The organism is Streptomyces sp. NPDC007088 (genome assembly GCF_042869355.1).
Lineage (GTDB): Bacteria > Actinomycetota > Actinomycetes > Streptomycetales > Streptomycetaceae > Streptomyces.
On sequence record NZ_JBIAFO010000009.1, the window covers coordinates 56,160 to 112,119 of the forward strand.

Annotated in this window: 51 protein-coding genes (2 of these 51 only partly in view); 16 read left to right on the forward strand and 35 right to left on the reverse strand. The window is 74.0% G+C overall.

Annotated features, from left to right (window positions below; genetic code table 11):
• The 3 genes from ACFYMP_RS16185 to ACFYMP_RS16195 all read right to left on the reverse strand — a co-directional run.
• Positions 1–45, reverse strand: partial view of an MFS transporter gene (locus ACFYMP_RS16185; RefSeq protein ID WP_388856907.1) — the 5' end (the start) only. 1,158 nt of this gene lie to the left of the window's left edge; 45 of the gene's 1,203 nt are visible here — the first part of the coding sequence; it begins with the start codon at positions 43–45; its stop codon lies off the left edge, out of view.
• Between the two features lie 99 nt (positions 46–144).
• The gene (locus tag ACFYMP_RS16190; RefSeq protein ID WP_388856910.1) at positions 145–435 is read right to left on the reverse strand and encodes a hypothetical protein; all 291 of its coding nucleotides are present in this window, start codon (positions 433–435) and stop codon (positions 145–147) included.
• Between the two features lie 98 nt (positions 436–533).
• Positions 534–1,523, reverse strand: a complete 990-nt coding sequence (locus ACFYMP_RS16195) for a cation diffusion facilitator family transporter (RefSeq protein WP_388856913.1) — start codon at positions 1,521–1,523, stop codon at positions 534–536.
• A 381-nt stretch (positions 1,524–1,904) separates the two neighbouring features.
• Between ACFYMP_RS16195 and proP the strand changes: the two genes are divergently transcribed.
• The gene (proP, locus tag ACFYMP_RS16200) at positions 1,905–3,410 is read left to right on the forward strand and encodes a glycine betaine/L-proline transporter ProP (RefSeq protein ID WP_388857517.1); all 1,506 of its coding nucleotides are present in this window, start codon (positions 1,905–1,907) and stop codon (positions 3,408–3,410) included.
• A gap of 7 nt (positions 3,411–3,417) precedes the next feature.
• Here the strand turns inward: proP and ACFYMP_RS16205 are convergent, their stop codons facing one another.
• Entirely contained in the window at positions 3,418–4,887 is a 1,470-nt protein-coding gene (locus tag ACFYMP_RS16205; RefSeq protein WP_388856916.1) for an MFS transporter, read from the reverse strand.
• Between the two features lie 92 nt (positions 4,888–4,979).
• Here ACFYMP_RS16205 and ACFYMP_RS16210 point away from each other — a divergent pair, with 92 nt between their 5' ends.
• Positions 4,980–5,936, forward strand: a complete 957-nt coding sequence (locus ACFYMP_RS16210) for a LysR family transcriptional regulator (RefSeq protein ID WP_388856919.1) — start codon at positions 4,980–4,982, stop codon at positions 5,934–5,936.
• A 512-nt stretch (positions 5,937–6,448) separates the two neighbouring features.
• Here the strand turns inward: ACFYMP_RS16210 and ACFYMP_RS16215 are convergent.
• Positions 6,449–7,045, reverse strand: a complete 597-nt coding sequence (locus ACFYMP_RS16215) for a TetR/AcrR family transcriptional regulator (RefSeq protein WP_388856922.1) — start codon at positions 7,043–7,045, stop codon at positions 6,449–6,451.
• Between the two features lie 109 nt (positions 7,046–7,154).
• Between ACFYMP_RS16215 and ACFYMP_RS16220 the strand changes: the two genes are divergently transcribed.
• On the forward strand, positions 7,155–9,353 hold the full coding sequence (locus tag ACFYMP_RS16220; protein WP_388856925.1) for an MMPL family transporter: 2,199 nt from the start codon (positions 7,155–7,157) through the stop codon (positions 9,351–9,353).
• Between the two features lie 58 nt (positions 9,354–9,411).
• On the opposite strand, the gene ACFYMP_RS16225 is transcribed toward ACFYMP_RS16220, so the two are convergent.
• The 8 genes from ACFYMP_RS16225 to ACFYMP_RS16260 all read right to left on the reverse strand — a co-directional run bounded on the left by ACFYMP_RS16225 (position 9,412) and on the right by ACFYMP_RS16260 (position 18,574).
• Positions 9,412–11,286, reverse strand: a complete 1,875-nt coding sequence (locus ACFYMP_RS16225; protein ID WP_388856928.1) for a DUF2264 domain-containing protein — start codon at positions 11,284–11,286, stop codon at positions 9,412–9,414.
• A complete protein-coding gene (locus ACFYMP_RS16230) occupies positions 11,283–12,302 on the reverse strand; it encodes a hydroxyacid dehydrogenase (protein WP_388856931.1) in 1,020 nt (339 codons plus the stop codon). The genes ACFYMP_RS16225 and ACFYMP_RS16230 overlap by 4 nt, the downstream gene beginning before the upstream one ends.
• Positions 12,299–13,168, reverse strand: a complete 870-nt coding sequence (locus tag ACFYMP_RS16235; protein ID WP_388856934.1) for a carbohydrate ABC transporter permease — start codon at positions 13,166–13,168, stop codon at positions 12,299–12,301. The genes ACFYMP_RS16230 and ACFYMP_RS16235 overlap by 4 nt, the downstream gene beginning before the upstream one ends.
• Positions 13,165–14,157 carry a carbohydrate ABC transporter permease gene (locus ACFYMP_RS16240; RefSeq protein ID WP_388856937.1) on the reverse strand — a complete coding sequence of 331 codons (993 nt, stop codon included), beginning with the start codon at positions 14,155–14,157 and terminating at the stop codon, positions 13,165–13,167. The genes ACFYMP_RS16235 and ACFYMP_RS16240 overlap by 4 nt, the downstream gene beginning before the upstream one ends.
• 167 nt (positions 14,158–14,324) lie before the next feature.
• Complete coding sequence (locus ACFYMP_RS16245) at positions 14,325–15,653, reverse strand: ABC transporter substrate-binding protein (RefSeq protein WP_388856940.1); 1,329 nt, start codon at positions 15,651–15,653, stop codon at positions 14,325–14,327.
• 126 nt (positions 15,654–15,779) lie between these two features.
• Positions 15,780–16,892: a substrate-binding domain-containing protein gene (locus ACFYMP_RS16250; protein WP_388856943.1), complete on the reverse strand. Its 1,113-nt coding sequence runs from the start codon at positions 16,890–16,892 to the stop codon at positions 15,780–15,782.
• A gap of 135 nt (positions 16,893–17,027) precedes the next feature.
• The gene (locus ACFYMP_RS16255; protein WP_388856946.1) at positions 17,028–17,960 is read right to left on the reverse strand and encodes an alpha/beta fold hydrolase; all 933 of its coding nucleotides are present in this window, start codon (positions 17,958–17,960) and stop codon (positions 17,028–17,030) included.
• Positions 17,957–18,574 carry a TetR/AcrR family transcriptional regulator gene (locus tag ACFYMP_RS16260; protein WP_388856949.1) on the reverse strand — a complete coding sequence of 206 codons (618 nt, stop codon included), beginning with the start codon at positions 18,572–18,574 and terminating at the stop codon, positions 17,957–17,959. The genes ACFYMP_RS16255 and ACFYMP_RS16260 overlap by 4 nt, the downstream gene beginning before the upstream one ends.
• 434 nt (positions 18,575–19,008) lie before the next feature.
• Here ACFYMP_RS16260 and ACFYMP_RS16265 point away from each other — a divergent pair, with 434 nt between their 5' ends.
• Positions 19,009–19,518 (forward strand): DUF664 domain-containing protein, encoded by a 510-nt coding sequence (locus tag ACFYMP_RS16265; RefSeq protein WP_388856952.1) that lies wholly within the window; start codon positions 19,009–19,011, stop codon positions 19,516–19,518.
• A gap of 224 nt (positions 19,519–19,742) precedes the next feature.
• Here ACFYMP_RS16265 and ACFYMP_RS16270 read toward each other — a convergent pair whose 3' ends face one another.
• Positions 19,743–20,939: a macrolide family glycosyltransferase gene (locus ACFYMP_RS16270; protein ID WP_388856955.1), complete on the reverse strand. Its 1,197-nt coding sequence runs from the start codon at positions 20,937–20,939 to the stop codon at positions 19,743–19,745.
• 389 nt (positions 20,940–21,328) lie between these two features.
• On the opposite strand from ACFYMP_RS16270, the gene ACFYMP_RS16275 reads away from it, so the two are divergent.
• A complete protein-coding gene (locus ACFYMP_RS16275; RefSeq protein ID WP_388856958.1) occupies positions 21,329–21,832 on the forward strand; it encodes a DUF6083 domain-containing protein in 504 nt (167 codons plus the stop codon).
• A gap of 82 nt (positions 21,833–21,914) precedes the next feature.
• Here ACFYMP_RS16275 and ACFYMP_RS16280 read toward each other — a convergent pair whose 3' ends face one another.
• The 3 genes from ACFYMP_RS16280 to ACFYMP_RS16290 all read right to left on the reverse strand — a co-directional run bounded on the left by ACFYMP_RS16280 (position 21,915) and on the right by ACFYMP_RS16290 (position 24,380).
• Positions 21,915–22,250, reverse strand: a complete 336-nt coding sequence (locus ACFYMP_RS16280; protein ID WP_388856961.1) for a DUF5133 domain-containing protein — start codon at positions 22,248–22,250, stop codon at positions 21,915–21,917.
• A gap of 7 nt (positions 22,251–22,257) precedes the next feature.
• Entirely contained in the window at positions 22,258–22,833 is a 576-nt protein-coding gene (locus ACFYMP_RS16285; protein WP_388856964.1) for an ATP-binding protein, read from the reverse strand.
• 218 nt (positions 22,834–23,051) lie between these two features.
• On the reverse strand, positions 23,052–24,380 hold the full coding sequence (locus tag ACFYMP_RS16290) for an MFS transporter (RefSeq protein ID WP_388856967.1): 1,329 nt from the start codon (positions 24,378–24,380) through the stop codon (positions 23,052–23,054).
• A 192-nt stretch (positions 24,381–24,572) separates the two neighbouring features.
• Between ACFYMP_RS16290 and ACFYMP_RS16295 the strand changes: the two genes are divergently transcribed.
• Positions 24,573–25,931 (forward strand): aromatic acid exporter family protein, encoded by a 1,359-nt coding sequence (locus ACFYMP_RS16295; protein ID WP_388856970.1) that lies wholly within the window; start codon positions 24,573–24,575, stop codon positions 25,929–25,931.
• Positions 25,932–25,961: 30 nt separating this feature from the next.
• Here ACFYMP_RS16295 and ACFYMP_RS16300 read toward each other — a convergent pair whose 3' ends face one another.
• Complete coding sequence (locus ACFYMP_RS16300) at positions 25,962–26,561, reverse strand: DUF1349 domain-containing protein (RefSeq protein ID WP_388856973.1); 600 nt, start codon at positions 26,559–26,561, stop codon at positions 25,962–25,964.
• Between the two features lie 215 nt (positions 26,562–26,776).
• Here ACFYMP_RS16300 and ACFYMP_RS16305 point away from each other — a divergent pair, with 215 nt between their 5' ends.
• Complete coding sequence (locus ACFYMP_RS16305; protein ID WP_388856976.1) at positions 26,777–27,202, forward strand: PRC-barrel domain-containing protein; 426 nt, start codon at positions 26,777–26,779, stop codon at positions 27,200–27,202.
• An 82-nt stretch (positions 27,203–27,284) separates the two neighbouring features.
• On the opposite strand, the gene ACFYMP_RS16310 is transcribed toward ACFYMP_RS16305, so the two are convergent.
• Positions 27,285–29,096, reverse strand: a complete 1,812-nt coding sequence (locus tag ACFYMP_RS16310) for an adenylyl cyclase (RefSeq protein ID WP_388856979.1) — start codon at positions 29,094–29,096, stop codon at positions 27,285–27,287.
• A 319-nt stretch (positions 29,097–29,415) separates the two neighbouring features.
• On the opposite strand from ACFYMP_RS16310, the gene ACFYMP_RS16315 reads away from it, so the two are divergent.
• Positions 29,416–29,679, forward strand: coding sequence for a WhiB family transcriptional regulator (locus ACFYMP_RS16315; protein WP_388856981.1), 264 nt, complete (start codon positions 29,416–29,418; stop codon positions 29,677–29,679).
• A 39-nt stretch (positions 29,680–29,718) separates the two neighbouring features.
• Here ACFYMP_RS16315 and ACFYMP_RS16320 read toward each other — a convergent pair whose 3' ends face one another.
• The 9 genes from ACFYMP_RS16320 to ACFYMP_RS16360 form a co-directional block, all read right to left on the reverse strand.
• Entirely contained in the window at positions 29,719–29,973 is a 255-nt protein-coding gene (locus ACFYMP_RS16320; protein WP_388856983.1) for a DUF5133 domain-containing protein, read from the reverse strand.
• A 156-nt stretch (positions 29,974–30,129) separates the two neighbouring features.
• On the reverse strand, positions 30,130–31,971 hold the full coding sequence (gene asnB / locus ACFYMP_RS16325) for an asparagine synthase (glutamine-hydrolyzing) (protein WP_388856986.1): 1,842 nt from the start codon (positions 31,969–31,971) through the stop codon (positions 30,130–30,132).
• A gap of 156 nt (positions 31,972–32,127) precedes the next feature.
• Positions 32,128–32,574, reverse strand: a complete 447-nt coding sequence (locus ACFYMP_RS16330; protein WP_363147503.1) for a response regulator — start codon at positions 32,572–32,574, stop codon at positions 32,128–32,130.
• Positions 32,571–34,226: a CHASE3 domain-containing protein gene (locus ACFYMP_RS16335; protein ID WP_388856989.1), complete on the reverse strand. Its 1,656-nt coding sequence runs from the start codon at positions 34,224–34,226 to the stop codon at positions 32,571–32,573. Before ACFYMP_RS16335 ends, ACFYMP_RS16330 begins: the two co-directional genes overlap by 4 nt.
• A complete protein-coding gene (locus ACFYMP_RS16340) occupies positions 34,223–35,467 on the reverse strand; it encodes a PP2C family protein-serine/threonine phosphatase (protein ID WP_388856992.1) in 1,245 nt (414 codons plus the stop codon). The genes ACFYMP_RS16335 and ACFYMP_RS16340 overlap by 4 nt, the downstream gene beginning before the upstream one ends.
• A 549-nt stretch (positions 35,468–36,016) precedes the next feature.
• A complete protein-coding gene (locus tag ACFYMP_RS16345) occupies positions 36,017–36,442 on the reverse strand; it encodes an ATP-binding protein (RefSeq protein WP_388856995.1) in 426 nt (141 codons plus the stop codon).
• A 349-nt stretch (positions 36,443–36,791) separates the two neighbouring features.
• Entirely contained in the window at positions 36,792–37,094 is a 303-nt protein-coding gene (locus ACFYMP_RS16350) for a hypothetical protein (protein ID WP_388856998.1), read from the reverse strand.
• 61 nt (positions 37,095–37,155) lie between these two features.
• Positions 37,156–37,413, reverse strand: coding sequence for a DUF5133 domain-containing protein (locus ACFYMP_RS16355; protein ID WP_388857001.1), 258 nt, complete (start codon positions 37,411–37,413; stop codon positions 37,156–37,158).
• Between the two features lie 139 nt (positions 37,414–37,552).
• The gene (locus ACFYMP_RS16360) at positions 37,553–38,275 is read right to left on the reverse strand and encodes a siderophore-interacting protein (protein ID WP_388857004.1); all 723 of its coding nucleotides are present in this window, start codon (positions 38,273–38,275) and stop codon (positions 37,553–37,555) included.
• 173 nt (positions 38,276–38,448) lie between these two features.
• On the opposite strand from ACFYMP_RS16360, the gene ACFYMP_RS16365 reads away from it, so the two are divergent.
• Positions 38,449–41,118, forward strand: coding sequence for a GNAT family N-acetyltransferase (locus ACFYMP_RS16365; RefSeq protein ID WP_388857007.1), 2,670 nt, complete (start codon positions 38,449–38,451; stop codon positions 41,116–41,118).
• A gap of 12 nt (positions 41,119–41,130) precedes the next feature.
• On the opposite strand, the gene ACFYMP_RS16370 is transcribed toward ACFYMP_RS16365, so the two are convergent.
• A complete protein-coding gene (locus ACFYMP_RS16370) occupies positions 41,131–41,982 on the reverse strand; it encodes a phosphotransferase (RefSeq protein ID WP_388857009.1) in 852 nt (283 codons plus the stop codon).
• A gap of 37 nt (positions 41,983–42,019) precedes the next feature.
• Entirely contained in the window at positions 42,020–42,376 is a 357-nt protein-coding gene (locus ACFYMP_RS16375; protein WP_388857012.1) for a PRC-barrel domain-containing protein, read from the reverse strand.
• 191 nt (positions 42,377–42,567) lie between these two features.
• Here ACFYMP_RS16375 and ACFYMP_RS16380 point away from each other — a divergent pair, with 191 nt between their 5' ends.
• The 3 genes from ACFYMP_RS16380 (at position 42,568) to ACFYMP_RS16390 (ending at position 46,546) form a co-directional block, all read left to right on the forward strand.
• Complete coding sequence (locus tag ACFYMP_RS16380) at positions 42,568–44,592, forward strand: ATP-binding protein (RefSeq protein ID WP_388857015.1); 2,025 nt, start codon at positions 42,568–42,570, stop codon at positions 44,590–44,592.
• A 368-nt stretch (positions 44,593–44,960) separates the two neighbouring features.
• Positions 44,961–45,512 (forward strand): GNAT family N-acetyltransferase, encoded by a 552-nt coding sequence (locus ACFYMP_RS16385; protein ID WP_388857018.1) that lies wholly within the window; start codon positions 44,961–44,963, stop codon positions 45,510–45,512.
• A gap of 458 nt (positions 45,513–45,970) precedes the next feature.
• On the forward strand, positions 45,971–46,546 hold the full coding sequence (locus tag ACFYMP_RS16390) for a two-component system response regulator (RefSeq protein WP_388857021.1): 576 nt from the start codon (positions 45,971–45,973) through the stop codon (positions 46,544–46,546).
• Between the two features lie 24 nt (positions 46,547–46,570).
• Here the strand turns inward: ACFYMP_RS16390 and ACFYMP_RS16395 are convergent, their stop codons facing one another.
• The 3 genes from ACFYMP_RS16395 to ACFYMP_RS16405 form a co-directional block, all read right to left on the reverse strand.
• On the reverse strand, positions 46,571–47,062 hold the full coding sequence (locus ACFYMP_RS16395) for a glutathione peroxidase (protein WP_388857024.1): 492 nt from the start codon (positions 47,060–47,062) through the stop codon (positions 46,571–46,573).
• 89 nt (positions 47,063–47,151) lie between these two features.
• Positions 47,152–47,586, reverse strand: a complete 435-nt coding sequence (locus ACFYMP_RS16400) for an ATP-binding protein (protein ID WP_388857027.1) — start codon at positions 47,584–47,586, stop codon at positions 47,152–47,154.
• A 179-nt stretch (positions 47,587–47,765) separates the two neighbouring features.
• Positions 47,766–49,358, reverse strand: coding sequence for a penicillin-binding transpeptidase domain-containing protein (locus tag ACFYMP_RS16405; RefSeq protein WP_388857030.1), 1,593 nt, complete (start codon positions 49,356–49,358; stop codon positions 47,766–47,768).
• Positions 49,359–49,535: 177 nt separating this feature from the next.
• On the opposite strand from ACFYMP_RS16405, the gene ACFYMP_RS16410 reads away from it, so the two are divergent.
• Both ACFYMP_RS16410 and ACFYMP_RS16415 read left to right on the forward strand, forming a co-directional pair.
• Positions 49,536–50,477 carry a LysR substrate-binding domain-containing protein gene (locus ACFYMP_RS16410; protein WP_388857033.1) on the forward strand — a complete coding sequence of 314 codons (942 nt, stop codon included), beginning with the start codon at positions 49,536–49,538 and terminating at the stop codon, positions 50,475–50,477.
• Positions 50,474–51,379, forward strand: a complete 906-nt coding sequence (locus ACFYMP_RS16415; protein ID WP_388857036.1) for a serine hydrolase — start codon at positions 50,474–50,476, stop codon at positions 51,377–51,379. The genes ACFYMP_RS16410 and ACFYMP_RS16415 overlap by 4 nt, the downstream gene beginning before the upstream one ends.
• A gap of 14 nt (positions 51,380–51,393) precedes the next feature.
• Here ACFYMP_RS16415 and ACFYMP_RS16420 read toward each other — a convergent pair whose 3' ends face one another.
• Entirely contained in the window at positions 51,394–52,533 is a 1,140-nt protein-coding gene (locus ACFYMP_RS16420) for a homoserine O-acetyltransferase (RefSeq protein WP_388857520.1), read from the reverse strand.
• Positions 52,530–53,912, reverse strand: a complete 1,383-nt coding sequence (locus ACFYMP_RS16425; RefSeq protein WP_388857039.1) for a bifunctional o-acetylhomoserine/o-acetylserine sulfhydrylase — start codon at positions 53,910–53,912, stop codon at positions 52,530–52,532. Before ACFYMP_RS16425 ends, ACFYMP_RS16420 begins: the two co-directional genes overlap by 4 nt.
• A 524-nt stretch (positions 53,913–54,436) precedes the next feature.
• On the opposite strand from ACFYMP_RS16425, the gene ACFYMP_RS16430 reads away from it, so the two are divergent.
• Positions 54,437–54,952 (forward strand): hypothetical protein, encoded by a 516-nt coding sequence (locus tag ACFYMP_RS16430; protein WP_388857042.1) that lies wholly within the window; start codon positions 54,437–54,439, stop codon positions 54,950–54,952.
• A 94-nt stretch (positions 54,953–55,046) separates the two neighbouring features.
• Positions 55,047–55,960, forward strand: partial view of a flotillin family protein gene (locus ACFYMP_RS16435; protein ID WP_388857044.1) — the 5' portion only. 556 nt of this gene lie beyond the right edge of the window; only the first 914 of its 1,470 coding nucleotides appear in the window; it begins with the start codon at positions 55,047–55,049; its stop codon lies beyond the right edge, outside the window.

Sequence of the window (55,960 nt, forward strand, 5' to 3'; positions counted from 1 at the left end):
GAGGTAGGCGTGCGGCGGGGGTTGGGTGGTGGACGCGGTCGTCATGGCACCACGTTAGATCGCCCGCGACTTCGGGACCCGTCGGCCGTTCTAGATCGTGCCGTCCTGTGCGTCCCCCGCCGGGCGGGGCTCCCGTGGGGCGGGTCAGGGCCGGGGCGTGTACCGCGCGCGGCGCCGGGAGGCCGTGACGCGCAGCGCGACCACCACCGCGGCCAGCACCCAGGCCACCGCGCAGTAGGCCCAGGCGGTGTCGCCCCGGACCACGCCCACGGCCGTCCAGACGCCCCACAGGACGACGACGGTGCACAGGGCCGTCCAGGCGATGTCCATCCACCTGGCCCGCAGCTCCGCGCGCTGGCGGGTGCCGGGTTCCAGGGCGCCGAGCCCCTCCTCGGGCGTCGTGCCGTACCGCTCGCGCGCGGGGTTCTGCGTCATGACCACTCCTCGGTGGGTGTCCCGGGCCGGGATCGGCGGGTGCGTCAGTTTCGGGTGCCCGTGCCGCCGCCGGTCAAGCCCGGCGGCGGCGCGGAGGCTCAGGTGGTGAGTTCCGGGTCGACGGCCGCCCCGGGCACGGGCGGCGCCTCGGTGATGTCGAGGAAGACCTGATCGGCCTCGGGCCAGCGCTCGGCGATCGCGTCCTTGACCCGTTCCATCACCAGCTCGATCTGCTCGCTGTCCCGGCCGGGTGCGAGGTCGATCCGCGCGGCCACCAGCGTCGAGTCGAGCCCCAGGCGCATCGTCAGGAGCGTCGCGACCCGGTCGATCTCCGGCTGGCGGGCCAGGAACTCGGCGATGTCGTCGCGCAGTTCCGGGTCGACCGCCTCGCCGATGAGCTGTTCGCGGGCGTCCTTGCCGAGGCGGTAGGCGACGGCGACCAGGAGCAGGCCGATCCCGATGGAGGCGGCCGCCTCGTAGGCGACCTGACCGGTCGCCATGTGCAGGGCCATCCCGATCATCGCGAGGGTCACGCCGAGCACCGCCGTACCGTCCTCGGCGATGACGGTGCGCAGCGCGGGGTCGGAGCCCGCCCCGCCCTCCTGACCGCGTACCTGCCACAGGGCGCGGGCCAGGGAACTGCCCTCGGCGAGGAAGGCGACCGCGAGGACGACGAGGCCGATGATGTAGCCGCTGGTGGACTCGGCGGCCCCCGAGCGGAGCGCCTCGACGCCCTGGAAGACGGAGAAGCAGCCTCCGGTGACGAAGATCCCGACGGCGGCGAGCAGCGACCAGAAGTAGCGCTCCTTGCCGTAGCCGAAGGGGTGGCGGGGGTCGGCGGGTTTGCGGCTGCGGCGCAGCGCGGCCAGCAGGAAGACCTCGTTCACGCTGTCGGCGACGGAGTGCGCCGCCTCGGACAGCAGGGCCGGGGAGCCCGCGAAGAGACCGCCCACGATCTTGGCCACGGCGATGACCAGATTGGCGGCCAGGGCCACCCAGACGGTCAGTTTGGTGTGCTGGTCCTTGGACTTCTCCTCCGGGGCGCCCCCGGCGGCCTCGTCGCGGCTGTGCTCGCTCTCGTCGCTCATCGGGCCTCGCAGTCGGTGCAGGGGACACTCACGAGGACCGGATACCCCTGCCGGCACCGTCCAGACCCGGCCTCCGCCCGGACGGGGAGACCGGGCCTCGCGGGCGCGCCCGGTGGCGTCCGGCTGGTGCGCGCCTCACACGCGGAGAGCGCCCGCATCGCCCGTACGGGTCCCCTCCCCCACTCCCACGGCACAGTCACACGGCATACGTGAGCACGGGCGGGGAAGGTGGGCCTGCCGGGAGAAGACAGCAGGCCGGTGCCGTGCGGTACGGCTCAGAGGCCGGAGCTACAGCGGAGGGCAGGACTTTTCATGCCGGGACCGAATCGACCGCCGCGCGTCCCCCGGCGCCAGGGTGGCTCGCAGGCGACGACGGACCAGATGCTGCGGACGCTTCTGCGGCGCCGCAAGAAGGCTCTGGCCGCCTCCGACGTGACGGTCACCGACCCGCCGAAGGTACGCCGCGCCGTGACGGCGGCGGCGCTCGGCAACACCATGGAGTGGTTCGACTTCGGTGTCTACGCCTATCTCGCGGGGACCCTCGGCAAGGTGTTCTTCCCGTCGAGTTCGCCGGGCGCCCAGGTGGTGTCGACCTTCGCGACCTTCGCGGCCGCCTTCCTGGTGCGGCCCCTCGGGGGGCTGGTGTTCGGCCCGCTCGGTGACCGGGTGGGGCGTCAGAAGGTGCTCGCGGTCACCATGATCATGATGGCGGCCAGCACCTTCGCCGTCGGCTTCCTGCCCACGTACGCCGCGGTCGGCTTCGCCGCTCCGCTGCTGCTGCTGGTGTGCCGTCTGGTGCAGGGCTTCTCGACGGGCGGTGAGTACGCGGGCGCCACGACGTACATCGCCGAGTACGCGCCGGACAAGCGGCGCGGGTTCCTCGGCAGCTGGCTGGACTTCGGTACCTTCGTCGGCTACTCGCTGGGCTCGGGCCTGGTGACCGTGCTGACCGCGACGCTCGGCACGGACGGGCTGACGGACTGGGGCTGGCGCATCCCGTTCTTCGTCGCGGGACCACTGGGCCTGATCGGTCTGTACATGCGGCTCAAGCTGGAGGAGACCCCCGCCTTCCAGCGCGAGGAGGAGGCCCAGGCCGAGGCGCTGTCGGAGGGCGACCCCGTCGAGGAGGCCCGGCAGTCCGGCAAGGGCCGGCTCAAGGAGATCTTCACCGGGCACTGGGAGGCCGTGCTCATCTGCATGGGCCTGGTGCTGCTCTACAACGTCACGAACTACATGGTGACCTCCTACCTGCCGACGTACATGTCCGAGACGCTCGGCGAGCCGGAGACGAGTTCCCAGCTCCTGGTCCTCGGCACGATGCTGCTCGTGGTGCTGCTGATCACGACGGTCGGCAGGTCCTCGGACCGCTGGGGGCGGCGCCCGGTGTTCCTCGCGGGCAGTGTCGCGCTCGTCGTCCTCGCGATCCCCGCCTTCCTGCTCATCCGGCAGGGCGGCATCCTGCTCCCGGCCGTCGGCTGCGGGGTGCTCGGCCTGCTGCTGGTGTGTTTCGCGGGCACCTCGGCCTCGACGCTCCCGGCGTTGTTCCCGACCCGGATGCGCTACGGGGCCCTGTCGATCGCCTTCAACATCTCCGTGTCCCTGTTCGGCGGCACCACGCCGCTGTTCGCCTCCGCGCTCGTGGAGGCCACGGGCAGCGACATGATCCCGGCGTACTACCTGATGGTGGCGGGGGTCATCGGCCTGGTCGCGACCTTCTTCCTGCACGAGACGGCGGGCAAACCGCTGCGCGGCTCCGGGCCCATGGTGGAGACCCCGGAACAGGCGCGCACCCTCGTCGCGCGCAGCAGGACCCGGGCGAGCCGGCAGGCGCGTGACGTGTGGATCCGGATGCGGCATCCGTGGGGCGGGCGTCACCACGACGAGTGAGCCCCGCTCAGCCGCGCCGTCCCCGGAATCCGTGGACGACGAGGACGGTGGCGGCCAGCGCGAGTACGGCGACGATCCGCAGCCCGGTGCCCATCGCGTGGGTGAAGGCGTCGACCCCGGCCGCCGGGTGCGCGCCCGCGGAGTGCCGGGCCAGGGCCGTCCCCACGACGGCGACGCCGAGCGCCGCGCCGATCTCCCGTGCGGCCGTGTTGAGCCCCGAGCCCAGTCCCGCCTGGTGCGCGGGCAGTTCGGAGACGAGGGTCGTGGTGAGGGAGGGCCCGCACAGCCCCATACCGGCCGAGAGGACCAGCAGGTAGCAGGCGTACAGCGGGTACGGGGTACCGGCGCCGGCCGTGGAGACGAGCAGCAGTCCGGCACCGATGAGCGCGAGGCCGAGGGCGACGAGCGGGCGCGGACCGCTGCGGGCGGCCCAGCGCACGCCGATCCGGGGCAGGAGCGCCATGCCCACGGTGACCGGCACGATCGCCAGGCCCGTGCGCAGGACCCCGTACCCCTTGGCGTACTGGAGGTACTGGGCGTTGACGTAGAAGAGGGCGAAGAGCGCGAAGAAGCTGACGGCGACGCCCAGGGCGCCGGCCCGCAGCCTCGGGTTGCGGAAGATCCGCGGGTCGAACAGGGGGCGTTCGGCGCGCAGGGCGTGCGTGAGGAACAGGGCGAGGAGCAGGGCGCCCGCGACGAAGGAGCCGAGGACGCGTGGTGCGCTCCAGCCGTGTCCGGGCCCCGCGATCAGGCCGTGTACGAGAGCGACGAGCGCGCCGGTGAGCAGGGCGGAACCGAGCGGGTCGACGGCCGCGTCGTGCCGGGCGGTACGCGGTACGGCGAGGGCGACCGCGAGGGCGAGCAGGGCGGCGAGCGGCACCATGGCCCAGAACAGCGCGCGCCAGGACAGGAACTGACCGACCGCTCCCCCGCCGAGGTTGCCGGCCAGTCCGCCGAGTCCCATCGCGAGGGTCCAGGCCGCGAGGGCCTGGGGCCGGCGCGCGGGCGCGGCGAGGTGGACGATCGCGGCCATGGTGGCCGGGATGGCGAGGGCGGCGCCGCAGCCGCACAGCGCGCGGCCGGCGATCAGCAGGACCGGGCCGGTGGCCAGGGCGCTTGTCGCCGCCCCCGCCCCGAAGAGCCCGAGGCCGGTGAGCAGGATTCCTTTGCGGCCGAAGCGGTCGCCCACCGCACCGGCGGGGACGAGCAGACACGCGAAGGCGATGACGTAGGCGTCGACGGCCCACAGGAGTTGCTCCGAGGAGGGGTGCAGGCTGGAGGCCGCGAGTTGCGGGATCAGCAGGTTGATCGCGGCGACCATGCTCTGCGCGACGAGGACGCAGGCGCACAGGGCGAGCAGGGCGGCGCGGCCGAGGCGGTCGGGGGCGGCGGCGGTGGCGGGCCCGCCGGAAGGAGCCGGGCCGGCGGCGGGGAGAACCGGGTCGGGGCGTTTCCGTTCATGGGCAGGGCTCGTCATGGCTCCTCCTGGAGCGGGCGGGGACGGGGGGTGTGCCCTCACCGTAGGCTGGGCCGTGCCCTGCTTTCCAATGCATGTTTCGCAAGGAATGAATGCGCGTGACGCACTCGTCTCTCGACCTGAATCTTCTGCTGGCGCTGGACGTCCTCCTTGAGGAGTCGAGCGTGACGGGCGCCGCCGAACGCCTGCACCTCTCGGAGCCGGCGATGAGCCGGACGCTGGGGCGGATCAGGAAGGCGCTCGGCGATCCCGTGCTGGTGCGCGCCGGACGGTCGATGGTGCCCACGCCCAGGGCCCTCGCGATGCGCGGGGAGGTGCGGGCGGTGGTGGAGCGGGCGCGCGGCATCTTCCTGGCCCGAGAGGGTGTGGACCCGTCCTCCTTGGAGCGGACGTTCACGGTGATCGCGGCGGACGCGCTGACAGCCGTGCTGGGCGGCCCGCTGCTGGGCCGGCTGGCCCGTGAGGCGCCGGGGGTACGGCTGCGTTTCCTGCCGGAGTCGCCCTCCGACGCGCCGGTGCTGCGTGAGGGGCGCGCGGACCTGGAGGTGGGGGTCATCGACTCCCGTTCACCCGAGGTGCGGGTGGAGCCGCTGTACCGGGACCGGATGGTGGGCGTGGTCCGGGAGGGCCATCCGCTGCTGGGCGGCCGGGTCACCGCGCGGCGGTTCGCGGCGGCCGACCACCTCATCTCCTCACGGCGCGGCCGGCTGCACGGTCCCGTGGACGCGGCGCTCGCCCAACTCGGCCTGTCGCGCAGGGTGGTGGGTTCGGTGGGGACCTTTCCCGCCTCGCTGCACCTGCTGGCGGACAGCGATCTGGTGGGGCTCGCGACGGCGGGCTCGGCGCGACTGCCGCACCGGCTGGGGCTGCGCACCTTCGAGGTGCCGCTGGATCTCCCGCCGCTGGACATGGCGCTGGCCTGGCATCCGCGCCACGACGCGGACCCGGCGCACCACTGGCTGCGGGAGCTGGTGCGTCAGGAGTCGCTCCGGCAGGCGGGCGAGGAGGTGACCGGCCGGGCGGCCGGGGCCACAGCGCCCGGTGCCTGACGGGGGCCCGCACAGCAACGCCGGGGGGGGGGCATGACTCCTCGGGCGGAGCGACACCCGGGCCGGGGGAACGGCAGAGCCCGTCGGCCCTGGTGTCGCTCCGCCCGACGGCGTGGCACCGCGTCCGCCCGAACCCAGCAGCGCGCCCCGTCGATGGTGCGCGCACAGTGCCAGCCCCACGCCCGGCCCCCCGTAAGCCGGATCGACCGGGCGGCTCACGCTCGCGACGTGCGCCGTCGCCGCCCGGGTCGGCGTTCGCCTTCGCGGTGCCGAGGACCGTGCCGGTGCGCTCGTCGACGGCGACCGTACGGTCCGGCGGGTCGAGCAGCGACCAGGAGCGCACCTGCCCCGGGAGACGGGGGAGGTGGGCCGGGCGGGCGAAGGTCTCGCCGGTGGTGGTGGGGAGAGAACGGCCATAGGGCCGGCCTGGCCCTCAGCGGTCGCTTCCCTGATCCGCGGGGACCCGTGGCCGGGAAGCGCGCCGGGACGGCAACCGGTTCCGGGCGGCCCCCTCAGGCAATCCGGCGCAGGGCCGTGACCCCCGCTTCGAGGAAGGCCATGGCCGCGCCGATGGCCTCCTCGCGGTCGGCACCGGTGGGGCGTTCCACGATCTCCGTCACGACGGCGGCCGTGGCCGCCGCGGCCAGCCGGGGACCGATGCCGTCGGGGGGCTCACCGGTGTCCTCGGCGATGACGCGGGCGCCCTCCTCGATGGCCAGGGCCATGCGCGCGGTGCGCACCGCGCGCAGCTCCGGGTTGGCCTCGAACATGCGCAGGCCCAGTTCGTCGATCTCGTCGTGGCAGGCCAGCTCGTCACGCAGCCAGCTCTCCAGGGTTCCGATCGCGCTGGCCCCCGGCTTCCGGGCGCGCAACGCCCGGGTGAGGTTCTCCACCGAGGCGTCGAAGGTCGCGAAGGCGATGTCCTGTTTGGATCGGAAATACAGGGTGACCGTACGAGGGGACACCTCGGCCCGTGCGGCGATCTCGGCGATCGTGGTGCTGTCGTAGCCCTGCTCGGCGAAGAGTTCGAACGCCGCCCGCGTGATCGCGGCACGGCGCCTGGCCTTTCCGCGTTCGCGCAGGCCACCCTCGGCCGCACCCCTGTCCATGACACGCAGCATAACGGCCGGGGGATGTTTACCGCCCAAGGTAAAACTGCATTAGGGTGCAAAAATCTGTTGGAACTGTTGTGGTGACAGGGGACGGGAGAGACCTGCCGTGGCGAAACGCTTGTACGCGCTGGGACGTTGGGCGGCACGCCGCCGGGGCCGGGTGGTCGCCGTGTGGGTGCTGCTGCTCGCGGTGGCGGTCGGGCTCGGGACGACGCTGAGCGGGAAGCTCACGACCGAGTTCACCGTCCCCGGCATCGAGTCGCAACAGGCGCAGGACCTGCTGAAGAAGGAGTTCCCCCAGGCGGCGGGCGGAACCGCGCGTGTCGTGTTCGCCGCCCCGGACGGGGAGCGGCTGACCGGCCAGAAGGAGCAACGGGCCGTCGGTGCCACGCTCCGGGAGGTCGCCAAGGTGCCCGGCGTCATCGACGTCACGGACCCGGCGAAGACGGGCACCTTCTCGAAGGACCGCTCGATCGGCTACGCGGACGCCCTGTTCGGCACCCCCGCCGACGGGGTCCCGCAGTCCGCGAAGGACCGGCTGGACCGGGCCCTGGACCCGGCCAGGGACGCGGGTCTGACCGTGGAGCTGGGCGGTACGGTGTCCACTCCCCCGGTCGAGGTCGGCGGCCCCGCCGAGATCGTGGGCGTGGTGGTCGCCTTCGTGGTGCTGGCGGTGGCGCTCGGCTCCCTGCTCGCGGCCGGGCTCCCGCTGGTGACCGCGCTGGTCGGGGTCGGCACCGGCGTGCTGACGGTGCAGTTCCTGTCCCGGTTCGTGGAGATGACCAACACCGCGACCGTCCTCGCTCTGATGATCGGCCTGGCGGTCGGCATCGACTACGCGCTGTTCATCGTGTCGAGGCACCGTGAGCAGCTCGCCGACCCGGAGCAGGACCTGGAGGACTCCATCGCGCGGGCCACGGCGACGGCCGGCAGCGCGGTGACCTTCGCGGGGATCACGGTGATGGTCGCGCTGGCCGCCCTGTCCGCCGCCGGCATCCCCTTCCTCACCGTCATGGGGCTGGCGGCCGCGGGCACGGTGCTCATCGCGGTCCTGATCGCGCTCACCCTCGTCCCCGCGCTGCTCGCCTTCCTCGGCGAGCGGCTGCGGCCGAAGGCGCGGGCGACCGGGGTCGGACGGGAGCGCCGGGCGGGCGCCTGGGGGCTGGCCTGGGGCCGGCTGATGACGCGCTTCCCGATTCCGGTCCTGGTGGTGTGCGTGGTGGGGCTGCTGGCCCTCGCGGTGCCGGCGAAGGATCTGCGCCTGGGCCTGCCGAGCAACGAGACGCAGCCCGCCTCCAGTACCCAGCACAAGAGCTACGACCTGCTGGCGAAGGGCTTCGGGCCGGGCTTCAACGCGACCCTCACCGTCGTCGTGGACAGCGCGAAGGTGCCGGGCGAGCGGCGGAAGGCGCTCGTGGAGGAGGTGGGCGGCGTCCTGAAGAAGGACCGCAACGTCGCCACCGTGGCCCCGCCGCGCGCCACGAAGGACGGCCGGATCACGGTGCTCGGCGTCGTCCCGAGGACCGGGCCGGACGCCCAGGCCACCACCGACATGGTGCACCGGCTGCGCGAGGAGACCGGGCGGCCCGTGGACCGGGCGGGCGGTACGGCCTACGTCGCCGGGCAGACGGCCGCCGGGATCGACGTGTCCGCGAAGCTGTCCTCCGCGCTGCCCCTGTTCATCGCGATCATCGTGGTCCTCGCGCTGCTCCTGCTGCTGACCGCCTTCCGCTCGGTACTCGTCCCCCTCAAGGCCGTCCTGGGCTTCCTGCTGTCGATCGCGGCGAGTGTGGGCGCGGTGGTGTGGGTCTTCCAGGAAGGGCATCTGTCGGGGCTGTTCCAGCTCGGCGCGGCGGCCCCCATCGTGAGCTTCCTGCCGGTCCTGCTGATCGGCGTGCTGTTCGGTCTGGCGATGGACTACGAGGTGTTCCTGGTCAGCCGGATGCGGGAGCACTTCCACCACCACCGGGACGCGCGGGCCGCCGTCGAGCACGGTGTGGAGCGCAGCGGACGCGTCGTCACGGCGGCCGCGCTCATCATGGCGGCCGTCTTCGGCGGGTTCATCTTCAACCACGACCCGATCATCAAGTCGATCGGCTTCGCGCTCACCGTCGGCGTGCTCATCGACGCGTTCGTGGTGCGCCTGACGGTGGTGCCCGCCGTCCTGGCGCTGCTGGGCCGGTACGCCTGGGCCCTGCCGAAGTGGCTGGAGCGCGCCGTGCCGAACGTGGACGTCGAGGGCGACGCGCTGCCGCCGCGCGCGAGCCGTCCGGCGGCCTCCGCGGCCCCGGGCGAGGAGAGCTGAGGGGCTGTCGGCAGCGCCGTGAGGGCGGGTGCTCCCAGGGGGGAGCACCCGCCCTCGCTCATGCCCGGTGCTCCACCGCGCACGGCCCGAAGGACACGGTGGTCTCGGCGCCGTCCGCCCAGCGCACGCGTACGGTGCCCTCGCCCTCGGCGTCGGCCCGCGGCGCCCGCGTGTCGGGCTGCGGATCGCCCAGCCGGACCAGTGCGGCGAACAGGGCGGTGCCGCGGACCTGCCCGGTGAGCCGGGGGACCTGGGCCCAGCGCGTCATGGCGGTGCCCTGCGGGGCGCGGGCGGTGTCCTGGGCGCTCCAGCCCAGCAGGGGGTGGAGCGTGGAGTCCGGGGACCGCTCGGGGCCGGTGGCCCAGCCCGTCTCGCGTACGGCCGCACCGGGCGGGGCGCCCAGGACGCGGTGCACGCGCAGTTCCTCGCGGCCGCGGACCACGGTCACCGACTCGACGCGCAGACCGGGGTGGGCCACGGGGCCGGACGGGAAGACCGGCCCGTGCCAGGAGGCGGCCCAGCCCCAGTCCCCGCCGCCGCCGGCACCGAGCGGGTGCGGGCGGCGCCGGACGCTCGCCACACCGTTCACGACCACGGCGAAGTGGTTGTCGGGGACGTTGTGCACGGCGGTCGGCCCGGTGCTGGTGGAGTAGGCGAGGCGCCCGTACAGGGGATCGTCCGCCGCCGGGTCCTCGCCGTCGGACGGGCGCAGCTTGTGGCTCCCGTGGTTGTGCAGTCGTACGATCCCGTCCGCGCCCGTGGACTGGACGAGGAAACCGGGTGCGGGCACGGCGAGCGCGCGGTCCGGGCCCTCGCTGGGCGCCGGCTCCTCGGTCGCCGTCCACAGGGGGTGGTCGGCCGGGGCGAGGAGCGCCGCGAAGGTCTTCGAGGCCCAGTAGGGCGAGCCGGGGCCCGAGTAGGGCTGGAGGGTCGCGGGGTGCGGGCCGTGCCAGCCGAGGCTCAGCAGGCCGTCCTCCCCCGTGGCCCCGCGCTCCAGGAAGTAGCGCAGGCTGCCGCTCAGCAGGCGGCGGGAGGTGCCGGGGCCGAGCGGGGTGTGGCCGGTGACCGCGCCGAGGGCGACGGCTGCCCCGGCGGCGAAGCGGTAGGTGAGGGAGCGCCCGAAGTGGACCGGCGCTCCGTCGGACCCGAACAGCAGGGACAGGCTTTCGAGGTGTTCGCGCAGACGGGGGCCGAGGTGGGCGGACAGCTCGGTGTCCTTCGCGAGGTGGGCGTGGAGCAGCGGGTAGAGGTGCAGCGCCCATCCGTTGTAGTGGTCGAAGGCCCGGCCGTCGCCGTCGGTGTACCAGCCGTCGCCGACGTACCAGCTCTCCAGCAGGTCGAGGGCGCGGGTACGCGCGGCCGCGGTCTGCGCGTCGCCCCGCCCGGCCTCCTCCAGGAAGCTCGCGACGGTGAAGGGGAAGAGGTACCAGTTGTTGGGGGCGGGGGTGGAGCGCAGGGCGCCGCGCAGCCACTGCTCGGTCCGGTCCTGGGTGTCCGCGTCGAGCCGGTCCCACAGCCAGGGCCGGGTCAGGCGCAGGCCGAGGGCGACGGAGGCGGACTCGACCATGGGCTGGCCGAACACCGTGTGGTCGCGGATGACGGGCCAGGACTCGGTGTCCTCGCGGCCGGGGGTGCGGGTACCCGCTTCGAGGCCGCGCGCGTACCGCTCCAGCCAGTGGTGCGGGTCGGCGCCCCGCGCGCCCGCCACGCGGAAGGCGGCGGCGAGGAAGGTGCGCGCGTAGCCTTCGAGGCCGTCGGAGCGGACCCCCGAGCGGGAGGGCGGCCCCGGCAGGTCGAGGAGGGCCTGACCGGGCGTGGCCCACTTCCAGGCGGCGGCCAGCAGCCCGTCGGCGGCCGCTTCCCAGTGTTCGCGGGTGTATCCGGTGTACGGGCTGAGCCGGCGGTCCTCGTCGGGCAGGTGGAGGGCGTTCATGCGAGGAAGGCCAGCCTTTCGCGTCGTACGGGATGGGCGAATCCGTGGCCCGCGGCCCAGCGGGTCACCTCCTCGGCGGTGAGGTCGGCCAGGCGGCGCCACTCGTTGCCCTGGGAGCCGGCGAGGTGCGGGGTGATGACCGCGTCCGGGCAGTCCCACAGCGGGTGCCCGGCCGGGAGTTCCTCGGGGACGGTGACGTCGAGGACGGCGCGGACCCGTCCGGCGAGGACCACCTCGGTCAGGGCGTCCTGGTCGATGACGGCGCCGCGCGAGGTGTTGACGAGGGTCGCCCGCTCCCGCATGAGGCCGAGGAGTTCGCGGCCGACCAGCCCCCGGGTCTCGGGCAGCAGCGGGGTGTGCACGCTCACCACGTCGCTGTGCGCGAAGAGTTCGGGCAGCTCCACCCGCCGCGCGCCGAGCGCGGCGGCCTCCTCGTCGCTGACGTACGGGTCGTGGAGGAGGACCGTGAAGTCGTGCGGGCGCAGGAGTTCGGCGACCCGGCGACCGACGAGGGAGGCGGACAACAGCCCGATGGTGCGGCGGTAGTTGCCGACGCGCTGCGGGGTGCTCAGCCAGTTCCCCCGGCGCCGGGTCTCGCGGTAGGCGCGGGCGCGCTCCCGGATCTCCTTGTTGGCCAGCAGGATCATCGCGAGGGTGTACTCGGCGACGGGTACGGCGTTGGCCGCGGCGGCGGAGGACACCTCGACGCCCCGGTCCCAGCAGGCCTCGGTGACGTGTCCGCGCACGGACCCCGCGGAGTGCGCGACGGCCCGCAGCCGGGGGGCGGCGGCGAGGACCGGGGCGTCCAGCGGCGGGCAGCCCCAGCCGGTCACCAGCAGCTCGGTGTCCGCGAGCACCTCGCGGGCGTGCGGGGTGCCGAGGTCGTCGAGGACGGGGCCTCCGGCGAGGTCCACGACGGTGCGCAGCCGGGTCAAGGTGTCCGGGTCGAGTACGGCGCTCGCGGCGTCACGGCTCATGGCGAGCGCGGCGCGCGGCCGTCGGGGGGCGGGACTCATTTGACGGCTCCGGCGGTCAGCCCCGACTTCCAGAAGCGCTGGAGCAGGGAGAAGGCGAGGATCAGCGGAAGGATGGCGAGCAGCGATCCCATGATCACGACGGGGTAGTAGTCGGGCGCCACGTTGGCGGAGCTGTTCCACGTGTAGAGGCCGAGGCTCACGGGATACAGCTTCTGGTCGGAGAGCATGACCATCGGCAGGAAGAAGTTGTTCCAGATCGCGGTCAGCTGGAACAGGAAGACGGTGACCAGCCCGGGGCCGAGCATGCGCAGGGCGACGCGGAACCAAGTCGCCAGTTCCCCCGCTCCGTCGACGCGCGCCGCCTCCAGCACCTCGTCGGGCACGTAGCCCTGGCTGAAGATACGGCCGAGGTAGACGCCGAAGGGGTTGAACAGCAGGGGGACGAACACGGCCCAGAAGGTGTTGACGACGCCGATCTTGGAGGCGATCAGGTAGAGCGGCAGGGCGAGGACCGTCTGCGGGACCATGACGGCCGCCAGGACCAGCCCGAACAGCTTCTCCTTGTGCCGGAAGCGGTACTTGTCGAAGGCGTAGCCGCAGGCGACGCTCAGCAGCGCCCCGAGGGCGGCACCGAGCACGGCGTACAGCAGGCTGTTGCCGTACCAGCGGGCGTAGATCCCGTCGTCCATGGAGAACAGGTCGCGGAGGTTGGCGAGGAAGGAGAAGTCGCTCAGCGACAGGATGTCGCTGCTGAAGAGGGCGTCGCGGTTCTTGGTCGAGGCGAGCAGCAGCCACAGCACGGGCAGCAGCGTGTAGAGGACCGAGACGCCGACGACGAGGTTGACGGTGGCCCGGCCGACGGCGCGCGGGCGCAGTCCGGCGGGGCCGTGGGTGGCGACGCTCATCGGGTGGCCTCCTCGCGGCCGGCGCGGTTGGTCCAGCGGGTGACCGCGAAGGACAGGGCGATGGTGACGACGAGGAGCACGACGGAGGCGGCTGCCGCGAGGCCGTAGTTGTTGCGGGCGAAGGCCGCGTCGTAGATGTACATGCTCGGCGAGAAGCGGTCGCTGATCGTCGGGGTGGACTGGCCGAGCAGCATGGGCTCGGTGAACAGCTGGAGCGCGCCGATCATGGTGAACATCGCGACCATGACGACGGAGGACCGCACCATCGGTGTCTTGACGCGCAGGGCGGTACGCACCGGCCCCGCGCCGTCGACCACGGCAGCCTCGATGACCTCGCGGGGCACGGCCTGGAGGGCGGCATAGAAGACGATCATGTTGTAGCCGAGGTTGCTCCACACCGCGATGTTGACCATCGACGGGATGACGGCGTGCACCCCCAGGAAGTCGACGTGCCAGTCGGCCTGGCCGAGGGCCTCGATGACCGGGCTGAGGCCGGGGGTGTAGAGGTACAGCCAGATGACGGCGGCGATGATGCCGGGTACCGCGTGCGGCAGGAACAGGGCGAGCTGGGCGAAGGACCGCAGGCGGGCGACGCCGGAGTCGAGCAGCAGGGCGAGGGCGAGCGAGGCGATGACCAGCAGCGGCAGGTAGACGACGGCGTAGAGGGCGACCCTGCCGAGTCCGCCGAGGAAGGTGGGGTCGGTCAGGACGGCGGTGTAGCCGCGCAGCCCGGTGAACACGGTGCGCTCGGGCCCGAAGCCGAGCCCCGGCTGGTCGGCGCCGAAGAAGCTGAAGTAGACGGCGGTGCCCAGGGGCACGAGGAAGACGGCGACGAGCAGGAGGAAGAAGGGCGCCATCAGGAAGCTCGCGGCGCCCAGTTCCCTGCGGCGGGCGGACTTGCGGCCGAAACGCCGGGGCGGGGCGGGGCGCCGGTCGCTCGCCGCGGTGGGCGGCGAGGGCGTGCTCGCGGTGGCGGTCGTGGTGGTCATGGCGGTTCACCTGCCTCTCTGGAGGTGAGGGGGGCCGGCTGCGGGGCTCGGCGGGAGGAAGGGGCGGGGCAGGCCGCTGTCGCACGGATGGTCGCGGTGCGCGTCGAGGGCCGTGGGCCTGTGCGCTCCGGGGCGGCGCTGACGGGCGGGAAAGGGTGTGCGCGGCCTCAGTCGTCGTGGGCGACGGCCGAGAGACCCATGGCGCGCAGGTCCGGCATGGTGCCGTCCTGGGCGGCGCGCAGCGCCTCGATCAGGGTGCCGCCGGCGCCGTCCACCCGCGCGAACCCGTCCTGGAGGAGGTTGGTGGTGGAGGTCATGCGCGGGCCCCAGGCCCAGCCGTCGTCGATCTTCTCGGCCTCCTCCTGGAAGAGGGAGTAGATGTCCTGGCCGCCGTAGTAGGAGCGGTCGAACGCCTTCCGGGCGACGGGCACCAGCGCGGGTACGGCCGGGTACTGGCTGCTGGTCCCGCTGGAGAGCCGGGCGCGCAGCGAGTCGGGGTTGCTGACCTGCCACTCGACGAACTCCATGGCGGCCTCGCGGTTGCGGCAGTCCTTGGTGAGGGCGAAGGTCGAGCCGCCGTTGGTGCTGACACGGGGCCGGTCCTCGTCCCACTGCGGCATCGGCGCGATGCGCCAGCGGCCCTTCTGGGCGGGCCGGGCACTCATCTGCGCCCCCGCGTCCCAGGCCCCGTTGAGCCGGGTGAGGATACGGCCGCCGGCGATCTGGGCGTCGCCCTCCTTGCTCTGGCCCGGGTTGACGAAGGCGAGGTCCTCGTCGATGAGGTGCTGCCAGAAGGCGGCGACCCGGCGGGTGGGCGCGTCGGTCATCGACAGGTGCCAGGAGTCGCCCTCGATCCTGAACCAGCGCGCTCCCGCGGCCCAGTTGTAGGCTGCGAACTCGTTGGCCCCGTCCGACCAGAAGGTGCCGAGGCGCCGGCCCCGGTCCGCCTTGCGCACCGTTCGGGCGACCTCCTCGTATGCGTCCCAGGTGCGCGGCACCTCGATGCCGTACTGGTCGAAGAGGTCCTTGCGGTAGTGCAGCACCATGGGTTCGACGTCCAGCGGCACCGCGAAGACCTTGCGGTCGAAGGTCGTCAGCGCGAGGGACTGCGGGAGCAGTTGGCGGCGCAAGCGGTCGCTGAGGAGGTCCGTGACGTCGGTGGCCACCCCGTCGATCGCGAACCCGGGCAGCTGCGGGTACTCGATGGTCGCGACGTCGGGGGCGTTCCCGGCGCGGGCGGCGTTACTGAGCTTGAGATAGCCGCCCTGTGCCCCTCCCGGGATGAGCTGGAAGTCGACGTGGATGGTGCGGCTGCTCTTGTTGAACGCGTCCACCACTTCCTGGCTGCCCCTGAGGGAGGACCAGAACGTGACGGTCGTCTTTCCCGTGCTGCGCGATCTGCCCGCCTCCGGCCCGCCGCAGGCGCTCAGAGCGCCCGCGAGCGGCAGTGCGGCCATCGCGGCGAGCACGGACCGACGGCTCTGTCGATCCGGCATGTACGCCTCCTGCGGCTCCTGCGGCTCGTCTCCCGGCGCTCGGCGCGTCCGGGACATCGGCATCCTGCTCGATCGAACAAGAGCGGTCAATAGAACGATCAGAAGAAACCGAAAGCGGTCATTCGCTCAGCGAGCAGCGGGGAGTTCGCGTACCGATCCGCGCACCTTCAGCTCGGGCAGGAGTTCCGTCCTGCGCACCGGGGCGACCGTTCCCGAGGCGGCCTCCTCCAGCCGGTCCAGGAGGAGCTGGGCCGCGGCGGCGCCGATGCGGGCCTTGGGCGGGGCGACGGCGGTCAGCGGGGTGCTGCCGAGACCCGCCACGACGTCGTCGTAGGCGATCACCGAGCAGTCCTCGGGCACCCGCACTCCCGCCTCCGCGAGCCGCTGCACGTGGATCAGCGCGTCCTCGTCCCCGTGCAGGAGGGCGGCGGTGGCCCGGTGTTCGCGCAGGAGCCCGGCGAGGCCGAGTTCGCCGGCTTTCGACTCGTCCCGCGGATCGGGCACCGCCAGTGGCGAGCTGAGCGCCACCGCCGCGTGCTCGACCTCGGGACGGGCGGCGGTGATCTCGGCGAAGGCCGCCCGCACGGCGCGCGCGGTGGGGCTGTCGTCGCGCGCGGCGAGCACGATACGGCGGTGCCCTCGGGTGACGAGGTGCTCCACCGCGAGGTGTACGCCGTACCAGTGGTCGGAGCACACCGAGTCGCGCGCGTGCAGCGGGCTGCCGGGGGCCGGACGGCGCTCCATCAGGACGGTGGGCACGGGGAGTTCGGCGAGCCACGCGTAGTCGGCGCGCTCGGCGCCGAGACTGCGCCAGCGTGGGGCGATGAGCACGCCGCGCGCCCCGCCGGCGAGCGCCGACTCGGTCATCGCCCGCTCGGTGTCCGGCCCCTGCGGTGCGATGTGCAGGGCGATACGGGTACCGGCCGCCTCCAGGACCTGCCGGGCCCCGTTCAGCGTCTCGAACAGGTAGGAGTGCCGTTGGGGGACGACGACGGCGACCGTGCGCCCCTCGTCCGGCGCTCCCCCCGCGGTCCGCTCCGCCTCGGCCACCGGGGCCAGGGACCGCGCGATGCCGTGGCCCCGCGTGAGCCGGCCCGACCGGGCCAGCTCCTCGACGTCCCTGCGTACGGTCACGACGGACACGTCGAGTTCGGCGGCGAGGTCGGCGACCCTCGCCCGGCCGCGCGCCTCGACGGCCGCGAGGATTCGCTGGCGTCTGACCTCTACCGGCTCGCGCATGGTGCCCCTCCCGCCCGGACCGGCCGGCCTCGCGGCGCGCGCCCGGGGACGTGATGTTCGTTTGAACGCTTTTCCCGGAAGCATAACGATCAGGTTGAGGGGACCTTGATCCCGGGGCCGGAGGGCGGGCGCCGGTCACCCGGACCCGGGAGGCAGGGCGCGCAGAAAGGGGCTGACCACCGCGTGCAGGGCCTCTGGCCGTTCGAGGTGGACGTCGTGTCCGGCGCCCGGCACCCCCGCCGACCAGATCGAGGGGCGGGCCTCGAACATGTGCCGCACCGAGGGGGAGGTGCCGCCTTCGAGGAAACCGTGCTGGGCCGTCACCAGCAGCGCGGGGCGCTCCAGCCGGGCCCACGCCTCCCACGCGGGGGCCGCACCGGCGGCTTCCAGCACGGCCGCCATCACGTCGAGGTCGAAACGCGGCCACCAGCCGTCCGCCCGCCGCTCCAGCCCCTCGGCCCAGCCCTCGCCGAGCCGTCCGCCCCCGAGACGGGTGACCGCCTCGGTGCGGGAGGCGAACGGAACCGGCCAGGACCGCAGCCACGCGAGGGCGGGAGGCTCGGCGGCGGGAGCGCCCGCTCCCTCGGCACGCGGTTCCCCACCGGTCTCCCGGCCCGGCCCCGCACCGCCTCCCCGCGCGTCGCGCCCGCTCCCGGCGCGCGGCCGCTCACCGGCGTCGCACTCCACCAGGACGAGGGCGCGCACGAGTTCGGGGTGGGCGGCGGCGGTCAGCAGCGCCGTCCGGCCGCCCAGCGACTGCCCGAGGAGCACGACCGGGGCGAGTCGCAGCGCCCGGATCACGGCGACCGTGTCGGCGACCTGGGCGGCGTGCCCCACCTCGGCGGGGCGCCGTTCGCTGCCGCCGTGGCCCCGCTGGTCGAAGGCGGCCGCACGGTACCCCTCGGCGCGCAGGGACCGCGCCGCCGTCTCCCACTCGCCCCCGTGTCCCGCGAGCCCGTGCAGGAGGAGGACGCCGGGCCCGGTACCTCCCCAGTCGCGGCACCACAGGGGGACGCCGCCGTGGCCGCGCACGGTGAGGCCGGCCGCGGCCCGTCCCGCCGGTGTCACCGTGTGGCGCCGGGGACGAGGGCGCGCAGCAGGTCCTCGGCGATTCCGGGCGGCGCCACCGGGTCGTCGGCGGCCAGGACGCGGTACCAGACGACACCGAGGACGAGGTCGGGAACGAGTGCGGGCGCGGGCTGTGTGGGCAGGTCGCCGCGCCGGGCGGCGCGTTCGAGGAGCAGGCCGAGGGCCGCGCGGCGGCGCTGGAGGAACTCCTCCCTGAACACCGGGGCGAAGTCCGGGTCGATCTGCGCCTGTGCCATCAACGCCCGCAGGATGAGCACGACTTCGGGCTGGGAGCCCAGGCGGAACCAGGCGTCGAGAAACGCCCGCAGGTCCTTCTCCCAGCTCCCGAGGTCTTCGGTGGGCAGCCGCAGGTCCGCCTTGTGGGCGAGCGCGTCCAGCAGGACATGCGCTCTGGAGGGCCACCACCGGTAGATCGTCTGCTTGCCGACGCCCGCCCGGCGCGCGATGCCCTCCACGGTGAGCGCGGCGAAGCCGCCCTCCGCGGCGAGGTGATACGCGGAGAGGAGGATCGCCTCCTTGCTGGAGGCGCTGCGCCTGCGGCCACGCCGCTCGAACGCGGCTTCTCCGGAAGGGGGTTGAGTGCTCGACGTCATGGGGCCATCTTAATGCGAGACGCCACGGTCCGGAAAGGTGGGCGGTGTCCGCGCTACGTCGCGCGGCTCGCGCGAGCGCTGTCCGTCCGGCGCGTGGCCCGCCCCGAGGAGAGCGCCGCACTCGTCGTCCTCACGGCCCGCCGCACCGGCGTCACGGGCGGCGGGTTCGCGTCGGACGGCGGTGCGCGCCCGATCGCTCTCGGCTGACCGGCGCGGGCGAGTGTGCCCTCCGTGGGTGTCCTGCGTGCGGGCGCGTCCACCGTACGGGCGCGTCCACCGTACGGGTCGCGTACCGGCGGCGGGCCCGGGGCTCCGCGCGTTCCCGGGCGATCCGGCCCGTGTCGGTTCCCGCTCCAGGGGCAGGTGAGCGGTCAAGGTGGGGGGTCCGGCCGCCTCGGCCGGGCCAGGATCGGTGGACGGAGACGAGGAACCCCATGAAGAGCGTGGAACTGCTGACGGACGCCTTCGAGCGGATCAACGAGGAGGTGCACGGAACGGTGGAGGACCTCTCGGCGCAGGACCTCAACGCGCGGCTCGATCCCGGGGCCAACTCGGTCACCTGGCTGGTCTGGCACCTCACGCGGGTGCAGGACGACCATGTCGCGGACGCGGCGGGCCAGGAACAGGTGTGGACCTCGGAGGGGTGGGCGGATCGTTTCTCCCTGCCGCTGCCCGCCGAGGCCACCGGTTTCGGGCAGAGCGCCTCCGAGGTCGGCCAGGTGGAGGTGGACTCGGGGGAACTACTGCTCGGCTACTTCGACGCGGTCCACGCCCGTACCCAGGCGTACGTGGCGGGACTGGACGACGCGGCGCTCGACCGGGTCGTCGACGAGAACTGGTCCCCTCCGGTGACGCTCGGCGTGCGGCTGGTGAGCGTCGTCTCCGACTGCCTCCAGCACATCGGGCAGGCGGCGTTCGTCCGGGGAGTGCTGGAACGGCGCTGACCGGCCACCCGCAGCCGGCTCCCCGCGGTCCCGCCGCTCCCCGGGCGGCAGATGGCGGCCGAGCGGACCGGCGGACCCCGGACTGACGGCGCAGTCCGGGGCACCGGTGCTCGTCCGCGCCCGCGCCCGCACCGGCCGAGCGCCGGGCCGGCGCCGCACCAGGGCGACGACGATCCGGCGCGCACCGGCCCGGGAACGCGGGGCGACCGGGGGGCAGCCGTGGTTCAGCGCGGGAGGAGTTCCTCGATCAGGCCGGCGGCGCGCGGGGCTCCGCCCTCGGCGCGGGTCTGCTCCCGCAGCCGCGCGCACCGCCTGGTGACCTCCTCGCCGCTCAGCGCGGTCAGGGCGGCGCGCAGGCGTGTCACGTCCGCCTCGTCGGTGTCGAGGCGGCGTGCCACGCCGAGTGCGACGAGCCGGTCGGCGTTCACGAACTGTTCGGCCGCCTGCGGAACGGCGATCATCGGCGTGCCGGTGAGCAGCCCCTCGGCGCAGCCGCCCATGCCCGCGTGGGTGACGAAGAGGTCCGCCTGCTCCAGGACGGCGAGCTGCGGCACCCAGGAGTGCGCCTCGACGTGGGGCGGCAGCGGTCCCAGTTCGGCCGGGTCGACGTCCGCGCCGATCTGGAGGACGAGGTGCAGACCGGGGAGGCCGCCGAACGCGGCGAGACACCGCCGGTAGAAGTCGGGCTGGCGGGTGTAGGCGGAGCCGAGGGACACCAGGACGACCGTCTCCGCGTCCTCGGGGCGCCGCCACGTCTCCCGCCGGGCCCGCTCCCCCGAGCAGGGGCCCACGAACGTGACGACGTCCGTGTTCACCTTCTCCGCGTGCGGCTGCATCGCACGCGGCACGAGGGCCAGGGAGCGGGCGGGGGGCCCGACGAAGGCGTCCATGTCCAGGGTTTTCGCCCCGCTCTCACGCAGCCACGCGGTGAAGGCCGCGCGGTAGGCGTCGGCGCCGGGCAGTCGCCACAGGGCGGCGGCGACCTCCTCCTCGTAGCCCTCCCACCCGACGAAGGTCGGCGAGAGCTGGAGGAGCGGCCGGTCCTGGGCCTCGGCGAGGGCGCGCGCGGCATAGGCGCCGATGTCGTACAGGTACAGGTCCGCCGGGTCGTTCCCGTACGCGGCGCGCAGTTGGGGCAGGACCCGGCGCGCGTCGTCCAGGAACTCGGTCATTCCGGCGATCGGTTCCTGGGGCCAGGCGGCTTTCCGGACGGGCGGGAGCCGCGAGGAGAAGGGCACGAACTCGGCGCCGGTGGCGGTCAGGACGTCGGCGAGCAGCGGGTCGTTGGCGACGGTGACGCGGTGTCCGCGGCGCACGAGTTCACGGACGATCTCCAGGCTGGGCAGCACGTGGCTGATCGCCGGGACTCCGATCACCGCGACGTGGGCGCGCGGGGGCGCGGACGGGGTGGGACGAGGCATGGGTGAGCACTCTCGATTCTGCGATCGGGGCGGCTGAGGGCAGCGTGACCCGGCGGCGGCGCCAGGGGTACGGGCGCGGCCGCGCGGTGTTAGGGCTGTCAGCCGTAGATCTGCAGGAGGTTCATGGGGAGAGCGTAGGGGTGGCGGGAGCGCGTCTCAACGGGTTTACGGGGTGGGCCCGGGTGCGGACCGCTCGGCCGGTGCTCTGGCGTGGCGCGGTGTTCACGCAGGTGGGGCCGCGTTGTCAGACCCGGGTGGAACGATGCGTGGGTCGGCTTCAACAGCGCGAGGTTCATCAGGTCGGGGTGGGGGTGGAGGTCATGGTGTTCGTCCACTATCGGTGCGACAGCTGCGGTGCTCCTTACGGCAGGTGGCGCGGGAGCACGCGTATGACGGTGTGTGACCGGTGCGAGCGGGTCGGCGGCGTCTCGCCGGGCCCGGACCCGGTGCCCCTGGCCGAGGTGCTGCCCGGCGTTCTGAGCGCTCTGCGCCCCGCGCCGCCGGTGGCCGCGTCCACGGTCACGGGCGGCGGTGGTGACGGTGGTGGCGCGGCCCGGTCGCCGGTCGTCTCCGGGCAGGACCCGTCCCGCGTACCGCGGCGGCTCGCGTCGATACCCGGCCAGGGCGGTCCCCGGGCCCCGGTGTTCGGGCGGTGCGGGCTGTGCGGGGCGCCCGCCGAGTGGCGGCGGACGGCCCGGGGCCGCTGGGTACTGCTGGAGCCCGGGGAACGCCCCTGCGCGCTGGTGCCGCCCGGCAGCCGGTGGCGGATCGTCGCCGACGGTACGGCGGTGGGGGTGACGGGCGGCCCTTCCTGGCGTCCGTGCCGCGCGGCCCACCGCGAGCAGTGCCCGGCGGGCACCGCCGCTCTGGCGGCCGGACGCAGATCGGCCTGAGGGCCCGTGCGCGGGGCGAACGGGGCGGTCCCCGCCGCCTCCTGTGCGGGGCGACGGGGCCGGGACGAGCCGTGCCTCCGGGCTAGCCGACCGGCAGCGCGCCGCACGCCTCGGGCCGCAGGGGCCGGGCGGGCGGGGTGGGCTGCGGCGGGCGCCCCGGTTCGGGCGGGGCGACGCCGATGGCCCGGCGGCGCAGGGCGACACCGAGGTAGCGTTCGGCGGCGTAGGCGGCCTCGCGGCTGGTGCGCTGTGCCATCAGGACGCACAGGGTGTACGCGGTCGCCTCGAACCGGCGGCGCACCGTGCCGTTGGACGGGTGGTCGAGCACCAGCCGCTCCCAGGCGCGGTAGCGGTCGAGTACCCGGGCCACGGCCCGGCGTTCGGGGTGGAGCACGGTCGGCACTCGGCTCTTGTCCACGGCGCGGTCACCGGCCCTGGGCGGCGGACAGCGCCGGGGTGTCCTCGGCGGCGCTCGTTGCGGCGGCGGTGCGGTCCGTGGTGAGCGGCTCGCCGGGCCGCTCGGCCGGGGCGGGCACCTCGTGGGGCGCCGGGAGGGTGGGGAGCGGTTCCACGGCGGGGGCCGTACGCGTGGGGAGGCCGCCGGGCGCGGGGATGCGCTGGGCGTCCTTGACGAGGCGGGTGAACCAGATGACCTTGCCCTCGGCGGTGGCGCAGGTGCCCCAGCTGTCGCTGAGCGCGGCGACTCTGCCGAGACCTCCTTTGTGGGAGGTCAGCAGGCGTGGCAGCCGGTGGTCGCGGTCGGCGACCGAGACGGTGAGTTGCCGGCCGCTCCAGCGGATCTCGACGACGCTGCGCTTGTCGCCGCGCGCGTGGGCGGCGACGTTGCGCAGCAGTTCCTCGACCGCGCGGCAGACGGGGGCGACCTGGAGATCGAGTCCCCAGTAGCGCAGGTGGGCCGCGGCGATGCGCCGGACCTGTGAAAGGCGCTCCTCGGTCGCTTCGACCTCAAGCGTGCAGCGGCGATTGACCACACCGGCCATGTCCTGGCTCCTTACGCGAAGCCCACTACTCCCTGCCCCGAGTACGAAGAGTGAGCGGTGTCGTTCTGAGGGTATGGCCACCCTGGCCCGAAAGGGTGACTTCCGCAACACGCGACCTCTCACTGTGTCATCGCCGCAGCTCAGAGGTGGCGTGGCGGGTCACCCGAACGACCGGTGACCCGTGGTCGCTCCCGGCTTCCGACTTCCGGTACGCCGGTTCAGCCGCCGGTCGTGGAGGAGCCGGTCCCGGCCGGGCCGGGCGTGATCCCGGCGGCCGGCCCGGTGGGGTCCTTCGTCGTCGCGGCGCCGCTCTTCGTGGCGGTCACGACGCGGCCGCGCGCGGGACCGCCCAGGCGCCACAGGCTCAGGGCGCTCAGCAGGCCGACGGCGACCAGGGCGCAGGTGTAGACGGTGAGTCCGCCCCAGTGCCCGTGGCTGTAGACGGAGCCACCCGCGGAGCCTCCGATCGCGCTGCCCGCGTAGTAGAAGAACAGGTAGACGGCGGCGCCCTGCACACCGAGGGCGGAGGAGCGGGCCCCGACCCAGCCGCTGGCCACGGCGTGCGCCGCGAAGAAGCCCACCGTGAAGACCACGAGTCCGGGGATGACCCCGCCCAGACGCGGGATCAGCATCAGCAGGAGCCCGGCGAGGGCGACGGCCAGGGCCGGGCCGAGGACGAGCCGCCTGCCGCAGCGGTCCACGAGCCGGCCGGCCAGCGCGGAGGAGAAGGACCCGGAGAGGTAGGTGACGAACAGCAGGCCCGCCGTGCCCTCCGACAGGTTGAAGGGCGCGTCGATGAGCCGGAAGCCGAGGTAGTTGTAGACGGTGACGAAGGCGGCCATGGCCACGAACCCGACGAGGTACAGCCGCAGCAGTCCGGTGTCCGGCAGGGCCCGGCCCACTCCGCGCAGCAGCGCCCGCGGCGACGCCTCCTTGGGCACGAAGCGGACGGAGGGCGGGATCGCGAGGCGGAAGACGAGCGCGCATCCGGCGGCGATGACGCCGACGGCCCCGATGGACCAGCGCCAGCTGTGCGTCCACTGCAGGACCCCGTCCGCGGCGAGCCTGCCGAGCATCCCGCCGATCCCGTTGCCCGCGACGTACAGGCCCATCGCCTGCCCGAGCGAGCCGGGGTGCACCTCCTCGGCGAGGTAGGACATCGCGGTGGCCTGGAGCCCCGCGAGCGAGAGCCCCTGAAGGAGGCGGAACAGCAGCAGGACGGGGAAGTTCGGCGCGAAGGCCGAGGCGATGCCGAAGACCGCCGCCGCGCCGAGCGCGAGCGACATCATCGAGGTGCGGTTCCAGGCGTCGGAGAGGGCGGTCAGCGGGATGACCCCGACCGCCATGGCCAGGGTCGCGACCGAGACGCTGAGCGAGGCCCCGGCCGGCGAGAGACCGAGGTCCGAGGACAGGGACGGGAGGAGCGCCTGGACGCAGTACAGCGTCATGAAGGTCCCGAGCCCCGCCGCGAAGAGGGCGGCGCAGGCGCGCCGGAAGGCGGGGGTGCCGCTGACGTGGGGCGGGGGTATGTGCGGGCTCTCGGTCACGCGGGCAAATGTATGTAGAGACCATTCAATGCGTCCAATGCATGAGGGAGTCCGCCGTCATCCAGATATGGAACGGTGCGGCGAGGGTGTTCCGCGCCGTTCCGTCCTCCGGTGCCGGCCCCGGGCCCACGCACTCGAACTGAGGGGCGATCGGGACGCCTGTGGGGGCCGACCTGGGGGAAGGATCGGAGCGTGCGTGATCCACAAGACGTGAAAGCCGCCGTCCGTGCTCTCTGGGGACGGGCCAGGAACGAGCCCGGGTTCGTCCGGACGGTGCGCTCGGCCGCCGCCGCGACCCTCGCCTACGTGGTCGCGGTGCGGCTGAGCGACGAGCCCGCGCCGCTGACGGCCCCTCTGACGGCCCTGCTCGTGGTCCAGGTGACGCTCTACTCGACCCTCACGACGGGGATACGGCGGGTGACCGCGGTCGTCGTCGGGGTGCTCATCGCGGTCGGCTTCAGCGTCCTGGTGGGGCTCACGTGGTGGAGCCTCGGGCTGATCATCCTGGCCTCGCTGGTGATCGGCCACGCGGTCAGGGTGAGCGAGTTCGTGCCGGAGGTGGCGATCAGCGCGATGCTCGTGCTCGGGGTCAGCCGGGTCACGGACACGGCCTGGGACCGGGTGCTGGAGACCGTCATCGGCGCGCTGGTCGGCCTGCTGTTCAACTTCGTCTTCGCGCCGCCCGTGTGGACGCGCACGGCGGGGGACGCGCTGGAGGACCTGGCGCGGCGCATGCGCAGGCTGCTGCTGCGGATCGGTGAGGAGCTGAGCAGCGCGACCCCGGTGGAGGACGCGCGGGCCCGCCTCCAGGAGGCACGGGACCTCGACCACGACATCGCGGACGTGGACGCGGCGCTGCGGCAGGCCGAGGAGAGCCTGCGGTTCAACCCCCGGGTCCGCGAGGGGCTGCTGAACCGAGTCGTGCTGCGCACCGGTCTGGACACCCTGGAGATCTGCACCGTCGTCCTGCGGGTCCTCGCCCGCACCTTCACCGACCTCGCCCACGGACGGGCGGCGGACGGGGCGCGGGAGGGCAAGGACCTGTTCCCGCCCGAGGCCGGACGGGCGGTGGAGAGCATGCTCGGGCACGTCGCGGACGCGCTGGTGAGCTTCGCGGTGCTCGTGACCACGCCGGTCAGCGAGAGCGCCCAGGCCGCGGAGGAGCGCCTCACCGCCGAACTCCTCGCGGCGGCCCGGGGGCGCGCGACCGTGGGCCGGTTGCTGCGCGAGAGCACCCGGCACGACGCGGAGCACTGGTTCCTGTACGGAGCACTGCTCACCGAGGTGGACCGCATCCTCGCCGAACTCGACCTGGAGCACCGCTCCCAGCGGCTGCTGGAGGAACTCGACCGCAACGCCCGGGAGCAGCGCGAACGCAGTCCCCGTCTGACCCGGCTGCGGACGCGGGCGGCGCACCTGCGCCGCCGCCGGCGCCGCCCCTCCCCCGCCGTGCCGGCCCCGCGCCCGCGGCCGGCCGGGACCGGCGGGCCGGACGCCGGGACGCGGCCGGCGCCGGGAGAGCGGGCCGAAACCGGCCGCGGCGAGGGCTGACGCCTCCGGCCCGGACCGGCCGCGGCGCGGTCACGGCCCCTCGTGCAGCCCCCGGTCGGCGGGCCCGAGCACGAAACGGGTGAAGCGCACGGTCAGCGCGTCGCGCTGCGGGGAGCAGCAGAAGGGCCCGGCCGTCGCCTCGGCGTCGGCGGGGAGGTGGGCGAGGCGGACCATGCGCCACTCCCCCTCGCCCTTGCGGGCTCGCACGGTGAGGGCGTCGCCCGAGCGGCTGACCCGGACCGTCACCGAGGCGCCCGCCCAGTCGGGGACCGGTCCCAGGGACCAGTCGGACGTGCCGTGCGTGACGACCGCTCCCAGGTGCGGGCTGCCGTCGGTGGACTCGATCCCGGCCTTGACCCAGGTTCCCTCGTCCACCCGGACCAGGACGCCCGCCTGGTCGTACAGCTCGGGGAGTGTGGCCTCGAAGGTCACCTCGACGGCGCTGTCCCGCGGGAAGGGGGCGAGCAGCGCGTGCCCGCTGTCCCGGACGAACCCGTACGAGGTGGTACGCCAGAAGTCGCTGCCCTCGGCGGTGGTGACCCGCAGGCCGCCCGCGGGCTCGGACACCGCCTCGGGGGGTTCGTTGAGCCAGTGCGCCTCGCCCCAGCGCGAGGACTGCCGTGTCCGCATCGATCTCCTCGGTCTCCGGTCCCCGCCCGTGGACGGCGGTGACCTGCTCGCTTCACCCGTTCGGCCCTACGGGTGAAGCCTCGCACAAGGTGCCCGGCCGGGCGCGTCACGGTGTCAGGCCGCGCGGACGGGAGGGCGCTGCGGTTGCCGCGAGCGCGCGCACGCGGCGCCATGGAGGCAGGACCGGTCGCGCCCGAGGCAGGGAGGTGGCGGCGATGGCGGTGGACCACACCCTCGACAACCCCAACGAACTGGACGGTCTCGACGTGTACGACGTCGACGGCGAGAAGATCGGCGGGGTCGACGAGGTCTATCTCGACGACCGCACGGGCCGCCCGGAGTGGGTCACCGTGAAGACGGGCCTGCTCGGCATCCGTGAGCACTTCGTCCCGCTCGCCGGGGCCGAGCGGGAGGGGCGGATGCTGCACGTCCCGTACACCAAGGACCTCGTGCGCGACGCGCCCCGGCCGGACGACGCGGACGAGCACCTGGACGCCGCCCAGGAGAGCGCGCTCTACACGTACTACGGGCTCACGGTCGTGCCGGAGGAGGCGGAGGGCTGGGGAGAGACGGAGCGCGAGGTGGCGCGCGAGAACATCGCGGACGAGGACCTCGGCGGGACCGGCGGGACGCCTGCCTGAACCGCCCCGCGTGTCCGGACCCGCGGTGCGCCGCCCGCCCCCTGCCGGGCCGGGTGGCGCACCGTCTGCCCGCACGCGGGTGTCACACCCTGCCGGTGCCGTTCGCGTAGGACTTCATGCTGTACGTGCCGAAGCCGTTCTGCACGGGGTCGCCGGTGTTGTTGACGCAGTGCAGGATGCCGCCGCCGCCCGCGTCGTTGAGGCAGACCGTCATCAGGTCGGTGAGGACGACTCCCGGGGTGTCGGGGATCTCGTAGGCGCGGTCGGTGTAGATGTTCGCGCTGAGATTGAAGAAGCAGTAGCTGCCCAGGCCCCACGCGTGGTGGGTGCGCACGCCGTCGGCGACCTTGTAGGCCGCGTAGCCGAGGGTGGAGCCGTGCCTCCAGGCCGACTGGGTCGGCACGTCGTAGGGGTGCTCGTTCTGGAAGAAGTAGGTGCTGCCGTGTTCGCCCTTCCACAGCACTTCGTGCTTCTGGTAGTGCTCGACGGCGAGGGCGTAGGCGGTGACGTGGTCCCCGTTCACGACGACCCCGGTGTCGGCCGGGTTGACCGACCAGCCGACGGTGCCGTCGAGCCCGTGGTCGGCGCGCCAGAGCCAGAGGTTGTCGCAGATCACGTCGTTGCTGTCGATGCGGACGCTGACCTCGGCGCCTCCGGCCAGCGCGCCGCCGATCCGGGCGTAGACGTCGAACAGCGCGGTGGGGTCGGCGCTGTGCCGCCGCCGGCCGTGGCCCTCGCCGACGCGCAGCAGTACCGGGGTGTGGCGGGAGGCGGCCTCGAAGAGCACACCGGCGACCGTGACGCCGGGGACGTCGGCGACCTCCAGCACGGTGTTGCCGCGTGTGGAGCGCAGGGTGGCGAGACCGAGCCCGAGGACGACGGTCCCGGGCCGGTTCACGCGCAGCGGCGCGGAGATGTCGTAGACGCCGGGGGTGATCAGCAGGTGCTTGCCCTGGGCGAGCGCGCGGTTGAGGGTGGCGGCGGAGTCACCGGGCCGGGCCACGTGGAACTTCGACAGCGGGACCGCGCGGCCGCGGGCCGGGCCGTGCGCCCAGGTCGTGCCCGTGCTGTTCCTGCGCAGCGCGGGGACGAACACCTGATAGGAGCCGTGCCGGTCCACCGTGAGGAACGGCTTCTCCCGGATCACCGGGGTGCGGTCGATCGTGGTGTACGGAGGGGTCGGGAAGGACTGCGCGGGCGCGCCCTGCACACCGACGAAGACCATGTTCCAGTTGGCGCCGCTCCAGCTGCCGAACGTGTCGTTGCGCGACAGCCACTGCTGCTGCGACCCCGACTCCACCTGCCCGTCGACCACGCTGTCCGCCAGGAAGCCGCCGCTGGACCACTGGTTGCCCGGCGGGCTCGGCCACAGCGTCATGTCGCCCTTGATGTGCACGCGCCGCATCGGCCCGGCCTGGGCGACGGCCCAGCGCTCCAGCCCGTCGGGCGGCGCGATGGTCAGGTTCTCCGCGGCGCGCCAGAAGTTCTGGGTGCCGTTGCCCTCCAGCCACTGCGCGTCGACCGTGACATGGCCGTTGATCACCACGTCCTCGGGGCTCGCACCGAGGCCCAGGACGTGCGTGTAGAAACCGACGTTGATGTCGACGTGGTAGGTGCCCGGCAGGAAGGCCAGGGCGTACCGCTCGTCGCCGAACTGGTTGGACTCCTGCGTGGCGAAGACGGCGTCGACCCTGGCCTGGATCGCCGCGTCGCCCATGGACGGATGGAAGACCAGGACGTTCGGTCCCAGGGCGGCTCCGGTACCGCCCGTGCCGTGCTGACCGGAGGTGGTGGCCGAGGCGAACGCCTGGCCCGCGCCGAGGCCGCCGATCAGCGGCACGGCGGCGATGGCGGCCCCGCGCAGCACGCTGCGGCGAGAGGGAATGGTGGACACGGCTCTCCCTGCGAAGTGGTGGAAAGAACAGAACCGCCGGCCGGTCCCTGTCGCTGAGAGCGCTCTCAGCCACGAAGTGAATCACCACGGGTGTGCAGCGTCAATGAGATGACGCGAAGCGGGAGTTGGGCTTTGCGACCGCGCTCGTGAACCTGTTGGAAGCCTGTGTGGCGGGCGGCTGGCCCACGGTGCCGGCGGGCTCTTCCACCGCCGGTGTCACGCCCCCGCTCCCCTTGGGGATGTTTGGGCCTACGCCACCCGGTCACCCGGGTCGGAACAAGACCGTCCGAATTCCCGAGTACCCGAGGAGTGACTCGTCGTGGAGTGGATTCACCACGCGGCCTGCATCGGCACCGACCCGGAACTGTTCTTCCCGGTGAGCAGCGAGGGCCCGGGAGCCCGGCAGCGGGAGGAGGCCAAGCAGGTGTGCGCCGGCTGCCCGGTGCGGCAGCAGTGCCTCGAATGGGCTCTGGAGAGCCGTCAGCGCGCCGGGATCTGGGGCGGACTGGACGAGCGGGAGCGGGCGGCCCTGGGCCGCCGCCGGGCGAACCGGCTCCGGTCGGCGGGCGGCGTCGCGCGCTGAGCCGCTTCGGCCGCCCGTCCGCCCGGAGGTGGCGAGGCGTCAGCCCCGCACCCCGCTCACCCCGGGTTCCTCGCTGAGCAGGGAGTCGTCGGTGACTCGCGCCCCGGGCAGACCGTGCACGGCGGCGACGAGCGCGGCGTCCACATCGCTCGTTCCGGTCGCCACGCACAACAGCGAGGACACCTCGGCCAGTTCACGCCTGGCCTCGGGGCCTCCGCGCTCGGCCTCCAGCACCCTCAGGGCGTGGTGACGCTCGACGAGGTTGCGCAGGATCACGGGGTGGGCGAGCAGCACGAGGGGCCTCCGGTGTCGTGACGGTCCGCCGGTCGGGCGGAGACTTCGATCTTCGGCTGCCCTCCGTCTGCCCCTGCGCACCTTTCGCACACCCGCGCGAGGGAAGACGATCGTCACGTGCCCACAACCGTCCGGGCGCGCGAGGTGGGTGCCGGTTCAGTCGAGGATCACGTCCGGCTCGTAGAGGTCGAACCACAGGGCGAGGTCGAGGGTGCGTTCGAGGCCGCGCCGGGCGGCCTGCGTCGACGGCGGGTCCGCGCGGCCGGCCAGAGCGCGCACCCGGTCGGCGTCGACCAGGGTGAACACCGGATGGCCGGGCCGGCTCAGCAGGTCCCTGGCCTGGTCCTGCAACGCCGCCGCGTACTTGGGGTCCCGGGTCGAGGGGTACGGGCTCTTGACGCGGTCGTGGACGGAGCGCGGGAGCACGTCGCGTACGGCGGCGCGCAGCAGGCTCTTCTCCCGCCCGTCGAAGGACTTGAGCGCCCACGGGGTGTTGTAGACGTACTCGACCAGGCGGTGGTCGCAGAACGGGACCCGCACCTCCAGCCCGACCGCCATGCTCGCGCGGTCCTTGCGGTCGAGCAGGACGCGGACGAACCGGGTCAGGTGCAGATGGCTGATGCGGCGCATCCGGTACTCGAAGTCGCTCTCCCCCGCGAGGCGTTCCACCTGCGCGACGGCCTCGGCGTAGCTCTCCCGCAGGAAGGCCGGGAGGTCGAGGGCGCGGACGGCCTCGGGGCGCAGGACGGTCGAGTCCTCGCCGAAGTGCTCGGCGATCCGCACGAGCCAGGGGAACATCTCGGCCTCGCGCGCCTCGGGGTGGAAGAAGTGCAGGTAGCCGCCGAACACCTCGTCGGCCGACTCCCCGGACAGCGCGACGGTCGCCTGTTCGCGGACCGCGCGGAAGAGCAGCAGGAGCGAGGTGTCGAGGTCCCCCAGGCCCAGGGGCAGGTCCCGGGCGCGGACCATCGCGGCGCGCGCGTCGAGACCGGCGAGGGTGTGGGCGTCCAGGACGAGATCGTGGTGGTCGGTGCGGTGGGTGTGCGCGACGTCGCGGACGTACGGGGAGTCGGTCGTGGCGCGCACCTGATCGGCGACGAAGTTCTCGGTCTGTCCGGCGAAGTCCACCGAGAAGGTGCGCAGCCTCTCGCCACTGGGGGCGAGCCGGCGCGCGGCGAGACCGGTGAGCGCGGAGGAGTCGAGTCCGCCCGACAGCAGGACTCCGTGCGGGACGTCGGCGACGAGCTGACGGTGTACCGCCTCCTCCAGCAGCGCGCGGACCGTGGCGACCGTGGTGTCCCGGTCGTCGGTGTGCGGGCGGGTCCGCAGGCTCCAGTAGACGCGCCGGCGGGTACCGCGCCCGTCGACGGTGAGGACCGTGCCGGGCTCGACCTCGTGCATCCCGTCCCAGACGCCGTGCCCGGGGGTCTTGACGAAGGCGAAGAGTTCCCGCAGCCCGCTCGTACGGATACGCGGGCGCACCCGCGGGTGGGCGAGGATCGCCTTGGGCTCGGAGCCGAACAGCAGCCCCTCGGGGGTGGGGTGGTAGTAGAGGGGTTTGACGCCGAGGCGGTCGCGGATCAGGACCAGGCGGCGGCTGCGGCCGTCGTACACGGCGAAGGCGTACATGCCGTCGAGGCGTTCGGCGACCTCCTCGCCCCACTCCAGGTAGCCGCGCAGGACGACCTCGGTGTCGGAGGCGGTGGTGAAGCGGTGACCGCGCGAGCGCAGTTCGGCGCGCAGCTCGGGGTGGTTGTACGTCTCGCCGGAGTACACGAGGGCGATCGGACCGCCGGGGGTGTCGAGGGTCATCGGCTGCCGGCCGCCCGGCAGGTCGATGACGGCGAGCCTGCGGTGGCCGAGGGCGGCGGGCCCCCCGGTCCAGGTGCCCCGTTCGTCGGGGCCCCGGCAGGCCATCGTGGCCGTCATCGCGTCCAGGGTCTCCCGGCCCGTTCGCGGATCGTGGTCGAAGTCGATCCAGCCGGTGATGCCGCACATCTGTTTACCTCCGCTGACGTTCGCACCCGGCGCTGCTTGAAGGGCGGCGCCGGGACCGGTGTGGCGGGCGTGCTGTGCGCGCCCGCTCCGGGGTCAACGGGGCAGGGGTGCGGCAGGTGGCGGCCGGGGGCGGATGTCCTGTGGCCGCCGCGCCCCCTACTGCGCCGTGCGCGGGAGGCGTACGACGGTCACGAAGAAGTCGTCGATCTGCCGCACGGCCGCGATGAACTGGTCGAGGTCCACGGGCTTGGTGACGTACGCGTTGGCGTGCAGCCGGTAGCTGCGCAGGATGTCCTCCTCGGCGGAGGAGGTCGTGAGCACCACGACGGGGATGTGGGCGAGGTTGTCGTCGGACTTGATCCGCTCCAGGACCTGGCGTCCGTCGTACTTCGGCAGGTTGAGGTCGAGCAGGATCAGGTCGGGCCGCGGCGCGTCGGCGTGCTCGCCCTGGTGGTAGAGGAAGTCGAGCGCCTCCTGCCCGTCGCGTACGACGTGCAGGGTGTTGCGGATCTTGTTGTCCTCGAATGCCTCGCGGGTCATCAGCTCGTCGCCGGGGTCGTCCTCGACGAGGAGGACCTCGATGGGCTCCACGGGGGTGTTCACTGGGCTGCTCCAAGCGGTGCGGAGGTGGTGTCGTGCTGGGCCGGGACCGCCGGGGCGTCCTCCCCCGGCCCGGCCGGGGACTCGCTGCGCACCGGGAGAGTGAAGCACACCCGGGCGCCTTCTTCGACGGAGTGGTCGAGGCGGATGCTCCCGCCGTGGTGTTCGACGATCTTGCGGCACAGGGCGAGCCCGATACCGGTGCCGCCGTACTCCTCACGGCTGTGCAGGCGCTGGAAGATCACGAAGACCTTCTCGCCGAACTCCTCGGGGACGCCGATGCCGTTGTCGGTGACCGCGAACCGCCACAGGTCGCCGTCGCGGACGCAGGAGACGGTGATGCGGGGGGCTCGGTCGGGGTGCCGGAACTTGACGGCGTTTCCCAGCAGGTTCTGCCACAGCATGGTCAGCGTGGTGCGGTCGCCGTTGACGACGGGGAGTTCCCCTTCCCGCTCGATGACGGCCCCGGACTCCTCGATGGGCACCTGGAGGTCGCTCAGCGCGCGCTCCAGGGTCTTCTCCAGCGGAAGTTCCAGGAGTTCGCCGCCGAGCCGGCCGACCCGGGAGAAGGCGAGCAGGTCGTTGATGAGCACCTGCATGCGTTTGGCGCCGTCCACCGCGAAGTCGATGTACTGCTTTCCGCGGGCGTCGAGCTGGTCCCCGTAGCGCTTCTCCAGGAGCTGGCAGAAGGAGGCGATCTTGCGCAGCGGTTCCTGCAGGTCGTGCGAGGCGACGTAGGCGAACTGCTCCAGCTCGGCGTTGGAGCGCTGGAGTTCGGCGGTCTGCGCGTCCAGCTCGGCGGTGCGCTGGGCGAGCAGTTGCTCGCGGCCGCGGGACTCGGAGAGTTCGGCGACGATACGCCGGCGCATCTCCTCGACGGCGAGCCCGAGGGCCTGGACGTCGGAGGGCCCCTCGATGGCGATGCCCTGCTCGAAGTCGCCCCCGCTGACTTTCTGGGCGCGGGTCTCCAGACCGCGCAGCGGCCGGCCGACGATGCGGTGCAGCAGGACGGCGAGCACGCCCCCGCAGGCGAGGAAGGCGATCAGGATGGCGACGAAGGTCCAGTCGCGCAGTCCCTCGGCGTCGTCGAGTTCGCGGTCGGCCCGGTCGCGGACCGCGTCGAGGTCCGCGATCTGCCGGTCGAAGAGGACGCGGATGCCGTCGAAGGCGTTCTTGCTGGACTCCAGGCTGCCCCGGGAGACGACACCGTTGCTCTGGACCCGTTCGATGGTCGGCCGGGCCGTGTCGCGACGCCAGGTCTCCGCCGCCTCGTGGATGGCGTCGAGGTCGGCCAGTGGCTTGGGGTAGTCGGCGAGCCGGCGGGCGGCGCTCGCGGAGTAGGTCCGCTCGTCCTTCAGGCCCTGGGTGTAGGGGGCGAGGAAGCTCTTGTCCCCGGTCAGGGCGTAGCCGCGTACGGCGGTCTCCTGGTCGAGCAGCGCCTTCTGGAGCCGGAAGGAGGCGGACCGCGCGGGCTGGATGCGGTCGACGAGGTCGGAGGTGCGGTCGCCGCTGCGGGACAGCAGGCCGGCGCCGGTGACGGCGCCGGCCACGACCAGGAGGGCCATGAGGACGAGGACGAGGTGTATCCAGCCCTGGACGGACAGCCGGCTGGTGAGCGGCTTCCTGGGCTGCTCGGCCGGGGTGGGGGATGTCATACGGGGCGCTCCCAGGCGAGGTGCAGTACGGCGAGGTCGTCGGAGAGGCCGCCCGCCGGGGCGGCGAGCGCGGTCACCTCGTCGACGACGGTGTCCACGAAGTCTTGGCCGCCGCGGCCGTTGTGCCGGCGGGCCAGGTCGAGCAGTCCGCTCTCGCCGAGACGAGTGCGGGGTCCGGTGCGGCCTTCGAAGAGGCCGTCGGTACAGGCGACGACAGCGGTACGGGGGTCGGTCGACAAGGACGCCTCGGGCCAGGCCTCGGCGTCCACGTCCCCGCCGAGCAGCCCGAGCGCCATGCCGCCCTCGGGCTCGTACCAGTCGACGCTGTCCTCGGTGCGCACGAGCAGGCCGTGGTGGCCGGCGCGCACGGTCCGCAGGGTGCGGCGGTCGGGGGAGAAACGCATGCTGACGAAGGTCGCGAAGACGTGGTCCCCGGCCCTCTCGGCGCACAGGATCTCGTTGAGCAGGCGGGCCTGCGCGGAGCCGACGCAACCGGTGAGCACGGCGGCCCGCCACGCGACCCGCAGGCACACACCGAGGGCGGCCTCCGCCGCGCCGTGCCCGGAGACGTCGCCGACCACGGCGTGCACGGTGCCGTCCGCGGTCTGTACGACGTCGTAGAAGTCCCCGCCGAGCAGGGCGTGGTCACGGCCGGGTTCGTACCGGGCGACGACGGAGAAGTCGGCGGGCTCGCGCAGCAGCGGGGTGGGCAGCAGTCCGCGTTCGAGGCGGGCGTTCTCCTCGGCCCGCAGCCGGCCGGCCTGGAGCGCGGCGGAGGCACGCTCCACCTGCTTGCGCTGGAGGGCGTAGCGGACGGCGCGGCCCAGGGTCTCGGGCTCGACGCGGTTCTTCAGCAGGTAGTCCTGGGCGCCCTGGGCGACGGCGTCGAGGCCGATCTCACTCTCGGACAGGCCGGTCAGGACGATGATCGCCGCGTCCGGCGCGACCGAGCGGACCCGGCGCACGGCGTCCAGGCCGTGCACGTCGGGCAGGTGCAGATCGAGCAGGACGCACACCGGTCCGCGGATGCTGGCGAGCGTGGACTGGGCCTCGGCGAGCGTCTTGCACCAAGTCGCCTCCAGGCTCAGGGCGCTGTCGGCGAGGTACTCGGTGACCAGGAGGGCGTCTCCCGCGTCGTCCTCCACCAGGACCAGGGTCGCGTCGAGATCCCAACCGGGATCATGACTCGTGGACCGCGGTCGTGGCAGCGCGGAATCGAGCCCCGTGGGCCGATCGGCCACTTCACACCCCCACCGGAGAGCAGGCGTCCATGTGCCGGACCTCTGCGAGACAAGTACGAAGCATACTTGCATTCGAACTCGTCCAACGCCGGTGTTCCCTCTTCCTTATCCCACGGGGGGCTCGCGGCGGGGAGCGTCCTTCGCCAAGGCCGCGAACCGGGTGCGCGGGGACCGGCGCGTGCGCCGGTCGGCGGCCGCCGCGCCGGGCCCGGCGGTGCGAATTCCCGGTCTAGGGGAGGAATGACCACCCTCCGCATTAGGGTTCGCGGGGCGGTCTTCGGGAGGGGGCCGGGAGGACCGTCGCCGGGGTGCGGCGGCCGGCCCGTGCGGCAGCGCTCCGGTCGCGTCACGAACATGTCCGTGCGTGCCGCACCCACGAGATTCATGCATCATGCACGGGCATGTGCGGAACTGCCCGTCTCCCGCTCGCGGCGCCCCCCTGCCGCGGGGGGTCTTTACCGCCGCCTCGTACCGGAAAGCGGTGACTACGCGGATTTCACCACGCCCCCGGACGGCCGGTCGCCCGTACGCCGTCAGGGGCCCCGCCGGTCACCTGGCCAGGGTCGCGATCACCGTCTTCCCGCCCGCGGGGGCGGGCAGGACCCTGACCTCGTCCGACATGCGCAGCACCATGGGCCAGCCGAAGCCGCCCTCGCTGCCGCTCAGGTCGGGGACGCGCTCGCGCGGTGGCGCGGGGTCCGGGTCCTCCACGGTGACCGTGAGTCGGTGCCGGTCGGCGCGCAACCGCAGGGCGGTCACCGCCCCGGCGTGCCGCAGGGCGTTCGTCACGAGTTCGGAGACGAGCAGCAGCAGATGCTGGGCGGTCTGCGTGGCCACGGCCGGGCCGAGCCCGGTGAGGAACACGCGGACGGCTTCCCTGGCGTCCGCCGCGAGGGCGGGGCGACTGTGGTGCTCGGCGACCGGCTGGTCAAGTCCGGTCATCAGGTCCTGCGCGGTCAGGTTCGGGTGGTGCATCGTTTTCACCCCGTCACGAGGAGCTTCGGCAACTCCGCTTCGGTATCGAAGGAATACCTACCCCGTGACGACTTCCTGAAAAGGGAATGGGCGTCCCCGGAACGGAAAACCCTTCGGCGCGATAACGCCGACCACCCGCGGCGGCTTTTGCTTTTTCCCGGGTTCGTCGCGGTGAAACGTGCGGAAACGTATCGCCCCGTATGCGGGCACGGGCGATCCCGGCGGGGTAAGGCGACGAGTAAGGCGAAAAGGGTGGGCGGGGAATCCCGGAGGGCGGCCGGCCGCGTGACGAGGGGCGGGGGCGACGTGAATTCCGTCGCCCCCGCCCGTACGCCTGGCAACGGCGCTCTCACTCGGGGTTCCCGGCCTCCTCGGCGGGCCGCGGCGCCGAGCCGGCCTCGGGGGCCGGCCCGGCGGGGGCCTGCGGGGCGGGGGCCCCGGTGGTCCCCGGGCCCTGCGGGGCGGGAGCGGCCCGACGGGCCGGCGCCTCGGGGACGGCGGGGGACGACGAGAAGGCGGGGCCGGAACCGTGGGCGGCCCCCAGGGTCTGCTCGGCCTTCCTGCGGATGTCGTCCGCGGCCTGCCGGGTGTCCGTCAGGACGTCGCCCTGCTCCTCGACGAGTTGCTGGTAGATGGGTGTGGGGGAAGACACAATCAGGACTCTCTGCCTTGTCAGGGGCTGTCGTGCGTCGGCCCCTCGCGGGGCGACGGGCTCACGCGGTGAGGATGGCAGACGTCTCGCCGGTCACCGACCGGGGGGTCCGCTCCTGCGGCGCGGCCTCGGCGACCCGGGCACGGGCGACGGCCAGGGCGGCGTCGATCGTACGGGTCCCGGTGGAGACGCAGAGGGTGTACGTCACGTCGTCGAGCTGGCGACGGGTCTCGGCGGTCGGCCGGTCCTGCCCCGCGAGCGATGCGTAACGGGCCAGGAGCTTGCGCAGGACGACAGGGTGAGCGAGCAGCACGGTCACGTCCCTTCTTTCACACCGAGGTGCGAGACACAGAGGATTCTTGTGCTCGGTTACCCGGGGAGGTGTAGACCATGCATGCCCGTTTCGGCCATTCGTTCGACAGATCCCGGCCATGTCCTCACGGCCCGGGGCACGGAGGTCAGGGGCGCCAGTACCCGAGCGCGTGCAGCTGACGCCGGGGCGCGGTGAGCAGGGGACGCGCGTGCGCGGCGAGGGCACGGGTGGTGACGGTGTCGCAGGCGATCCACACGTAGGCGCCGGAGGGGTCCTTGACGAGGCCGGGCAGAGCGGAGCGCACCTCCTCCACGAGCCGCTCGCCGCCGCTTTCGCGCGGGACGCGGCGCAGTTCGTGCCGTACCGGGTCGACCCGTACCGGGAGCCGCTCGTCGGAGGGGTGCTGCGTCTCCAGCCAGAGGGTCGCGGGGGTGGGGCCGAACGCGTCGAGGAGGGAGTTGACGGCGGGCAGTGAGGCGGCGTCACCGACGACGAAGAGCTGGGCGGGCAGCGGGTCGGGGACCGTGAACGCGGTGCCCTGGAGGGTCGCGTCGATCGTGTCGCCGGGCCGGGCGGAGCGGGCCCAGTCCCCGGCCACGCCGGGGTGCAGGGCGAATTCGAGGGAGAAGGTGCCCGCCACGGGGTCGGGGTCCACCAGGGTGTAGGCGCGCTGGTGCGGTCTGCCCGAGCGGCTGAACCACACCCGGACCCACATCGTCGGGTGGGTGCCGGCCGCCGCGAGCAGGCCGCCGTCGGTGAAGTCCACCCGCGCGTAGTGCTCGGTGACGCGCTCGGCACCGGTCACCGTGAAGGTGAAGTCCTTGCCGCGCAGCAGTTTGAGGACCGCGCCCTCCCAGCCGTGCCCCATCGGCCGTCCTCCCCCTCGACGGGCGCCGGCCGTGATTGCCGACACCGCGTGAACCCATTAAGTTAGGTCAGCCTAACCTAATGGACGGCAGGTCGGTACGCGTGTACCGCACCCACTTCGGATGGTTCCCGGCCCCCACAGCCTTCGGCGGCCGGGACGACAGGGAGCGTGGCATGACGGTCGAGGTGCACCGGGACCCGTGGGGCGTACCGAGCGTGCGGGCCGGGGACGTCCTCACGCTCGCCCGCGCCCAGGGCCGTGAGGTCGCCCGGGACCGGGGCTGGCAGATCGAGGTCGAGCGCCACCGCGCGCAGGGCACCTCGGCGGCCTTCCTCGGCGAGGAGGCCCTGGAGTGGGACCTGTTCGCCCGCCGGGCCCGGCTCGCCGACACCGCGCGGCGCTGCGTGGAGCGCCTGGACCCGTCGACGTCGAGCTGGCTCACCGCGTACACCGAGGGCGTCACGGAGGGGCTGGCCGAGCCGGGCTCCCCCGGCCCCGAGTTCGCGGCCGCCGGGGTGCGTCCCGGACGCTGGGAGCCGTGGGTGCCGCTCGCGGTGTGGCTGTCGGCCCACGTGCTGTTCAGCGGGCTGCCCTCGAAGTGGTGGCGCGACGTGGCGCGGCGCGCGCTGGGGCCGGACGCGGTCGGCTGGTTCGCCACCGACGGCCCCGCGACGGCGGGCAGCAACGGCTGGCTGCTGCCCGGCTCCCGTACCGCCTCGGGCTCCGCCCTGCTCGCCGGGGACCCGCACCGCGTCATCGAGGCGCCCGGGGTGTACCAGCAGATCCGTCTCGTCTGCCCGGAGTTCGACGTCGTGGGCCTCGCGGTGCCCGGCGTCCCCGGGATCGCGCACTTCGGGCACACCGGTGCGGTCGCCTGGGGCATCACCAACGCGATGGCCGACTACCAGGACCTGTACCGCGAGCGGCTGCGCCGGCGCGGCGGCCGGGTCGAGGCGCTGGGGCCCGAGGGCTGGCGGGAGGCTTCCGCGCACACCGAGACCGTCGAGGTCCGGGGCGGGGAGCCGGTCACCGTGGAGATCGTCGAGACCGGACGCGGACCGCTGGTCGCCGGGGGCGCGGACGAGGGTACGGGCGTGAGCCTGCGGCACGTCCCGCGGGTCGAGGGCGATCTCGGTTTCTCCGCCTTGCTGCCCCTGCTGCGGGCCCGGACCGTGGCCGACGTGGACGCGGCCGTGGACGCCTGGGTCGAACCGGTCAACGTGCTGATGGCCGCCGACACCTCCGGCGGGCTGCTGCACCGGGTCGCGGGCAGGGTCCCGGTACGGCACCGGGACAACGGCGCGGGCCCGGTCCCCGCGTGGCAGGCCCGCTACGCGTGGCAGGGGCGCTTCGCCGAGCCGCCGCGCGCGGCCGTACCCGAGTGCGGGGCGGTGATGGCCAATCAGGCCGGGCTCGCCGCACCGCTGGGCGTCGAGTTCGCCGCCCCGCACCGGGCGGCCCGGATCAGGGAGTTGCTGGACTCGCGGGAGCGGTGGACGGCGCGCGACATGGCCGCCGTGCACACCGACACCCATCTGGGCTCCGCGCGCACGCTGCTCGCGCTGCTGCCGCCGGCCGACGATCTGGACCCGGCGGCCGGAGCGGTGCGGGAGCGGCTGCTGCGCTGGGACCGTTCGATGGCCGCCGACTCGGCGGACGCGGGTCTCTACGCCGCGCTGCGAGCCGCCGTCGTACGGCGGCTGACGGCCCATCCGGTCTTCGCTCCGCTCGCCGCGCTCGCGGCCGAGGAGGGCGCCCGGCTGCCCGCGGTGTTCGCCCCGTGGCTCGCGTTCCCGCCGCGCGTGGCCTTCGCGCTGGACACACTGCTGACTCCGGGCACCGTCCCCGGCCTGGACCCCGCGGCCGAGGTCGCGGGCGCGCTCGCCGAGGTGGCCGCGTCGGGCGTGCCGCCCCGCCCCTGGGGTGAGGCGCATCTCCTCGCCGCGTGGCAGGCGCTCCCGGAGCCGGCCGTGCCGAGGCCGGGGCTGAGCGGCGACCACGACTGCGTCCTGTCCACCTCCGGGGTCCCGGGCCTGGCCGAGCACGCGTGGCGCGGACCGGCCGCCCGCTGGGTGTGGGACCTCGGCGACCGGGCGGACAGCGGCTGGGTGGTGCCCTTCGGCGCGCACGGCACGCCCGGACACCCGCACGCCTACGACCAGTTGCCGCTGTGGCGGGAGGGCGCCCTCGTGCCCGTGCCCGCCGCCGGGCCGGCCGGACCCGGCCCTTCCACCGCACCGGACGCACAGAAGGAGTCCCCTTTCATGGCTTTCCCGTTGTCAGACGCCACACCCGTGCACGAGGAGGCCGTCGCGGGCTTCGGCACCGTGACGGTCGTCCCGGTCGACCCCAAGCGCGACGGCGAGCTGATCCACCACTGGGTCTCGCAGGAGCGGGCCGCGTTCTGGGGGATGGTCGGCAAGAGCCGGGAGGAGGTCGAGGACATCTACTCCTACCTCGACTCCCTGACGACGCATCACGCCTTCCTGGTGCTGCGGGACCGTGAACCGGTCGGGCTGTTCCAGACGTACGAGCCGACCGCCGACGTGGTCGGCGAGTGCTACGAGGTCGCCGAGGGCGACTACGGGGTCCACCTGTTCATCGCCCCGGCCGAGCACGGCAGGGAGGAGGGCTTCACCGGGGTGCTGCTCCCGGTGTTCATGCGCTTCGTCCTGAAGGAGCCCTCCCGCCGGCGCATCGTCGTGGAACCCGACACGCGCAACGAGCGGGCGGTGGCCCGGCTCGTGCGCACCGGCTTCGAACTGGGCCCGGAGATCGAGCTGCCCGACAAGCGCGCCCGGCTCGCGTTCCTGCGCAGGGAGACGGTGACCGGCCTGCTCTGAGGCCCGGCGGGGTCAGTCCCCGAGCCGCTGTTCGGCGAGGTCGAGCACGTGCTCGACGTCGCCGGGCGCGAAGTGGCGCACGGCCCAGTCCGTCATCCGCAGGCTCAGGTGCGCCCACAGCGGGAGCAGCCGCTCGGGGGCCGCGGCGTCCAGCAGCGTGTCGAGACGCCGTACGACCCCGGGCGGCGCGCCCTGCGCGTGCGCGCCGAACCGGAGGGTGACGAGGTCCAGGAGACGGTCGCCGCGCCCCGCGCCGTCCCAGTCGATGACCGCGGTGACCCTGCCGTCGACGGTCAGCAGGTTCCCGGGATGGAAGTCGACGTGCACGGCGTCGTCCCCCGCGAGGAGCCGGGGCCCTTCCACGGCGCGCACCCGGCGTTCCAGCGCCGCCGTACGCGGACTGTGCAGGCGCAGTGGCTCGTGGAGGCAGAAGCCGGGGCCGTCCTGGTCGAGGTGGAGCGGCACCCGCGGCACGTCGGGGCGGCCGGCGAGGAGGCCGGCCTGCCGGTCGAGCAGGTCGAGCGCCTGGTCGAGCAGCCGGTGATCGAGGCGTTCGGCCGGCGCGCCGGGGAGCAGTTCCTGCACGGTGACGGTGTCCGGGCCGGCCTGGGCCGACAGGAGCGTCGCCGGGACGGGGGCGCCGGCCGCGCGCACCGCCTCGGACACCGCCTGCGGCCCCGCCCGGTAGTCCTCGACCCGCACCCCGGGGCGCCACTTGAGAACCTGACGACCGCCGTCGGGGCCACTGACGTAGGCGGCGCCGACCTGTCCGCCCGGACAGGGGCCGAGGACCCTGTACCTGAGGCCCGTCGCCGCGTACAGCTCGTCGACGAGCGACTGTGCGTCCAGACGTCTCGCGCGCACAGCGCTCACTCCCCCGTTCCCCTTCCCGCCGGGCCGGTCAGCGGCGGCCCAGGCGCCGGGCCCCGCCCACGCCGACCTGATAGGTCAGCTCGTAGTGGGCGAAGATCTTCGGCTCGTCCTCGGCGAGCAGTTCCCCGTCGGTGTCGATCGAGGGGGCGTCCTTCACGGTCTTCTTGTCGTAGCGGACCCTCAGCTGTCCCGGCCCGACGGTCGCCCCGTCCAGCGGGACGAAGACGAGCCTGCGTTTGGTCGGCAGTCCCACCACGACCGTCCCGAACGCCGGGAGGTCGGTGGCGGTGTCGACGTAGACGGCCTCCAGCGAGCCGATCTTGTGGCCCTCGGCGTCCACCACGTCGTGACCGCGCCAGTCGCGGATGTCCCCGGCTTCGAACACGTCCTGCCTCCTCCTGTTACCGCTGTCCCCGTTTGCGTTCCCCGCCCCTGCTCAGCTCGGATGCCCCGGGGGCGACCGGCCATACGCGGGTGAGCGTACCGGCCTGTGCCGCGCCCGGCGGGGAGCCGCGACGGGCCGGGCCGGGACGGGCGGGTTTCCTCCGGGCTCACCGTGTGGTCCACACTGTCCGGATGGTGGGGGAACTTCCCGAGGAGAGCGGCACCTTCGTCGGGCGTGAGACTGAACTGAAGCTGCTGGCAGAGGCGTTGTCCTCGTCCTCGCCGCGGCTGGTGACGCTGACCGGCGGCGGCGGTATCGGCAAGTCCCGGCTCGCGCGGGCAGCGGCCCGCGCGGTCGAGGACGGTTTTCCCGACGGTGTGCGCTGGGCGGACCTGGGCCCGGTGACCGGGGAGCGGCTGCTGGTGTCGGCCGTCTCGACGGCCGTGGGTCTCGCCGACCAGACGCCCCGTCACCCCGTCGAGGCGCTGTGCGCCTTCCTCGCCACCAAGCGGCTGCTGCTCGTCCTGGACTCGGGCGAAGGGGCGTGGGCGGCCGGCCGGGATCTCGTGGGCGACCTGCTCACGGCCTGCCCCGGGCTCACCGTCCTGGTGGCCTCGCGCCGCTGCTTCGGCCTGGCCGAGGAGAAGGTCCTCGAACTCGGGCCGCTGCCGGCGGACGGCCCGGACGCGCTCGCGCTGTTCACCGAGCGGGCGCTCGCCTTCCGGGGGCGGCTGGGCCACGCGGACCTCGCGGAGGCGGGCCGGATCTGCCGACGCCTCGAAGGGATTCCGCTCGCCCTCGAACTCGCCGCCGCGCAGACCGCGCACTCGACCCTGCCGGAGATCTCCGCGCGGCTCGGCTCGCGCCTGGACACCGGGGCGGCCGACCCGGACGGCCGGCCCGAGCGGCATCGCACCATGGCCACCGCGATCGGCTGGAGCCACGAGCTGTGCCGGCCCGCCGACCGGCTGCTGTGGGCCCGTCTGACGGTGTTCGGCGGGAGCTTCGACCTGCCCTCGGCGCGCGCGGTGTGCACGGGCGGACCGCTGACCGAGGCCGGGGTGAGCGAGGGGCTGGAGCGGCTGACGGCGCAGTCCGTGCTGCACCGGCGGGGCGGGCGGTACTGGATGCTGGGCGCCGTACGGGACTACGGCAGGCGGTGGCTCACCGCGCTCGGGGAGCACGAGGAGGTCGCAGGCCGGCACGCGGGCCATTTCCTGCGGCTCCTGCGTCTGGCCGACGCGGAGTGGCTCGGGCCCCGGCAGATCATCTGGTTCACGTGGTCACGCGAGGCGTACACGGACCTGTGCGCGGCGCTCGAACACCTGCTGGACGTGCGGCCGGACGAGGCGCTGGACTTCGCGGGCCGTACGGTCTTCTTCTGGACCTGCTGCGGACGGCTGCACGAGGCGCGCGCGTATCTCGAACTGGCGCTGTCCCAGCCCAGTACGCCCGGACCGCACCGTACCCGGGCGATGTGGGCGCTGGGCGTGGCGCTCGCGCTGCACGGCGAGTACGCGCAGGCGCGGGAGCTGAGCGAACGGTGCGGGTTCGCGGCCGCGGAGGACGGCGACGCGGAGGGGGTGCTGGGCGCCGCCTACGCGGGCGGGCTGACGGCGCTGCTGACCGGGCGGCCGCGGGAGGCGCTGGAGCTCGTCGAGGCGGCGCTGTCCGCCGCCCCGGGCCCCGATCTCGCCTCGGGGTCGCGGCTGCGCTGCCTGCTGGTGCGGGTCTTCGCCGCCACGGCGCTCGGCAGGCTCGTGGAGGCCGGGGCGCTGGCCCAGCGGCTGCGCGCGGACTGCCTGGCGGCCGGGGAGCGCTGGACGCTGTCCTACCTGGACTACCAGCTCACGCTGATCCGGCTGTCGCAGGACCGGCCCGCCGAGGCGCTGCGGTACGCGCGGGCCTCCCTGGAGAGCAAGCGCGCGATCGACGACACCTTCGGTTCGGCGCTGGGCCTCGACCTGCTGACGGCCGCGCTGAGCGCTGCTGGCCGCTACGAGGCGGCCGCCCGGATGGCCGGGGTCGCCGACTCGTACTGGCGCACCACGGGGCATCCCCAGCGCGGCACTCCGGAGCTGGCGCCGGTCAGGGAACGGTTCGAGCGGCGCGCGCGGCGGTCGCTGGGCGCGCCGCGCTACGAGGAGGCGTTCCGCTCGGGGCTCGCCGCCGACCACCGCGAGGCGCTCCGCACCTGGCTGGACGGCGAGGACTGATCCGGCTCAGGACGCGGGGCGGATGCGTGGCCGTGCGGGAACGGACGACGGCCCCCGGGGCGGTCGGGAAACCGCCGGGGGCCGTCGTCCTCAGGCTCTGCACTCGGGATCACCGCGGCCAAGAGGAGGGGTAGGGATCTTCATGTCCGTCGTCCCTCCCGCGTGCGGGGCACCTGACACGGGGTCGACGTACGACGTGGTCTGTCTCTGGCCTTCATCGTGTACTCCCCTGCTCGCTCGGGGGTGGTGTCGTCCTTGAGGGCCGCGTGCCCCTGCTTCCGGCACGCAAACCGGCGGATGTCACGGAACCCTTCCGGCTCTCGTACAAACCCGTGGCGCGCGGTGGGCGCGGGGCGGACGATTCCGCCATGGAGCAGAAGGCGGCGGCGTACGCGCGGGCGGACCTGGAGGACCCGGAGGACCAGGAGGACGGTGCCGAGGTGGCTCCCGTCGTCCTGGTACCTCCGGCCGTGGAGCACGCGGAGGCGATGGCGGGGGTGCTGGCCGATCCGGCTCTGTACGCGTTCACGGGCGGGAGCCCGCCGGACGTGGCGGCGCTGCGGGCGCGGTACGCGCGTCAGGCGGCGGGCTCGCCCGACCCCTCGGTGACCTGGGTGAACCTGCTGATCGTGGCGGAGGAGGGCGAGTTCGCGGGCTATGTGCAGGCGACGGTCACGGAGGCCGGGCGGCGCGCGGAGCTGGCCTGGGTCGTGGGTACCGCGTGGCAGGGGCGGGGTCTGGCACGGCGCGCCGTCGGCGCGCTGGCGCACCGGCTCGCCCTGGGCGGGGTGCGGGAACTGGTGGCGCACGTGCACCCGCGCCACCTGGCCTCGCGGTCGGTGGCCCGCGCGGCGGGCCTCACCCCGACGCTTCTCATGGTGGACGGCGAACAGCGGTGGGAGGGGCGCGTCGCCCCGTGAACCTCGACCGCCCGTCCGCCCGTAGCGCGCCTCCGTGAGCACGGGCCGCCGACGAGCGCCCCGGCGCCGGGCCGCTCCGCGAGGGGCCGCTCCTCGCGCACCTCGGTGAGCACGGCGCCGCTCCCGCGCAGAGGGACCGCCGTCCCCGGGCCCGTGGCGCCATGACCGCCGACGGGTCCCGGCCGACCTCTCCCTCACCCGCGTGTGCTTCCCCTCGGCGGCCCCGGCGCGGGGCGGCGCGGTGTACGCGGGCGGGGCCATGCGCCCGAGGGCGCCGGTACCGATCACCCACGGGAGCGCTTACGGCACGATCTGTGGTGCCGCAAGGGTGGCGGACCCTGGCGAAGGGGTGGCGCGAGTGGCCGGTTTCCGCCCACCCCGGGGGATCGGGGCCCTTCGGACCGGCTGCCGTGTACCCGGCGGGCATATGCTGGACCGCCACGACGAGGGGGCAAGTGATGCCGTCGGACGCTCGAATCCTCTTGGTCGACGACCACCGGGACACCCTGTTCGCCCTGGAGAGCGTGCTGGCTCCGCTCGGCCGGCCGGTCGTGCTCGCGCAGAGCGGGGACGAGGCGCTGAAGACCGTGCTGCGCGGCGGGGTGGGGCTCGTGCTGCTGGACGTCGTGATGCCCGGCACCGGCGGCCTCGACGTGGTGCGTTACATGCGGGGCGTGGACCGGGCGCAGGACATCCCCGTCGCCCTCATCACGGGACTCGGCCCGGATCGTGAACTCTCCCAGCGGGCCCACGAGTTGGGGGTGGCCGATCTGCTGGGGAAACCGGTCGACCCGTGGACCCTGCGGACCAAGGCGCGTTTCTTGCTGCGACAGTACGAGCGGGTGCGGGAACTGGAGGGGGAGCTGCGGGAGTTGCGGGGCGGCTCCGAGGGGCGCGGCGGGCCGCGACCGGGCGGGCCCCGCACCCCGGGGGACGGGGAGCAGGGTCCGCCGGACCCGGGGCGTCCGCATCCACCGCGGCCGGCGGGCGGACCGCCCCGGCCGCGCTCCCCGCAGGACGCGCGCCGCGGCTGAGCGCAGGGCCGAGGCCCTGCCGGGTCAGGCAGCCGGGAGGGCCCGCTCGATCGCGGCGAGCACCTCGGGGGCGTCCGGCTCGGTCTGCGGGGCGAACCGGGCGACGACCTCGCCGTCGCCGTCGATCACGAACTTCTCGAAGTTCCACCGGATGTCGCCGGTGTGGCCCCCGGCGTCGGGGACCTCCACGAGCTGCTGGTACAGGGGGTGGCGGCCCTCGCCGTTGACCTCGGTCTTCTCGGTCAGCGGGAAGGTCACTCCGTAGGTGGCGGAGCAGAAGGAGGCGATCTCCTCGGCGCTGCCGGGCTCCTGGCCCATGAACTGGTTGCAGGGCACGCCCAGCACGGAGAATCCCCGGTCGGCGTAGCTCTCGTGCAGCCGCTCCAGAGCGGCGTACTGCGGGGTGAGGCCGCACTTGGAGGCGACGTTGACGATCAGCAGGGCCTTGCCCCGGTACTGGTCGAGTGCGGCGGGGCCGCCGGTGAGGGCGTCGATCTTCACATCGTGGACAGTCATGTCCGGCATCGTACGACCGGGCCGTGCGGCGCCGGACCGGCGGACCGGCAGGCGGGCAGGCGGGCAGGCGGGCAGGCGGGCAGGCGGGTTCAGCCGGAGCCGACCGGCAGGACGGCGAGGACGGTTTTGCCGCCACCCCTGCCGGGGCTGATCGTGACCCGGTCGGCGAGCGCGTGCACCAGGGTCATGCCCCGGCCGCGCTCGGCGACGGTGCTGCCCGGCAGCGTGACGGGCAGCAGGTCCCCGTCGTCGTGGACCTCGACCACGAGCCGGCCGGTGCGGGCGCGCAGCCGCAGGCGGCAGGCGCTGCGGCCGTGTTCGGCGGCGTTGGCGACGAGTTCGGAGACGACCAGTTCCGCGTCCTCGGCCCGCGAGCGGGAGCCTGCGGCGCCGGACGCGGCGCCGTTGGGCCCCCCGTCGAGGAAGTCCCTCGTCATGTGGCGGGCCCAGCGGGCCGAGGCCGGGGTCCGGGGCAGTGCGTACTCGACCTGGGCATACCGCCTGGCGCGGTCCACGGTGCTCACCTTCCCGGGCCCCTTCCGCAGGGCCGTCTCGTCCGGCCGTGCGGAAGGGGCGGTGCGTCGTCCCCTTCCGTCTTCCCGTCCAGGTGATCGATAGTCGGCCGCGCGTACGAGGAAGGAGGGGATCGCGGGGCGGTGGCGGGGGCGGGAGTCGGCCACGCTCAGGCCGGGGGCGCGGCGGATCAGTCGGGTACGGCCGCGAGCAGGTCGCGGGTCACGGGTCCGGCGGACTCGGAGCCGTGGCCGCCCTCCTCGACCACGACGGCCACCGCGACGTCACCGCGGTAGGCGACCATCCAGCCGTTGGCCTCGCCCTCCTCGGTGACCTCGGCGGAGCCGGTCTTGGCCCCGACCTCTCCGGGAAGGTCCCGCAGGACGGTCGCGGTGCCCTCGGTGACCGTGGCCCGCATGAGGGTCCGCAGCTGGGTGACGGTGTTCGCGGAGAGCGGGCTGGTGCGGGCGGTGGCCTTCTCACCGGCCCCCGGCACGACGTAGGGCTGATGGAAGCGGCCGGAGACCGCGGTCGCCGTGACCGAGGCCATGACGAGCGGGTTCGCCTCGGTGCGGCCCTGACCGAAGACGGCGGCGGCCTTCTCGGTGTCGTCCCCGGGGGCGGGCACCTTGCCGTCGAAGGTCGGCACCCCGGTGTGCCACTCCTGGCCGACGCCGAAGCGGGAGGAGGCGAAGGAGGTCAGTTCGTCGTCGGCGAGCCGTTCGCGCAGCGAGATGAAGGCGGTGTTGCACGAGTGGGTGAAGTCGTCGCGGAAGGAGGCGCCGGGGATCTCGGAGGTCTCGACGTTGTGGAACCGCTTGCCGACGGTCAGGTACTTCGGGCAGGGCACGGAGTCCCCGGGGGCGACGGCCTTCTTCTCGATGAGGGCGGCGGAGGTCAGCACCTTCATCGTGGAGCCGGGCGCGTAGCGGCCGAGCAGGGCCCGGTTGAAGCCGGTGGCGGGGTTGTTGGCGACGGCGAGCACCCGGCCGTCGGAGATCCGCAGCGCCACCAGCCCCGCGTTCTTCCCCTCGGCACGGGCGGCCAGGGACTTCTCCGCGGCGGACTGGAGTGCCGCGTCGAGGGTCGTGCGCCGCTCCTTGTGAGGGGTGCCGCGCGGCCCGAAGTGCTTCTCCACGCGCAGCTTCTCGCCGGTGGCCCGGTCCACGAGCCGTATCTCGCCGCGGGCGGCGCCCTTGCCCGGGGCCAGGGAGAGGGCGACCGGCAGGGAGGGGGCGGTGGCGAGGCCGAGGGGTTCGCCACCGGCGTCCAGGACCGTCGGTGTACTCGTCTCCTCGCGTTCCAGGCCGAACTTGGCCCGGTCGCTCAGCCGGGGGTGGACGAGGGGCAGTTCCCAGTGCACCACCCATCCCTTGCCCTCCGGGTCCGCGCGGCGGACGGTGACGGCCGAGCGGTAGGACCAGACGCCCAGGCCCCGGACGGTGAGCCGCGCGCCGAACGGGACCCGCGCCCCGTCCTTCACCGTGTCCGCCCGCTCCGGGGCGAGCCGGGATCTGGTGATGTCGAGCCCCTCGGTGAAGTTGCGCAGGGTGCGTGCCGCCGCCTCGGGGCTGTCGGTGCGGGCGGCGGCGCGGTCGTAGCCGCCGGCCGCCCAGTCCGTGAGGAAGCCACGTGCGGCGGCGACGGCCGCCGGGTCGACGGACTCCTCGTCCTCGTCACCGGGCAGCAACGAGCAGCCGCCCAGCAGGAGGGTGGCGGCCAGGGCGAGCGGCAGCGGGGCCCGGCGGCCGCCGCGGCCGGGGGTGCGCTGGGTGGTGGTCATCGTGGTCCTCCCCGTGGATTCGGGACCCGTGTCCGCGCCGGGTCCGCGCTCCGGCGGCGCCGGCCCCGGAACGGACCGGGCGGTACCGGTGCGGGCCAGCAGAACAGAGACCGCCCGCCCCGGTCCAAGAACCGGAACACGCACGCGGTCATACGGAACTGGCTATGATCCCTGCTCATGGACCTGTTGCGGCACTTGCGCTACTTCCGCGCGGTCGCCGAGGAAGAGCACTTCGGGCGGGCCGCCGAGCGGCTGCGCCTCACCCAGCCCTCGCTGTCGCAGCGGGTGCGCCGCCTGGAGGAGGAGCTGGGGCTGCGCCTGCTGGACCGTACGAGCAGGGGCGCGGTACCGACGCCCGCGGGCCGGGCGGTGCTGGCCGAGAGCGCGGGCCTGCTGGAGGCCGCCGACCGGCTGGAGCGCACGGTGGCCGATCTGCGCAACGGCACGGCGGGGACGCTGCGGGTCTCGGTGCCCCGGCAGTTGGGCGCGCGGGCGCTCACCGCGCTGCTGCTCGGTCACCGGGAGCGCTCTGCGGGTGCGGAGGTCGAGATCCACGAGTCGGACACGGTGCGTCAGGTGCGCGCCCTGCGGGCGGGCGGCACGGAGATCGCCCTCGTACGGCAGCCGTGTCCGCCCGAGGGACTGGAGTTCGGTCCGGCGCTGCGTCAGCCGCTCGGGGTGCTGCTGTCCCTGGACGAGGCGGGGCCCGGCCCCCTCCCGGCCGCCGCGCTGACCGGCCGGCCGCTGGCGCTGCTGCCGACGGACGGCGCCCCCGGGCTGAGGGCGCGTACGCTCACCGACTGCGCGCGCCACGGCTGGACACCCTCCTCGGTGCGGGAGGCCCCGGGCCTTGACCTGGCGCGGGCGCTGGTACTGTCCGGCGACACCGTGGCGCTGCTGCCCGAGGTGCCGGACGCGGCCGGGACGGTGTGGCGGCCGCTGGCGGCCCCGGCCCCGGCCTGGGAGGTGCGCGCGGCGTGGCCCGCGGCGGGTGCCACGGCGGCGGCCCGGCTGTTCGCCGACACCGCGTACCGCTGTCTCAGGGAGAGCGCCGGCTTCCTGTCCGAGCCGCCGTCCCGTCCCCTGTTCCCCCGCCCCGCCTCGGAGTTCCCGCTGTGACGACCGATCCAGATTCCGCCCGCGGCTTCGGGACCGCCGCGGCGCCGCGCCGTATCGAGGAGGTCCTCACGGACGCGGGCCTGCTGGCCTGCTGGCACGTCAGGGACGTCGACGGGGAGGCCGAGCTGGGCCGGTCGGCGGACGCCCCGGTGGCCACCGCGAGTGTGCACAAACTGTTCCTGGTGACCACGCTGTTCCGGGAGGCGGCCGCCGGCCGCGTCGACCCCACCGCGGCCGTCGAGCTGCCGCCCGGGGACCGCTCCCCCGGGGGTACGGGGCTGTCGGCCATGCGGGACGCGGCGCGGCTGTCGCTGCGCGATCTGGCCTCGCTCGCGGTGGCGGTGAGCGACAACGCGGCGGCCGACGTCCTGTGGGACCACGTCGGGATGGACACGGTGAACCGCACGGTCGCCGAACTCGGTCTGCGCCACACGGTGTCCGCGCAGCGGTACGGGGAGCTGGTCGCCTCGGTCGCCGAGGACGCCGGGGAGGGCGGGGCGGCGGCGCTGCTCGACCCGGCCTCCCCCGTCCGCGTACGGGCCCTGGACCCGGGGGCCGGCAACCGCAGTACGGCGCGGGACACGACCGCGCTGCTGGCGAGCGTGTGGCGCGGGGAGGCGTGCGCGGGGCCCTGGGGAGAGGAGTTGCTGCGGGTGCTGGGGCTGCAGACCTGGCAGCACCGGCTCGCCTCGGGCTTCCCCTTCGACGACGTACGGGTGTCGGGGAAGACGGGGAGCCTGCTGAGCCTGCGGCACGAGGCGGGGGTGGTCGAGTACCCGGACGGGCGCCGCTACGCCGTGGCCTTCTTCACCCGTTCCCTCTCCCCCGCGCTGGCCCAGCCGCGCGCGGACAGCGCGATCGGGACGGCGGCCCGTCTCGCGGTGGACGCCCTGCGCGGCTGAGCCGGCGCGGCGCTTCAGGCGGCATCCAGCAACTCCCGCACCAGTGCTCCGACTTGCTCCACCTCCACCAGGAACCCGTCGTGGCCGTAGGGCGATTCGATGATCCGGAGGCCGTCGGCCCCCGGCAGGTGGGTGGCGAGTTCGGCCTGCTGGGCGAGCGGGTAGAGGCGGTCGGAGTCCACACCGGCGACGAGCGCGGGCATGTTCGCGCGGGCCAGGGCGGCGCCCGTCCCGCCCCGGCCGCGTCCCACGTCGTGGGCGTCCATGGCGGCGGACAGCGTCAGGTAGCTGCCCGCGTCGAAGCGCCGGGCGAGCTTGCGGGCGTGGTGGTCGAGGTAGGAGGCGACCTCGAACCCGCCCCCGGGCCGTACGGCGCGGCCGAAGCGGGACTGGAGTTCCGGTTCGCTGCGGTACGTGAGGTGGGCGACGCGGCGGGCGAGGCCGAGGCCCCGGTGCGGGCCCCGGCCGGGGCCCGCGTCGTGGTAGCGGCCGCCGCGCCAGCCGGGATCGTTCTGGACGGCCTCGCGCTGGATCGCGGACCACGCGAGCTGTTCGGCGGAGGCGGCGGCGCAGGTCGCGAGCAGCAGCAGGGAGCCGGTCCGTCCGGGCCGTGCGACGGCCCATTCCAGGGCCCGCATCCCGCCCATGGAGCCACCGATGACGGCGGCCCAGCGGCCGATGCCGAGCGCGTCCGCGAGCGCGGCCTCGGCGGCCATCTGGTCGCGCGGGGTCAGCGGCGGGAAGTCGGGGCCCCAGGGGCGGCCGCTGGGGCCGGCCGACGCGGGCCCGGTGCTGCCCTGACAGCCCCCGAGGACGTTGGGCGCGACGAGGAACCAGCGGTCGGTGTCGAGGGGGCGGCCGGGCCCGATCAGCGCGTCCCACCAGCCGGGCGAGGGATGGCCCGGACCGGCGGGGCCCGCCGCGTGGCTGTCACCGGTGAGGGCGTGCAGCAGCAGGACGGCGTTGGCGGCGTCGGGGGCGAGCCGGCCCCAGGTCTCGTACGCGAGGGTCGCGCCGGGCAGCGGGGGCGCGCCCTCCAGGGGCAGCGGCGCGGACAGCCGCAGCCAGGACCGCCGTCCGGGCGGGTCCCCCTCCCGCCAGGCACCGGTGGCGGGAGGGAGGGCGGGAGGGGCCGGGGCGGCGGAGGGCTTCAGGACGCCGCCTTCGCCGCCCGGAAGCCGCTGTCGAGGTCGGCGAGGAGGTCGTCGACGTGCTCCAGTCCGACGGAGAGCCGCACGAGTCCGGGTGCGGTGCCGGTCGCGCGCAGCTGTTCCTCGTCGAGCTGGCTGTGGGTGGTCGAGGCGGGATGGATGATGAGGCTGCGCACGTCGCCGATGTTCGCCAGGTGGCTGAACAGCCGTACGCCGTCGACGAACCGGCGGCCCGCCTCGACGCCGTCCCGCAGTTCGAAGGAGAGGACGGCTCCGCTGCCGCGCGGCAGGTACTTCCGGGCCTCTTCGTACCAGCGGCTTTCCTGGAGGCCGGGGTAGTGGACGGCGGACACCTCGTCGCGACGCCGCAGCCACTGGGCGAGGGCGAGCGCGTTGGTGCTGTGCCGTTCGACGCGCAGGCTCAGCGTCTCGATCCCCTGGAGCAGCAGGAAGGCGGAGTGCGGGGAGAGCGCGGGCCCGAGGTCACGCAGGAGCTGGACGCGCAGCTTCACGGCGTAGGCGCCGGGGCCGAGCGCGGACCAGTAGCGCAGCCCGTGGTAGCTGGGGTCGGGGGCGTCGAACGCGGGGAAGCGGTCGGTGTGCGCGCCGAAGTCGAAGGTGCCACCGTCCACGACGACCCCGCCGATCGTCGTGCCGTGTCCCCCGAGGAACTTGGTCGCCGAGTGGACGACGACGTCGGCGCCGTGTTCGATCGGCCGCAGCAGGTACGGGGTGGGCACGGTGTTGTCGACGACGAGCGGGACACCCGCCGCGTGCGCGACGTCGGCGACGGCGCGTACGTCGAGGACGTTGCCGCGCGGGTTGCCGAGGGTCTCCGCGAACAGGGCCTTGGTGGTGGGGCGGACGGCGGCGCGCCAGGCGTCGAGGTCGTCCGGGTCCTCGACGAAGCTGACCTCGATGCCGAAGCGGGGCAGGGTGTGCCGCAGGAGGTTGTAGGTGCCGCCGTACAGCGAGGCGCTGCTGACGATGTGGTCGCCGGCGCCCGCGAGGTTGAGCAGGGCGAGGGTCTCCGCGGCCTGTCCCGAGGCGAGGGCCACGGCGGCGACCCCGCCCTCCAGGGCGGCGAGGCGCTGCTCCAGGACGTCCTGCGTGGGGTTGTGCAGCCGCGAGTAGATATTGCCCGGCTCGGCCAGCGAGAAGAGGTCGGCGGCGTGCTGGGTGTCCCGGAAGACGAAGGACGTGGTCTGGTAGATCGGCACGGCCCGTGCCCCGGTCGCCGGGTCGGGTACGGCGCCCGCGTGGATCTGCCGGGTCTCGAAGGACCAGCCGTCCCCCGGCTCCACGGGGCCGGGCGCGGGGGCGTGTTCCGCGAGGGCGTCCTCGGTGACGGAGTCGGCGGTGGGCTCGGCCGGGTGGCTCATGGTGCCTCGCACGGTGGTTGCGGCGGGTGGGTGGGGCCGGGACCGCTGCACAGCCCCGGAAGGCAAGGCAAGCAGCAGGCCGCGACGCGGGAAAGCCGCTCGCCGCTCTGGCCACGAAGCTGCAATGCCCGCGCAACACGGCCGCCCACGGGGCGGCACGGAGAGTTCTTCGGGAGGGTCCGCAACCGAGGGGGTGGGCCGGTGCGTCGTCCAGGTACGGCAATCCGCGCGGGCCCGCGCGGGGCGCGACGCCCGTCACGCCGGAGGAGTCCCGCAATAAGGAACAGGTAAAGATTGCCGGGTTCCGGCACTGCGGCGCCGCCAGTGCCCGTGGGATGATCCACACAGCCCGGAATCCACCCGGTCTCCGGCCCCAGCCGCCCGGCACGGGCCGGCCGCGGTCGTGGACGACACCGACAGTCGTCGCGGTGCGCACGGGCCCTCTTCGACGGGGCGCCCGGGGGCGCCCGGACGCACAGGCACTGCGGAGACGCGGGAAGCATGGGGGGAAGGGGATGACGGCCATGACGTGGTTTCTCGTGACCGGGGTGGCGGGGCTGGCCGTTCTGGCCCTGGCGCTGGCCTTCGACGGCCTCTTGGAGGGGCTGTTCGACGGGATGTCCGTGGTGGAGGGGCTGCTCGACGGGCTGCTGTCGCTCCCTGTGCTGGCCGGCGCGGTGTCGATGCTGGGCTTCGCGGGGGCGATCACGCTGGGCACGACGGGGCTCGGCGTGGGGGCGGCCGTGGCGGTGGGCGCCGTGGCGGGTGTGGTCGCCGGCTGGGCGACCTGGCGTTTCAGCCGGGCGCTGATGCGGGATCAGACGGCCCCGACGCCCCGGGGCTCCGATCTGGTGGGGACGGCGGGCGCCGTGGTGACCGCCATCCCGGCGGACGGCTTCGGCGAGGTGCTGCTGCGCCTGGCGGGCCAGCCGGTGAAGTACGCGGCGCGCAGCGCCGTGGCGGTGCCGCGCGGCACCGAGGTGTGGGTGGAGTCGGCGCTGTCGTCGACCTCCGTACAGGTGCGGGCCGTGGAGCGCTGAGGCGGCCGGCCGCCTCGCACCGCAGACGTACGACGGGCCGGTCTTCGGCCTGTCCGGATCGACCGTCCCGACGGGGGGACGGAGGGGAAGCACTATGAGTCCTGTATTGCTGGCCGTGCTCGGCATCGTCGTCCTGGTCGTACTGATCGGCCTGGTCGTCATCACCCGCTACAAGGTGGCGGGTCCCAGTGAGGCGTTCATCGTCACCGGCCGCCGGGGGAAGTCGGCGACCGATCCGGAGACCGGCCGGGTCTTCACGGACAACAGCGGCCAGAAGGTCGTGGTGGGCGGTGGCGTGTTCGTCGTGCCCTTCGTCCAGCAGCGGTTCACCCTCGACCTGTCCTCGCGGCACATTCCCGTCGCGGTGCGCGGAGCGGTGACGCTGCGCGGGGTCAAGGCGCATCTGGAGGGTGTGGCGATCGTCAAGGTCGGCGGCACCGAGGACTCGATCCGGGCGGCGGCGCAGCGCTTCCTGATGCAGCAGGGCGGCATCGTCGGTTTCACACAGGAAGTGCTCTCGGGCGCGCTGCGTTCGATCGTGGGCCGCATGTCGGTCGAGGACATCATCCGGGACCGGGCCGCGTTCGCCGGGCAGGTCGCCGAGGAGGCCGAGGCCAGCCTGTCGGGCCAGGGCCTGGTCCTGGACGCCTTCCAGATCCAGGACATCACGACCGAGGGCTCCTACCTGGAGGACCTGGGGCGGCCGGAGGCGGCGCGCGCCAAGCAGGAGGCGGACATCGCGGAGGCGGTGGCCCGGCGTGCCTCGGAGCAGGCGCGGCTGAAGGCGGCCGAGGAGATCGCGATCGCCGAGCGGACCTTCGCGCTCAAGCAGGCGGAGATCAAGGCGGAGACCGACGAGGCGGCGGCCCGAGCGGCGGCGGCCGGTCCGCTCGCGCAGGCGGCCCGCAACCAGGACGTGCTGGCCGAGCAGGAGAAGGTGGCGCAGCGACAGGCGGCGCTGACCGACCGCGAGCTGGACACGAAGGTCCGTAAGCCGGCCGACGCGGC

Coding starts and splice junctions, on each gene's coding strand:
- ACFYMP_RS16365 (WP_388857007.1), top strand. CDS start 38,449: ATGACGGTCGAGGTGCACCGGGACCCGTGGGGCGTACCGAGCGTGCGG.
- ACFYMP_RS16285 (WP_388856964.1), bottom strand. CDS start 22,833: ATGGCCGGTGTGGTCAATCGCCGCTGCACGCTTGAGGTCGAAGCGACC.
- ACFYMP_RS16230 (WP_388856931.1), bottom strand. CDS start 12,302: ATGAGTCCCGCCCCCCGACGGCCGCGCGCCGCGCTCGCCATGAGCCGT.
- ACFYMP_RS16405 (WP_388857030.1), bottom strand. CDS start 49,358: ATGACCACCACCCAGCGCACCCCCGGCCGCGGCGGCCGCCGGGCCCCG.
- ACFYMP_RS16390 (WP_388857021.1), top strand. CDS start 45,971: ATGCCGTCGGACGCTCGAATCCTCTTGGTCGACGACCACCGGGACACC.
- ACFYMP_RS16265 (WP_388856952.1), top strand. CDS start 19,009: ATGAAGAGCGTGGAACTGCTGACGGACGCCTTCGAGCGGATCAACGAG.
- ACFYMP_RS16385 (WP_388857018.1), top strand. CDS start 44,961: ATGGAGCAGAAGGCGGCGGCGTACGCGCGGGCGGACCTGGAGGACCCG.
- ACFYMP_RS16260 (WP_388856949.1), bottom strand. CDS start 18,574: ATGACGTCGAGCACTCAACCCCCTTCCGGAGAAGCCGCGTTCGAGCGG.
- ACFYMP_RS16345 (WP_388856995.1), bottom strand. CDS start 36,442: ATGCACCACCCGAACCTGACCGCGCAGGACCTGATGACCGGACTTGAC.
- ACFYMP_RS16395 (WP_388857024.1), bottom strand. CDS start 47,062: ATGACTGTCCACGATGTGAAGATCGACGCCCTCACCGGCGGCCCCGCC.
- ACFYMP_RS16410 (WP_388857033.1), top strand. CDS start 49,536: ATGGACCTGTTGCGGCACTTGCGCTACTTCCGCGCGGTCGCCGAGGAA.
- asnB (WP_388856986.1), bottom strand. CDS start 31,971: ATGTGCGGCATCACCGGCTGGATCGACTTCGACCACGATCCGCGAACG.
- ACFYMP_RS16240 (WP_388856937.1), bottom strand. CDS start 14,157: ATGACCACCACGACCGCCACCGCGAGCACGCCCTCGCCGCCCACCGCG.
- ACFYMP_RS16235 (WP_388856934.1), bottom strand. CDS start 13,168: ATGAGCGTCGCCACCCACGGCCCCGCCGGACTGCGCCCGCGCGCCGTC.
- ACFYMP_RS16210 (WP_388856919.1), top strand. CDS start 4,980: ATGCGCGTGACGCACTCGTCTCTCGACCTGAATCTTCTGCTGGCGCTG.
- ACFYMP_RS16380 (WP_388857015.1), top strand. CDS start 42,568: ATGGTGGGGGAACTTCCCGAGGAGAGCGGCACCTTCGTCGGGCGTGAG.
- ACFYMP_RS16300 (WP_388856973.1), bottom strand. CDS start 26,561: ATGCGGACACGGCAGTCCTCGCGCTGGGGCGAGGCGCACTGGCTCAAC.
- ACFYMP_RS16270 (WP_388856955.1), bottom strand. CDS start 20,939: ATGCCTCGTCCCACCCCGTCCGCGCCCCCGCGCGCCCACGTCGCGGTG.
- ACFYMP_RS16205 (WP_388856916.1), bottom strand. CDS start 4,887: ATGACGAGCCCTGCCCATGAACGGAAACGCCCCGACCCGGTTCTCCCC.
- ACFYMP_RS16190 (WP_388856910.1), bottom strand. CDS start 435: ATGACGCAGAACCCCGCGCGCGAGCGGTACGGCACGACGCCCGAGGAG.
- ACFYMP_RS16360 (WP_388857004.1), bottom strand. CDS start 38,275: ATGGGGCACGGCTGGGAGGGCGCGGTCCTCAAACTGCTGCGCGGCAAG.
- ACFYMP_RS16305 (WP_388856976.1), top strand. CDS start 26,777: ATGGCGGTGGACCACACCCTCGACAACCCCAACGAACTGGACGGTCTC.
- ACFYMP_RS16335 (WP_388856989.1), bottom strand. CDS start 34,226: ATGACATCCCCCACCCCGGCCGAGCAGCCCAGGAAGCCGCTCACCAGC.
- ACFYMP_RS16225 (WP_388856928.1), bottom strand. CDS start 11,286: ATGAACGCCCTCCACCTGCCCGACGAGGACCGCCGGCTCAGCCCGTAC.
- ACFYMP_RS16250 (WP_388856943.1), bottom strand. CDS start 16,892: ATGCGCGAGCCGGTAGAGGTCAGACGCCAGCGAATCCTCGCGGCCGTC.
- ACFYMP_RS16195 (WP_388856913.1), bottom strand. CDS start 1,523: ATGAGCGACGAGAGCGAGCACAGCCGCGACGAGGCCGCCGGGGGCGCC.
- ACFYMP_RS16215 (WP_388856922.1), bottom strand. CDS start 7,045: ATGGACAGGGGTGCGGCCGAGGGTGGCCTGCGCGAACGCGGAAAGGCC.
- ACFYMP_RS16425 (WP_388857039.1), bottom strand. CDS start 53,912: ATGAGCCACCCGGCCGAGCCCACCGCCGACTCCGTCACCGAGGACGCC.
- ACFYMP_RS16245 (WP_388856940.1), bottom strand. CDS start 15,653: ATGCCGGATCGACAGAGCCGTCGGTCCGTGCTCGCCGCGATGGCCGCA.
- ACFYMP_RS16430 (WP_388857042.1), top strand. CDS start 54,437: ATGACGTGGTTTCTCGTGACCGGGGTGGCGGGGCTGGCCGTTCTGGCC.
- ACFYMP_RS16275 (WP_388856958.1), top strand. CDS start 21,329: ATGACGGTGTGTGACCGGTGCGAGCGGGTCGGCGGCGTCTCGCCGGGC.
- proP (WP_388857517.1), top strand. CDS start 1,905: ATGCTGCGGACGCTTCTGCGGCGCCGCAAGAAGGCTCTGGCCGCCTCC.